The organism is Pseudomonas sp. ATCC 13867, from assembly GCF_000349845.1.
Classification (GTDB): Bacteria; Pseudomonadota; Gammaproteobacteria; order Pseudomonadales; family Pseudomonadaceae; genus Pseudomonas.
The window spans coordinates 5,423,038-5,479,150 of sequence record NC_020829.1 but is presented as its reverse complement, the minus strand read 5'-3'; the positions used below and the strand labels follow the sequence as shown (position 1 = coordinate 5,479,150).

Here is a 56,113-nt window from a genome sequence, read left to right as displayed (position 1 = left end):
GGGGCGCTCCGGGTCAGAGGATCTTGCGGTACTGGACGAAGCCGGAGCGATCGGCGATCCGGTCGTAGAGGAACATGGCGTCGGTGTTGCTCTCGTGGGTCAGCCAGTGCACCCGTGAAGCGCCATTGGCGCGGGCGTCGGCGTAGACGTGCTCGATCAGCGCCGCGCCGATGCCGTCGCCGCGCTGGCCTTCGGCGACGTACAGGTCCTGCAGGTAGACGTAGTCGCCCTGGGTCCAGCAGGAACGGTGGTAGATGAAGTGCACCATGCCGATGGCCACTCCATCGCGCCAGGCGAGGGCCGCGTGCATGGGCTCGGAGGCATCGAGGAAGCGCTGCCAGGTGACGGCGCTGGTGGCATCAAGGATGGTTGTTTTGTAGAAGCGCTGGTAGCCCTGCCAGAGCGGCAGCCAGGCGGCGTGGTCGTCGGCGGTGATCGGGCGGATCTCGATGGCGGAAGACATGGTGACGGCCTTGCGTGGGTTGGAATGGTTCTAGCCTAGGCTGGGAATTGGTTCTGCTAAAGAGCCATTCATGGTGAAATCAAAGGAACCATTGCCGCTGTCCTGGAAGTCCTCCATGAGCGTTCCGCTGCCTTTCAATCCTTCCGGTATTTGTCTCGATCCCGCGTTGCCGCTGGGTGTACAACTGTTCCAGGCGCTGCGCGAACGCATCCTCGACGGTCGCCTGGCGGCACGCTCGCGCCTGCCGGCCAGTCGCGACCTGGCGGCGGCGTTGGGTGTGTCGCGCAATACCGTGGTGCGTGCCTACGAGCAGCTGTATGCCGAGGGTTACATCGAGGGGCGTACCGGCGATGGCACGTACGTGGCCGAACGGGTTCAGCCCTCGGTGGGTGCCGTGCGCAGCGAGGCACGCAACCCGGATGCGCCGTCACTGGAGCGCCTGGCCAGGCATCACCTGCCGCTGCCCCCCACTGGCGCGCCGCGCGCCTTCCGCGTCGGCGTGCCGGCCTTCGACCTGTTCCCCTTCGATACCTGGGCGCGGTTGCAGGCGCGCTTCTGGCGCGATCCGCCGCTGGATTGCCTGGGCTATGGCGACCCTGCCGGCGAACAGCGCCTGCGCGAACTGGTCGCCGCCTACCTGCGCAGCACCCGCGGCCTGCACTGCGACGCCGGGCAGGTCATCATCACCAGCGGCGCCCAGCAGGGCATCGCGTTGTGCGCCCAGGTGCTGCTGACGGCGGGCGACGGTGCGGCCATCGAGAACCCCGGCTACCGCGCTGCCGGTCATGCCTTCGCCACGGCGGGGGCGCGCCTGCATGGCGTGCCGGTGGATGCCGAGGGCCTGTGCACGGCGCAGCTGGAGGGGTTGTCGGACTGCCGGCTGGTCTACGTCACCCCATCGCACCAATACCCCACTGGGGTGACGCTGTCCCTGGCGCGGCGCCTGGCGCTGCTGGAGTGGGCCGAGCGCAGCGGCGGCTGGATCGTCGAGGATGACTACGATGGCGAGTACCGCTACAGCGGGACGCCGCTGATGCCGCTGGCCGCGCTGGACCGCCATGATCGGGTGCTCTACGTCGGCACCTTCTGCAAGATCGCCTTCCCGGCGCTGCGCCTGGGTTATCTCGTGGTGCCGCCAGCGTTGGCGCAGGCCTTCGCGCGCCGTCGCGCGCTGGATGTACGGCACTCGGAAGTCGGCACCCAGCGGGTGATGGCCGACTTCATCGCCGAGGGGCATTTCCAGCGTCACGTCCGCCGCATGCGCCGGGCTGCTCGAAGCCGCCGCGACGCCCTGTTGCGTGGCTGGCCGGCGGTCGCCGGCTGTGCGCCGATGCCGACGGTGGAGGCGGGTCTGCACCTGTGCGTGCGGGTCGACAGCCGCGAGCGCGAAGGCGAACTGGTGCAGCGCGCGGCGGCCGTGGGGGTGGAGGTGAATGCGCTGAGCGACTACTGGTTGCCGGAATCCACCGAGCCGGAAGATCAACGCGCCGGGTTGGTACTGGGCTTCGCGGCCGTGCCCGAAACGCGGATCGCCGAAGCGCTGCGGGTACTGCGCAAGGTCTGGGCCTGAGTGCAGGCCCCCCGGCGCCTTGTAACCCCCGGCTATTTCCTTAGCCTACTTACGAAGTTGGCGATGGGCACTACGCTCCCTAAAATGCTGCCCCTTCGAAAACACCGCCTGGAGTCGTCATGAGCCTAGTCCTGTCCACCGTTCCCGAGCGCAAGTCCGGCGCACTCCGGATCGCCTTCCTGTTGCTGCTGGTGGGGGCGCTGTTCCTCGCGCAGGCGGTCAGCGGTCGCCAGGCCCTGCTGTTCCTGGTCGGCGGTGCATTGGGGCTGACGCTCTACCATGCGGCCTTCGGCTTCACGTCCGCCTGGCGCGTGTTCATCCGCGAGCGCCGCGGCGCCGGCCTGCGCGCGCAGATGGTGATGCTGGCGCTGGCGGTGCTGCTGTTCTTCCCGGTGCTGGCTGCCGGCACGCTGTTCGGCGAGCCGGTGAAGGGGCTGGTCTCGCCGGCCGGGACTTCGGTGATCGTCGGCGCCTTCATTTTCGGCATCGGCATGCAGCTCGGTGGCGGCTGCGCCTCCGGCACGTTGTTCACCGTGGGTGGCGGCAATGCGCGGATGCTGGTGACCTTGCTGTTCTTCATCGTCGGCTCGGTGGTCGCCACCCACCATATCGGCTGGTGGTTCGCCCTGCCGTCGCTGCCGCCGATTTCCATCGTGCAGTCGCTCGGCCTGTTCCCGGCGCTGGCGCTGAGCCTTGCGCTGTTCGCCGCCATCGCCACCGTCAGCGTGGTGCTGGAGCGGCGCCGCCACGGTGTGCTGGAGCTGATCGCCAGCAATGGTGCACACGGGGCGGGTCGCTTCCTGCGTGGGCCCTGGCCGCTGGTCTGGGGTGCGGTGGCGCTGGCCTTGCTGAACTTCGCCACCCTGGCGCTGGCCGGACGCCCCTGGGGTGTCACCTCGGCCTTCGCCCTGTGGGGCGCGAAGGCGGCGGAAACCCTCGGCCTCTCCGTGCACGACTGGGCTTTCTGGCAGGCCGAGGCCAACGCCAAGGCGCTCGCCGCGCCGGTGTGGCAGGACGTCACCAGCGTGATGGACTTCGGCATCATGATCGGCGCATTGCTGGCCGCCGGCCTTGCCGGGCGCTTCGCACCGAGCCTGAAGATTCCGGCGCGCTCGCTGATCGCGGCGGTGATCGGCGGTCTGCTGCTCGGCTACGGCGCGCGCTTGGCCTATGGCTGCAACATCGGCGCGTACTTCAGCGGCATCGCCTCCGGCAGCCTGCACGGTTGGCTGTGGCTGGTGGCGGCGTTCTTCGGCAATGCCGTGGGCGTGCGCCTGCGGCCGATCTTCTTCCCCGCCGAACGCGTGGAAGAGCGCCTGACCGGCTGCTGAGTCAGTCGCGGCGGGGCGTCTCGCGCTCCGCCCAGTAGGTCTGCTTGTGCCCGCGCGCCTGGTAGTCCCGCGCCAGGGCTTCGGCCTCGGCGCGGGTCAGTTGGCGGCGCATGACGAAGCGGTTGCCGTTGTCGTCCAGGCGCAGCAGACACCAGTCCGGCTCATCAGGCATTGAAGGTCGAGGTCTTGCGCAGGCGCAGGGCGAGCAGTACCAGCATCACGCCGAAGAACACCGCGTAGGCGCCGATCACCCAGGCCACCGCGACCGCCCCGGCGCCGGGGTTGGCGATCATCATCACCCCGAACAGCACCGACAGCGCGCCGGAGAGTCCCAGCCACCATTCATTGGCCAATGCCTTGCGCAGGCGGATCGCCGCGACGATCTGCAGCACGCCGGTGACCAGCGCCCAGGCGGCAATCAGCATGAGCAGGCCCAGCGCCGTCAGTGCCGGCCAGAAGAACGCCACCAGCCCCGCGCCGACGCCCAGCAGGCCGACCAGTATCAGTGGCCAGATCGGCCGGCCTGACTCACGCATGCGCGCGGCGGCGAGCAGGGTGAACACGCCGTCGACGAAGGCGTAGGCGCCCCAGACCAGGACCAGCACGGCCAGGGCGATGGTCGGCCAGGCGATGGCCAGCACGCCGAAGACCACCGCGGCCACGCCGCGCAGGGCAATCCATTTCCAGTGCTGGCCGAGGGCTTGCCAGAGGGGGTTGTCGCTCATGTCCGTCTCCCGAGAGGTGTCGCTGAAACCATAGTCGCTCGCCAGGGCTTGCGCTTGAGCGGTCCAGATCAACGATCGGAAAAGAAAAGCCCGGCACGCGGCCGGGCGAAAGGGCCTGCCGAGGCAGGCGAGCAGCGCTCGGGGGCGCCGCTGGGGAGATCAGGTGGTTGGCGCCAGTGCCGGCGGCGAGGCGCGGCCGTGCAGTGCCTCGTAATCCGCCTTCATGGCCTTGTAGAGGCCGAACATGAACAGGATCAGCACCGCCGAGAACGGCAGGCCGGCCAGCACCACCACCGTTTGCATGGCGGTGAAGTTGCCGGCGAACAGCAGGCCGATGGTCACCAGGGTGATCACTGCCGACCAGAGGATGCGCAGCCAGTGCGGGGCGTCTTCGTCGAGGTCGCCGCCCTGGCGCGACAGGTTGGCCAGCATCACCGAGCCGGAGTCGGCCGGGGTGAGGAAGAGCACGAAGCCGACGAAGATCGACAGGCCGATCACGATCTTGGCGAAGGGGTAGTGTTCCAGCAGCAGGTAGATCGACATCGACGGCTGCTCCAGCGCGGCCTTGCCCAGGTCGACGGCGCCGTGGTTCATCACCAGGTCCATCGCGCTGTTGCCGAACACCGAGAGCCAGGCGAGGGTGAAGCCCAGCGGGATCAACAGTACGCCCATGACCAGTTCGCGCACGGTGCGGCCCCGGGAAATGCGGGCGATGAACATACCGACGAAGGGCGCCCAGGAAATCCACCAGGCCCAGTAGAACAGGGTCCACAGGCCCAGCCACTCCTCGTTCTTGCCGGCGCCGCCGCCGGTGTAGACGTAGAGGTCGAAGGTCTTGAGTACCAGCCCGTTGAGGTAGTCGCCCAGGTTCTGCACGAAGCCGTTGAGCAACTCCAGGGTGGAGCCGCAGACCAGTACGAACAGCAGCAGCGAGCTGAACAGCACGATGTTCAGGTTGGACAGCCGGCGGATGCCTTTCTCGATACCCGAGACCGCGGCCAGGGTGGCCACCAGGCTCATTACCAGCAGCACGATCAGCAGGGTGGTTTTCGAGTGCTCCATGCCGGTCAGGTATTCGATGCCCGAGGACACCTGCAGCGCGCCGATACCCAGGTTGGTCACCAGGCCCAACAGGGTGACGAAGATGCCGAAGCAGTCCACCGCATGGCCGGCGCCGCCCTTGACCCAACGCTCGCCGAGAATCGGCAGCAGCGCCGAACGCAGGGCCAGCGGCTGGCGGTGACGGTAGGCGAAGTAGCCGACGGCGAGGCCGACCAGCGCGTAGATCGCCCAGCCGTGCACGCCCCAGTGCAGGAAGGTCAGCTGCAGCGCCTGGCGGGCCGCCTGCGGGCTGCCGGCGGCGCCTTCCGGTGGATGGTAGAGGTGGTCGATGGGCTCGGAGGCGGCGAAGTACAGCAGCGAGATGCCGATGCCGGAAGAAAACAGCATGCCGGCCCAGGCGCCGTAGCTGAAGTCCGGCTTCTCGTGGTCGGCGCCGAGTTTCAGCTGGCCGTAGCGCGAGAACGCGACCCAGATGACGAAGAACAGATAGGCACCGATGACCAGCATGTAATACCAGCCAAAGCTGTGCGACAGCCAGGCCTGCGTGCGGCCCAGGAGCGCGCCGGCGCTGTCGGGGAAGAGAATGAGGGCGGCGGTCAGAACCAGGATCAGCGCGGTGGAACCGTAGAACACGATCGGATTCAGACGTACCTGCTCGTTTGTTTTTATTGGCGAAGCAGTACTCATTTGGAGGATGACCCCATGACAGTGAACGCATGGCGGCCGGCGACGGTGCGTAAGGCACGGCGACGGGCCGCTGACCACAGACACAGCATTGCCGCCGCGACACTTCCGGCCCGGATTCTGCGATCCTTGGGGGTTGGAAAGCGGCGCGGTGATGAACGGCGCGGGCCCGCATGCACGCAAGGCTCGGAGCGATTCACGAGGCGCAGCTTATTCTTAGTTGATTGAACGTTCAATAAAAACAAAATAGACTGGCCCAAGAAGTCGCCGGACGGTACAGGTACGTCCAGGCGAAGAGGAGATACGAAATGCCCAAGGTCGGTATGCAGCCGATTCGCCGCTCCCAACTGATCCACGCCACGCTCGAAGCGGTGGACCAGGTGGGCATGGGTGACGCCAGCATTGCCCTGATCGCCCGCCTGGCGGGGGTTTCCAACGGCATCATCAGCCACTACTTCCAGGACAAGAACGGTCTCCTGGAAGCGACCATGCGCCACCTGATGCTGGCGTTGAGCAAGGCCGTCGGCGAACGCCGCAAGGCCTTGAAGACTGACGAACCGCGTTCGCACCTGCGCGCGATCATCGAAGGCAACTTCGATGCGAGCCAGGTCAACGGGCCGGCGATGAAAACCTGGCTGGCGTTCTGGGCAGCCAGCATGCACCAGCCGTCGTTGCGCCGCCTGCAGCGGATCAACGACCACCGGTTGTATTCGAACCTGTGCTGCGAGTTTCGCCGGGTATTGCCGATCACCCAGGCGCGCTCGGCGGCCCGTGGACTGGCTGCACTGATCGATGGACTGTGGCTGCGGGGCGCGCTCTCGGGCGATGCCTTCGACACCCGGCAGGCGCTGGCCATCGCTTACGACTACCTCGACCAACAACTGGCGAAACAGACGGGATAGCCCGCCGCGCCAGCCTTGCGCACTGACACCTTATAAGAGAGGACACCTACCTCATGGCTCGATTCGAAGTACAGAAGCTCTACATTGGCGGTCGCTACGTGGAAGCCACCAGCGGCGCCACCTTCGAGACCATCAATCCGGCCAATGGGGAAGTCCTCGCCCAGGTGCAGCGCGCGTCGAAAGACGACGTCGAGCGCGCCGTGCAGGCGGCGGTGGAAGGGCAGAAAGTCTGGGCGGCGATGACCGCCATGCAGCGCTCGCGCATCCTGCGTCGCGCCGTGGACATCCTCCGCGAGCGCAATGACGAGCTCGCCGAGCTGGAAACCCTCGACACCGGCAAGCCGCTGGCCGAGACCCGCTTCGTCGACATCGTCACCGGCGCCGACGTGCTCGAGTACTACGCCGGCCTGGTGCCCGCCATCGAGGGCGAACAGATCCCGCTGCGCGAGACCAGTTTCGTCTACACCCGCCGCGAACCGCTGGGCGTGGTCGCCGGCATCGGCGCCTGGAACTACCCGATCCAGATCGCCCTGTGGAAATCCGCCCCGGCCCTGGCTGCCGGCAACGCGATGATCTTCAAGCCCAGCGAGGTCACCCCGCTGACCGCGCTGAAACTCGCCGAGATCTACACCGAGGCCGGCCTGCCCGATGGCGTGTTCAATGTGCTTACCGGCAGCGGCCGCGAAGTCGGCCAGTGGCTGACCGAGCATCCGCTGATCGAGAAGATTTCCTTCACCGGCGGCACCTCCACCGGCAAGAAGGTCATGGCCAGCGCCTCGAGCTCCTCGCTCAAGGAGGTCACGATGGAGCTGGGCGGCAAGTCGCCGTTGATCATCTTCGAGGACGCCAACCTCGACCGCGCCGCCGACATCGCCGTGATGGCCAACTTCTTCAGCTCCGGCCAGGTGTGTACCAACGGTACCCGCGTGTTCATCCCGCGCAACCTGCAGGCGCGTTTCGAGGCCAAGGTGCTGGAGCGCGTGAAGCGCATCCGCCTGGGCAGCCCGCAGGATGAAAGCACCAACTTCGGTCCGCTGGTCAGCTTCCCGCACATGGAGAGCGTTCTCTCCTACATCGAGTCCGGCAAGGAACAGAAGGCCCGCCTGCTGTGCGGTGGCGAGCGCGTCACCCAGGGCGAGTTCGGCAAGGGCGCCTACGTCGCGCCGACCGTGTTCACCGATTGTCGCGACGACATGACCATCGTCCGCGAGGAAATCTTCGGGCCGGTCATGAGCATCCTCGTCTACGACAGCGAAGACGAGGCCATCCGCCGCGCCAACGACACCGAGTACGGCCTGGCCGCCGGCGTCGTCACCCAGGACCTGGCCCGCGCGCACCGCGCGATCCACCGTCTGGAAGCGGGCATCTGCTGGATCAACACCTGGGGCGAGTCGCCGGCCGAGATGCCGGTTGGCGGGTACAAGCAATCGGGTGTCGGTCGTGAGAACGGTCTGACCACCCTGGCTCACTACACTCGCATCAAATCCGTGCAGGTAGAGCTGGGCGACTACGCCTCGGTGTTCTGACCGCCGCGAGCGAGCCCTGAACGGCCGGTCGCAGGCCCCACTCCCTGACCACCGGCCATCCCGAATACGCAGACACCGGCGCGCACGCGTCGCGGGCGGTGTCGTGCCTGAAAAAGAGGAAGGCCTGCATGTCCCAGGAATACGACTACATCATCATTGGCGCCGGCTCTGCCGGTAACGTATTGGCGACTCGCCTGACCGAGGACGCCGACGTCAGCGTCCTGCTGCTGGAAGCCGGCGGCCCGGACTACCGCGCCGACTTCCGCACCCAGATGCCGGCCGCGCTGGCCTACCCGCTGCAGGGCCGCCGCTACAACTGGGCCTATGTGACCGACCCCGAGCCGCACATGAACAACCGCCGCATGGAGTGCGGTCGCGGCAAGGGCCTGGGTGGCTCCTCGCTGATCAACGGCATGTGCTACATCCGCGGCAACGCCATGGACTTCGACGGCTGGGCGCAGGCCAAGGGCCTGGAAGACTGGACCTATCTCGACTGCCTGCCGTACTTCCGCAAGGCCGAGACCCGCGACATCGGTCCCAACGACTTCCACGGCGGCAGCGGCCCGGTGAGCGTCACCACGCCCAAGGCCGGCAACAACCCGTTGTTCCATGCGATGGTGGACGCCGGCGTGCAGGCCGGTTATCCACGTACCGAAGATCTCAACGGCTACCAGCAGGAAGGCTTCGGTCCGATGGACCGCACCGTCACTCCGCAGGGCCGTCGCGCCAGCACCGCGCGCGGCTACCTGGACCAGGCCCGCGAGCGGCCGAACCTGACCATCGTCACCCACGCCCTGACCGACCGCATCCTGTTCAGCGGCAAGCGCGCCATCGGGGCGACCTATCTGCACGGCGATGACAACGCCCTGAAGGAAGTCCGCGCCCGTCGCGAAGTGCTGGTGTGCTCGGGGGCCATCGCTTCTCCGCAACTGCTGCAGCGCTCCGGCGTCGGCCCATCCGCGCTGCTGCGTGACCTGGGCATCGAGGTGGTGCATGACCTACCCGGCGTCGGCCGGAACCTCCAGGACCACCTGGAGATGTACCTGCAGTACGCCTGCAAGCAGCCGGTCTCGCTGTACCCGGCGCTGCAATGGTGGAACCAGCCGCAGATCGGCGCGGAGTGGATGTTCCTCGGCACCGGCCTGGGCGCGAGCAACCAGTTCGAAGCCGGTGGCTTCATCCGTACCCGTCCGGAGTTCGAGTGGCCGAACATCCAGTACCACTTCCTGCCGGTGGCGATTAACTACAACGGCAGCAACGCGGTGAAGGAGCATGGCTTCCAGGCCCACGTGGGCTCCATGCGTTCGCCCAGTCGCGGCCGCATCAACCTGACGTCCCGTGATCCGCGCAAGCACCCGAGCATCCTGTTCAACTACATGTCCACCGAACAGGACTGGCAGGAGTTTCGCGATGCGATCCGCGTCACCCGCGAGATCATGAACCAGCCGGCGCTCGACCCCTTCCGTGGCCGCGAGCTCAGCCCGGGCCTGGACAAGCACAGCGATGCCGACCTGGATGCCTTCGTGCGTGAACATGCGGAAACCGCCTTCCACCCCTCCTGCTCCTGCAAGATGGGCGAGGACGACATGGCGGTGGTCGATGGCGAAGGCCGTGTACACGGGATGCAGGGGCTGCGCGTGGTCGATGCCTCGATCATGCCGCTGATCATTACCGGCAACCTCAACGCCACCACCATCATGATGGCCGAGAAGATCGCCGATAAGGTCCGTGGCCGCGAGGCGCTGCCCCGCAGTACCGCCGACTACTACAAGGCCAATGGTGCTCCGGTACGCGGAAAATCACTGCGCTGATTCCGAAGCGCAAAGACGAAAACGCCGGCAATAGCCGGCGTTTCAGTTTTCAACCACGACGCGGTGGAACCGGGCGGGTACGGCCACTGCCGTCGATAGCGACGAAGACGAATACCGCCTCGGTGACCTTGCGCCATTCGCTGGACAGCGGATCGTCGCTCCAGACCTCGACCAGCATGCGGATCGAACTGCGGCCGACTTCCAGCGATTGCGTATAGAAGGAGAGCTGCGCGCCAACGGCGACCGGGACCAGGAAGGCCATGCGGTCAATCGCCACGGTAGCGACGCGGCCGCCGGCGATGCGGCTGGCCATTGCGGTACCGGCGAGATCCATCTGTGCTACCAGCCAACCACCGAAGATGTCGCCGAAGCCGTTGGTCTCGCGCGGCAGGGCCGTAATCTGCAGGGCAAGGTCACCCTGCGGGATGGGATCTTCTTGTTCGAGCTCGATCATAGTTCAGGGCCTCTTGCCCCCGGCGTTCTCATGGTGAGGTTGTGGAAAAACTCTCCCAAGACACCTGTCGGCGCAAGGCCTTGGGACAGCTTTTGATCGGCCTGGCTGCATTATATAGAGCAAGAACCTCTACGACGACCGTAGGGTTTCGAGTTTGCACCGGGCCGGGCATGCCTGTGTCGTCTCCGTGCAATTTGCTATGGTTCGGCTCCGGTGGCCCGCTGCCGCCGTCATCTGCCTTGCCTGCCGAGAATAATCACAATGCCTTCTGTGAACGCTCCTGCCGCGCCCGCGTCACGTCCGTTGACCCGCAGCGACTACAAGACCCTGTCCCTGTCTGCTCTGGGTGGCGCCCTGGAATTCTACGACTTCATTATCTTCGTCTTCTTCGCCACCGTGGTCGGCAAGCTGTTCTTCCCTGCCGACATGCCCGAATGGCTGCGCCAGCTGCAGACCTTCGGCCTGTTCGCCGCCGGTTACCTGGCCCGGCCGCTGGGCGGGGTAGTCATGGCCCACTTCGGCGACCTGCTGGGCCGCAAGAAGATGTTCACCCTGAGCATCTTCCTGATGGCGGTGCCCACACTGATCATGGGCCTGCTGCCCACCTATGCGCAGATCGGCATCTGGGCGCCGTTGGCCCTGTTGCTGCTGCGCGTCATCCAGGGCGCCGCCATCGGCGGTGAAGTACCGGGCGCCTGGGTCTTCGTCGCCGAGCACGTTCCGCACCGTCATGTGGGCTATGCCTGCGGCACACTCACCTCGGGTCTGACCGCCGGGATCCTCATCGGTTCGTTGGTGGCAACCCTGATCAACAGCGTTTACAGCGCCGAGGAAGTGCAGGGCTATGCCTGGCGGATTCCCTTCCTGCTGGGCGGCATCTTCGGCCTGTTCTCCGTCTACCTGCGCCGCTGGCTGCACGAGACGCCGGTATTCGCCGAGCTGCAACTGCGCAAGCAACTGGCCGAGGACGTCCCGCTGGGCGTGGTGGTGCGCGAACATCGACCGGCGGTGGTGCTGTCCATGCTGCTGACCTGGGTGCTCTCGGCCGCCATCGTCGTGGTGATCCTGATGACCCCATCGGTACTGCAGACCGTGTACGGTTTCGACGCGGCGACCGCCTTGAGGGCCAATAGCCTGGCCATCGTCTTCCTCAGCGTCGGCTGCATTCTTGCCGGACGCCTGGCAGATCGTTTCGGTGCAGGCCGCACCTTTATATATGGCAGCATCCTGCTGGGCGTCGTCTCCTGGACCTTCTATGCCAGCCTCAAGGTGCATCCGGACTGGCTATTCCCTCTATATGCGGTGACCGGCCTGTGCGTCGGTGTCATCGGCGCAGTGCCCTATGTCATGGTGAATGCCTTCCCACCGGTGGTGCGCTTCACCGGCCTGTCCTTCTCCTACAACCTGGCCTACGCCATCTTCGGTGGCCTGACGCCCATGGTGGTTGCTCTCCTCATGAAGGAAGACCCGCTGGGGCCGGCCTACTACGTTGTAGCATTGTGCGTGGTTGGCCTGCTGGTGGGTGCTTACCTGTTGCGCCAGGAGCGCAGGTTGGTAGGGCAGGGAATGGCCATAAACTGATCGATCAGACAGTTTTTTGCAGAAAGTTTGAAAAAGTCGTTGACGGGTCGCTTCAAGTCCCTATAATGCGCATCACTCCCAGCGACGAAGCGCTGAAAGAGCTTGAAAATCAAGCACTTACAGAATCTCTAGTTGAGGGTGGTGGTCAGGCGGGTGGGTCACTTGCCGCTTTCAGCTCGCCGCTCCGGCAGCGGTTGAAAGAAGATCATCGAGGTGCTTGACAGCGAGTTTGATCGCTGTAGAATGCGCCTCCCGCTGATGCGAAGGTTTCCTTCGCAGAAGCACAAGCGATTGAGTAGAAAAGAAATTTTCGAAAAATAAAGCTTGACGGAAAGAGAGGTTAGCGTAGAATGCGCGCCTCGGTTGAAGCGAAAGCCTTAACCAACTGCTCTTTAACAAGTCGAATCAAGCAATTCGTGTGGGTGCTTGTGATGTAAGACTGATGATCGACTGATTATCAGCAACGCAAGTAACACTCGTGAATTCGAGAGTTTTAGCTCATTAAATTGAGCATGCGATTGCTGAGCCAAGTTTAGGGTTTTCGCAAAACCCAAGCAGTATTGAACTGAAGAGTTTGATCATGGCTCAGATTGAACGCTGGCGGCAGGCCTAACACATGCAAGTCGAGCGGATGAGTGGAGCTTGCTCCATGATTCAGCGGCGGACGGGTGAGTAATGCCTAGGAATCTGCCTGGTAGTGGGGGACAACGTTTCGAAAGGAACGCTAATACCGCATACGTCCTACGGGAGAAAGCAGGGGACCTTCGGGCCTTGCGCTATCAGATGAGCCTAGGTCGGATTAGCTAGTTGGTGGGGTAAAGGCCTACCAAGGCGACGATCCGTAACTGGTCTGAGAGGATGATCAGTCACACTGGAACTGAGACACGGTCCAGACTCCTACGGGAGGCAGCAGTGGGGAATATTGGACAATGGGCGAAAGCCTGATCCAGCCATGCCGCGTGTGTGAAGAAGGTCTTCGGATTGTAAAGCACTTTAAGTTGGGAGGAAGGGCAGTAAGTTAATACCTTGCTGTTTTGACGTTACCAACAGAATAAGCACCGGCTAACTTCGTGCCAGCAGCCGCGGTAATACGAAGGGTGCAAGCGTTAATCGGAATTACTGGGCGTAAAGCGCGCGTAGGTGGTTTGGTAAGATGGATGTGAAATCCCCGGGCTCAACCTGGGAACTGCATCCATAACTGCCTGACTAGAGTACGGTAGAGGGTGGTGGAATTTCCTGTGTAGCGGTGAAATGCGTAGATATAGGAAGGAACACCAGTGGCGAAGGCGACCACCTGGACTGATACTGACACTGAGGTGCGAAAGCGTGGGGAGCAAACAGGATTAGATACCCTGGTAGTCCACGCCGTAAACGATGTCGACTAGCCGTTGGGATCCTTGAGATCTTAGTGGCGCAGCTAACGCGATAAGTCGACCGCCTGGGGAGTACGGCCGCAAGGTTAAAACTCAAATGAATTGACGGGGGCCCGCACAAGCGGTGGAGCATGTGGTTTAATTCGAAGCAACGCGAAGAACCTTACCTGGCCTTGACATGTCCGGAATCCTGCAGAGATGCGGGAGTGCCTTCGGGAATCGGAACACAGGTGCTGCATGGCTGTCGTCAGCTCGTGTCGTGAGATGTTGGGTTAAGTCCCGTAACGAGCGCAACCCTTGTCCTTAGTTACCAGCACGTTATGGTGGGCACTCTAAGGAGACTGCCGGTGACAAACCGGAGGAAGGTGGGGATGACGTCAAGTCATCATGGCCCTTACGGCCAGGGCTACACACGTGCTACAATGGTCGGTACAGAGGGTTGCCAAGCCGCGAGGTGGAGCTAATCCCATAAAACCGATCGTAGTCCGGATCGCAGTCTGCAACTCGACTGCGTGAAGTCGGAATCGCTAGTAATCGTGAATCAGAATGTCACGGTGAATACGTTCCCGGGCCTTGTACACACCGCCCGTCACACCATGGGAGTGGGTTGCTCCAGAAGTAGCTAGTCTAACCGCAAGGGGGACGGTTACCACGGAGTGATTCATGACTGGGGTGAAGTCGTAACAAGGTAGCCGTAGGGGAACCTGCGGCTGGATCACCTCCTTAATCGAAGATCTCAGCTTCTTCATAAGCTCCCACACGAATTGCTTGATTCACTGGTTAGACGATAGGTTTGCTGCTCGGTTGGTTTGAGCGCGCCCCCGGCTCTTGGATAGAGAGCGGGTGAGGTCGACAAGCTGCCAAAGCCCGAACGATTGGGTCTGTAGCTCAGTTGGTTAGAGCGCACCCCTGATAAGGGTGAGGTCGGCAGTTCGAATCTGCCCAGACCCACCAATTGTTGTGGTGTGCTGCTGATCCGATGGGGCCATAGCTCAGCTGGGAGAGCGCCTGCTTTGCACGCAGGAGGTCAGGAGTTCGATCCTCCTTGGCTCCACCATTAATCGTCGAAAGCTCAGACAGGAATGTTCGGTGAACGAACCTTGCTGTCTGGTCTTTGTGCCAGAACCGTTCTTTAAAAATTTGGGTATGTGATAGAAGTAGACTGAATAATCTCTTTCACTGGTGATTATTCAAGTCAAGGTAAAATTTGCGAGTTCAAGCGCGAATTTTCGGCGAATGTCGTCTTCACGTTCGAGACAATAACCAGATTGCTTGGGGTTATATGGTCAAGTGAAGAAGCGCATACGGTGGATGCCTTGGCAGTCAGAGGCGATGAAAGACGTGGTAGCCTGCGATAAGCTTCGGGGAGTCGGCAAACAGACTTTGATCCGGAGATCTCTGAATGGGGAAACCCACCTGGGATAACCTAGGTATCTTGTACTGAATCCATAGGTGCAAGAGGCGAACCAGGGGAACTGAAACATCTAAGTACCCTGAGGAAAAGAAATCAACCGAGATTCCCTTAGTAGTGGCGAGCGAACGGGGACTAGCCCTTAAGCTTCTTTGAATCTAACAGAACGCTCTGGAAAGTGCGGCCATAGTGGGTGATAGCCCCGTATGTGAAAGGTTCTTTGAAGTGAAATCGAGTAGGACGGAGCACGAGAAACTTTGTCTGAATATGGGGGGACCATCCTCCAAGGCTAAATACTACTGACTGACCGATAGTGAACCAGTACCGTGAGGGAAAGGCGAAAAGAACCCCGGAGAGGGGAGTGAAATAGAACCTGAAACCGTATGCGTACAAGCAGTGGGAGCCTACTTGTTAGGTGACTGCGTACCTTTTGTATAATGGGTCAGCGACTTATATTCAGTGGCGAGCTTAACCGAATAGGGAAGGCGTAGCGAAAGCGAGTCTTAATAGGGCGTTTTAGTCGCTGGGTATAGACCCGAAACCGGGCGATCTATCCATGAGCAGGTTGAAGGTTAGGTAACACTGACTGGAGGACCGAACCCACTTCCGTTGAAAAAGGCAGGGGATGACTTGTGGATCGGAGTGAAAGGCTAATCAAGCTCGGAGATAGCTGGTTCTCCTCGAAAGCTATTTAGGTAGCGCCTCACGTATCACTCCAGGGGGTAGAGCACTGTTTCGGCTAGGGGGTCATCCCGACTTACCAAACCGATGCAAACTCCGAATACCTGGAAGTGTCAGCGTGGGAGACACACGGCGGGTGCTAACGTCCGTCGTGAAAAGGGAAACAACCCAGACCGTCAGCTAAGGTCCCAAAGTTATGGTTAAGTGGTAAACGATGTGGGAAGGCTTAGACAGCTAGGAGGTTGGCTTAGAAGCAGCCACCCTTTAAAGAAAGCGTAATAGCTCACTAGTCGAGTCGGCCTGCGCGGAAGATGTAACGGGGCTCAAACCATACACCGAAGCTACGGGTGCATCGCAAGATGCGCGGTAGAGGAGCGTTCTGTAAGCCTGTGAAGGTGAGTTGAGAAGCTTGCTGGAGGTATCAGAAGTGCGAATGCTGACATGAGTAACGACAATGGGAGTGAAAAACTCCCACGCCGAAAGACCAAGGGTTCCTGCGCAACGTTAATCGACGCAGGGTTAGTCGGTCCCTAAGGCGAGGCTGAAGAGCGTAGTCGATGGGAAACAGGTTAATATTCCTGTACTTCTAGTTACTGCGATGGAGGGACGGAGAAGGCTAGGCCAGCTTGGCGTTGGTTGTCCAAGTTTAAGGTGGTAGGCCGAACACTTAGGCAAATCCGGGTGTTCAAGGCCGAGAGCTGATGACGAGCTTTCTTTTAGAGAGCGAAGTGGTTGATGCCATGCTTCCAGGAAAAGCTTCTAAGCTTCAGGTAACTAGGAACCGTACCCCAAACCGACACAGGTGGTTGGGTAGAGAATACCAAGGCGCTTGAGAGAACTCGGGTGAAGGAACTAGGCAAAAATGGCACCGTAACTTCGGGAGAAGGTGCGCCGATGAGGGTGAAGCATTTACTGCGTAAGCCCATGTCGGTCGAAGATACCAGGCCGCTGCGACTGTTTATTAAAAACACAGCACTCTGCAAACACGAAAGTGGACGTATAGGGTGTGACGCCTGCCCGGTGCCGGAAGGTTAATTGATGGGGTTAGCGAAAGCGAAGCTCTTGATCGAAGCCCCGGTAAACGGCGGCCGTAACTATAACGGTCCTAAGGTAGCGAAATTCCTTGTCGGGTAAGTTCCGACCTGCACGAATGGCGTAACGATGGCGGCGCTGTCTCCACCCGAGACTCAGTGAAATTGAAATCGCTGTGAAGATGCAGTGTATCCGCGGCTAGACGGAAAGACCCCGTGAACCTTTACTGTAGCTTTGCACTGGACTTTGAGCCTGCTTGTGTAGGATAGGTGGGAGGCTTTGAAGCGTGGACGCCAGTTCGCGTGGAGCCATCCTTGAAATACCACCCTGGCATGCTTGAGGTTCTAACTCTGGTCCGTCATCCGGATCGAGGACAGTGTATGGTGGGCAGTTTGACTGGGGCGGTCTCCTCCTAAAGAGTAACGGAGGAGTACGAAGGTGCGCTCAGACCGGTCGGAAATCGGTCGCAGAGTATAAAGGCAAAAGCGCGCTTGACTGCGAGACAGACACGTCGAGCAGGTACGAAAGTAGGTCTTAGTGATCCGGTGGTTCTGTATGGAAGGGCCATCGCTCAACGGATAAAAGGTACTCCGGGGATAACAGGCTGATACCGCCCAAGAGTTCATATCGACGGCGGTGTTTGGCACCTCGATGTCGGCTCATCACATCCTGGGGCTGAAGCCGGTCCCAAGGGTATGGCTGTTCGCCATTTAAAGTGGTACGCGAGCTGGGTTTAGAACGTCGTGAGACAGTTCGGTCCCTATCTGCCGTGGACGTTTGAGATTTGAGAGGGGCTGCTCCTAGTACGAGAGGACCGGAGTGGACGAACCTCTGGTGTTCCGGTTGTCACGCCAGTGGCATTGCCGGGTAGCTATGTTCGGAATAGATAACCGCTGAAAGCATCTAAGCGGGAAACTAGCCTCAAGATGAGATCTCACTGGGACCTTGAGTCCCCTGAAGGGCCGTCGAAGACTACGACGTTGATAGGTCGGGTGTGTAAGCGCTGTGAGGCGTTGAGCTAACCGATACTAATTGCCCGTGAGGCTTGACCATATAACACCCAAACAATTTGCGTGTTGTACGGTGAAGACGTAACGAACCGAAAGTTCGTGAGAACCGCAAATTACCTGTCACATACCCGAATCGGGATGAGCGTGTGCGCAAGCCACGAGCGTCCGAAAGAATTGCTTGACGACCATAGAGCGTTGGAACCACCTGATCCCATCCCGAACTCAGTAGTGAAACGACGCATCGCCGATGGTAGTGTGGGGTTTCCCCATGTGAGAGTAGGTCATCGTCAAGCTCCTATCCCAAAGCCCCTGATCAGCACTGCTGGTCGGGGCTTTGCTTTTGCGCGCGGGAAAGTGAGCCAGGTGATGTGGCGCTCGGTAGCCAGCCTGGGGCGATTGTGCGGACTGTTCGCTCCTACAAAAGCGGATTGAGGCTGTGGCCGATTTGAGGCGGGTCGGTTCCTCGTAGGAGCGTGCTTGCTCGCGAACCGATCAACCCGCTGCGAGCTTGAAGTCATCGCGGACAGCGTCCGCTCCTACGGGTGCAATGCCCTGCGAGTTCTCGATGATGGGGGCGGTGGCGAATGGATGCTCTATGGCTGCATTTCATCGGTTATGACGGCGTGCTGGGCTGGTCTGGTTCGCGAGCAAGCTCGCTCCTGCGAGCGTACAGATCGCTTCGGTGGCTCTGGGATACGTTTTTCACTGCTGTTCTGTGGCTGTTTTCCCCGGCCATGACGCTTGCGTAATTCGCTGATGGCATTTCATCCAACTGTCACATTCGCGTCATAGAGTCTTCATGCGGCCTGACGATACTGGCCCCCGTTCCATCCAACCCCATTCTCCTCAAGGAGCAAGGCATGAAACTCAAGCGTTTGATGGCGGCCCTGACTTTTGTCGCCGCGGGCGTAGGCACTGCTAGTGCGGTTGCCGCAATTGATCCGGCTCTGCCGGAATACCAAAAAGCCAGCGGTGTGTCGGGCAACCTGTCGAGCGTCGGCTCCGACACTCTGGCCAACCTGATGACCATGTGGGCCGAAGAGTACAAGCGCCTGTACCCGAACGTGAACGTGCAGATCCAGGCCGCCGGCTCTTCCACCGCACCGCCGGCTCTGACCGAGGGTACTGCCAACCTGGGCCCGATGAGCCGCAAGATGAAGGATGTCGAGCTGCAGGCCTTCGAGCAGAAGTACGGCTACAAGCCGACTGCTGTTCCGGTTGCCGTGGACGCCCTGGCCATCTTCGTGCACAAGGACAACCCCATCAAAGGCCTGACCATGCAGCAGGTCGACGCCATCTTCTCCTCCACCCGCCTGTGCGGCGGCAAGTCGGAAGTGAAGACCTGGGGCGATTTGGGCCTGACCGGCGACTGGGCCAACAAGCCGGTGCAACTGTTCGGCCGTAACTCCGTCTCCGGCACCTACGGCTACTTCAAGGAAGAAGCCCTGTGCAAAGGCGACTACAAGCCGAACGTGAACGAGCAGCCGGGTTCGGCTTCCGTGGTTCAGTCGGTCAGCCAGTCGCTGAACGGCGTGGGCTACTCCGGTATCGGTTACAAGACCGCCAGCGTGAAGACCGTTGCCCTGGCCAAGAAGGCAGGCGGCGAGTTCGTCGAGGACAATGAGGCGAACGCCCTGAACGGCACCTACCCGCTGTCGCGCTTCCTCTACGTCTACGTCAACAAGGCGCCGAACAAGCCGCTGAACCCGCTGGAAGCCCAGTTCCTGAAGATGGTGCTCTCCAAGTCCGGCCAGCAGGTTGTCGTGAAAGACGGCTACATCCCGCTGCCGGCGAAAGTCGCGGAAAAAGCGAGCAAGGAGCTGGGTCTGTAATCAGCCCGCCAACCGGGCGGCCAGCGCCGCCCGGCATGGGCTGACGCCAACCCGACCGGGCCCGCCAGCATGGCTCTGCTGGTGGGCTTTGTCGCGTCACCTCCATGTCATCTTTCTGTCACACAGAGCCGCTAGGGTGTCACTGCATGAACGACCTGGCCAACTCCCCGATGACTTCTTCTCTCCCCGAGCGGATCGATTTCAATACGCCTGCGCTACAGCGCAAGCGTCGCATGCGTGCGCTCAAGGATCGACTCACCCGCTGGTACGTGCTGGTTGGCGGCCTCGCCGTCCTGGCCGCCATTACCCTGATTTTCTTCTACCTCGCCTACGTTGTGCTGCCGCTGTTCCGCGGCGCCACGCTGGAGGCGCGCGACCCCCTGGCTCCGGCCTGGCTGAAGACGGCGCAGGCGCCGCTACTGCTGAGCATCGAAGAGCAGAACATGGTGGGCATGCGCATCGCCGCCAACGGCGAGGTGGTGTTCTTCGACGCGAAGAAAGGCGACGAAATGGACCGTGTCGCGCTCAAGCTGCCTGCCGGTAGCAGCGTGACCTCCATCGCCGAAGACCAGCCGGGTCATCCGACCGTGGCGCTGGGCCTGTCCAACGGCCAGGTGCTGGTGTTCAAGCACACCTACAAGGTCACCTATCCGGACAACAAGAAAACCATCACCCCGCAGATCAGCTACCCCTATGGCGAGGCGGCCATCAACCTGGATTCCCAGGGGCGCCCGCTGGAGCACGTAGCGATCGTCTCGGGTGATGAAGGCTTGCTGCTGGCCGCCTCGACCGGTAGCCAGATGCTCCTGCTCAGCCTGACCAGTCAGGAAAACATGCTGACTGGCGAAACCTCGCTGGAAGAGGAGCGCATCAACCTGCCGCAGATCGCCGAGCCGGTGAAGGCGATCTACATGGATCCGCGCAAGCAGTGGCTCTATGTGATCAACGGCCGCGCCCAGGCCGACGTGTTCGACCTGAGCACTCACCAGCTCAACGGCCGCTACAAGCTGCTCGACGACGCCTCCGCCGAAGTGACCGCCAGCAGCCAGTTGCTGGGCGGCATCTCGCTGATGATCGGCGACTCCAAGGGTGGAATCGGTCAGTGGTTCATGGCCCGTGGCGAGGATGGCGAGCCGCGCCTGTCCCATGTGCGTGACTTCAAGCTGGGTGACCAGCCGGTGACCGGCATCGCTCCCGAACAGCGCCGCAAAGGCTTCCTGGCGCTCGACAGGCAGGGCAACCTCGGTATCTTCCACAGCACTGCGCACCGCACCCTGCTGGTGGAGAATGTTGCTCCGTCGACCGGCCTGATGGCTCTCTCGCCGCGCGCCAACCGCCTGATCGTCGAACAGGGTGGCGAGCTGCGCCGCTTCAGCGTCAACAACCCGCACCCGGAAGTGTCCTGGAGCGCGCTGTGGGGCAAGGTCTGGTACGAGAGCTACGACAAGCCGGGTTACGTCTGGCAGTCCACTGCCGCGACCACCGACTTCGAGCCCAAGCTGAGCCTGTCGCCGCTGACCTTCGGTACCCTGAAGGCGGCCTTCTACGCGATGATCCTCGCGGCTCCGCTGGCGATTGCCGCCGCCGTCTACACCGCCTACTTCATGGCCCCGGGCATGCGCCGCAAGGTCAAGCCGGTGATCGAGTTGATGGAGGCGCTGCCGACCGTGATCCTCGGCTTCTTCGCCGGCCTGTTCCTCGCGCCGTACGTCGAAGGCCACCTGCCGGGCATCTTCAGCCTGCTGCTGCTCACGCCGCTGGGCATCCTGGCTGCCGGCCTGATCTGGAGCCGCCTGCCCGAGCGCATCCGCCTGAGCCTGCCGGCCGGCTGGGAAGCGGCGATCCTGATCCCCGTGGTCCTCGCCACCGGCGCCTTCGCCCTGTGGATGAGCCCGCACCTGGAGACCCTGTTCTTCGGCGGCGACATGCGCCTGTGGATCAGCCATGACCTGGGCATCACCTACGACCAGCGCAACGCCCTGGTGGTCGGCCTGGCGATGGGCTTCGCGGTGATCCCGAACATCTTCTCCATCGCCGAAGACGCCATCTTCAGCGTGCCGCGCAGCCTGACCTACGGCTCCCTGGCCCTGGGCGCCACGCCCTGGCAGACGCTGACCCGCGTGGTGATCCTGACCGCCAGCCCGGGCATCTTCTCCGCGCTGATGATCGGCATGGGCCGCGCCGTGGGCGAGACCATGATCGTGCTGATGGCCACCGGCAACACCCCGGTCATGGACGTGAACATCTTCCAGGGCATGCGCACCCTCGCGGCGAACGTCGCGGTGGAAATGCCCGAGTCGGAGGTGGGCGGGACTCACTACCGCGTGCTGTTCCTCTCGGCACTGGTACTGCTGTCCTTCACCTTCGTGATGAACACCCTGGCAGAGCTGATCCGTCAGCGCCTGCGCAAGAAATACGCGTCGCTCTAAGCGACGCCCGACGAGGCTAGTTCCGTGAAACAGAAACAGGAATCCGTCAAAGCGTGGTTTGCCAGCGGTTCTCCCTGGGTGTGGATGAACGCCGGTGCGGTGTCCATTGCCGTGATCATGACCATCGGCCTGCTCGCCGTGATCGCCGTGCGCGGTCTCGGCCACTTCTGGCCGGCGGACGTGATCGAGGCGAGCTATACCGTTCCCGGTGAAGCGCCCAAGACCCTGATCGGTGAAGAGGTGCAGGTCGAACAGGTGCCCCGCGAGCGCCTGCGCGGTGCTGGTTTGCCGGTGCCGGACAACGGCCCCGAGTTCATGACCCGCGAGCTGCTCAAGCTGGGCAACCGCGACCTCTACGGCAGCGATTTCTCCTGGGTGATCGGCGAGTGGCTGGCCGACAAGCGTCATCCGGCCGAGCTGGTGACCCTGGAGCGTCGCGAGTGGGGCAACTTCTATGGCTACCTGCTGAGCGTTAAGGAAAACGGCAAGGTGGTCGCCGAAGGTCCGGGCGCCCTGGCCGAACTGCAGACCCGCCTGACGCGCGTCGATGAGCTCTACGCCAAGCTCTACCGGTTGGAGAAGAAGGACATCGGTGGCATCAACCACGGCCTCGAGCGCTTGCGCCTGAAAGAGCGCGGCCTGCAGCTCAATGGCAAGCTGGATGCCGCCGCCGAGGCCGACATCGCCGCCGGTCGCGCCGAGCTGAACGCCCAGTACAAGGTGCTGGAGGACCAGCTCAACAGCCTGCACCATGAGTTCAACCGCGACAGCATCGTCATGCGCGATGCCACCGGCCAGCAGACCGAGATCAGCGTCGGCAAGCTGGTGCACGCCTACCAGCCGAACCAGATGGGCGTGGGCGCCAAGCTGGGCTTCTACTTCAAGAAGCTGTGGGAGTTCTTGAGCGACGACCCGCGCGAGGCGAACACCGAGGGCGGTATCTTCCCGGCCATCTTCGGTACCGTGATGATGACTCTGGTGATGGCCGTGATCGTCACCCCGTTCGGTGTGATCGCCGCCGTCTACCTGCGCGAGTACGCTCGCCAGGGCCTGCTGACCCGCATCATCCGCATCGCGGTGAACAACCTCGCGGGCGTTCCGGCGATCGTCTACGGCGTGTTCGGCCTGGGCTTCTTCGTCTACGTGCTGGGCGGTTCGCTCGACCGGATGTTCTTCCCCGAAGCCCTGCCGGCACCGACCTTCGGCACGCCCGGGCTGTTCTGGGCCTCGCTGACCCTGGCCATCCTCGCGGTGCCGGTGGTGATCGTCGCCACCGAGGAAGGTCTGGCGCGCATCCCGAGGGCTACCCGCGAAGGCTCCCTCGCCCTGGGCGCGACCAAGGCCGAGACCCTGTGGAAAGTGGTCCTGCCGATGGCCAGCCCGGCGATGATGACTGGCCTGATCCTCGCCGTGGCCCGCGCCGCCGGTGAAGTGGCGCCGCTGATGCTGGTGGGCGTGGTGAAGCTGGCTCCGGCGCTGCCGGTGGACGGCAACTACCCATACGTGCACCTGGACCAGAAGATCATGCACCTGGGCTTCCACATCTATGACGTCGGCTTCCAGAGCCCGAACGTCGAGGCCGCGCGCCCGCTGGTGTACGCCACCGCGCTGCTGCTGGTGATGGTGATCGCCCTGCTGAACTTCTCGGCCATCGCGATTCGTAACCGCCTGCGCGAAAAGTACAAGGCGCTGGAAAACTGATTCTGCCGGCGGCGGGCCGAGCCCGCCGCCAAGCCTCCCAAGGAGACTGAACATGCAACATGAAACCGCTACCCACGGCATCGACATCGGCGCGCTCGGCCGTGGCGACCGTCAGGGCATGAACCTGGAGAGCGAGACCGTCGCCCTCGAAGTGCCCGGCCTGAGCCTGTTCTACGGCGAGAAGCAGGCACTGTTCGACGTCAGCATGAACATCCCCAAGCAGCGCGTGACCGCCTTCATCGGCCCGTCCGGCTGCGGCAAGTCCACCCTGCTGCGCTGCTTCAACCGTATGAACGACCTGGTCGACGGTTGCAACGTGAAGGGCGAGATCCTCCTCGACGGCCACAACATCTTCGCCAAGAACGTCGACGTCGCCGAACTGCGCCGCCGCGTCGGCATGGTGTTCCAGAAGCCCAACCCGTTCCCCAAGAGCATCTACGAGAACGTGGTGTACGGCCTGCGCATCCAGGGCATCAACAAGAAGCGCGTGCTCGACGAAGCCGTCGAGTGGGCCCTCAAGGGCGCCGCGCTGTGGGACGAGGTGAAGGACCGCCTGCACGAATCCGCCCTCGGCCTCTCCGGCGGTCAGCAGCAGCGTCTGGTCATCGCCCGCACCATCGCCGTGGAACCGGAAGTCCTGCTGCTCGACGAGCCGTGCTCGGCACTGGACCCGATCTCCACCCTGAAGATCGAAGAGCTGATCTACGAGCTGAAGTCCAAGTTCACCATCGTCATCGTCACCCACAACATGCAGCAGGCCGCGCGCGTCTCCGACTACACGGCGTTCATGTACATGGGCAAGCTGATCGAGTTCGGCGATACCGATACCCTGTTCACCAACCCGGCCAAGAAGCAGACGGAAGACTACATCACCGGTCGCTACGGCTAGTTTTGCGGTATTGCGTGCGCGGTAGAACTTCCCGGAGAACATCACAGGCCGGCGGCCCGGAGCCAGCGGCTTTCGCGGAGCGAACATGATCAACAAAGAAAGCCTCACCCATCACATCTCGCAGCAGTTCAACGCCGAGCTGGAAGATGTGCGCAGCCATCTGCTGGCCATGGGCGGCCTGGTGGAGAAGCAGGTCAACGACGCGGTCAACGCGCTGATCGACGCCGACTCGGGCCTGGCCCAGCAGGTGCGCGAGATCGACGACCAGATCAACCAGATGGAGCGCAACATCGACGAGGAATGCCTGCGCATCCTCGCCCGCCGCCAGCCGGCCGCCTCCGACCTGCGCCTGATCATCAGCATCTCCAAATCGGTGATCGACCTCGAGCGCATCGGCGACGAAGCCTCGAAGATCGCCCGCCGCGCCATCCAGCTGTGCGAGGAAGGCGAGTCGCCGCGCGGCTACGTCGAGGTGCGCCACATTGGCGGTCAGGTGCGCAAGATGGTGCAGGAGGCACTGGATGCCTTCGCCCGCTTCGATGCGGACCTGGCGCTGTCTGTGGCCCAGTACGACAAGACCGTCGATCGCGAGTACAAGACCGCCCTGCGCGAGCTGGTCACCTACATGATGGAAGACCCGCGGGCCATTTCCCGCGTGCTCAATGTCATCTGGGCCCTGCGTTCGCTGGAGCGCATCGGCGACCACGCGCGCAACATCGCCGAACTGGTGATCTACCTGGTGCGCGGTACCGATGTCCGCCACATCGGCCTGACCCGTATGAAGGAAGAAGTGCAGGGCACCGGCAACGGCGACAAGCCCCAGTAAGGCTTCCGCCCGCCACATCGACGAACCCGGCCCAGCGCCGGGTTCGTCATTTTATGGCCCGGCGGTTTCCAGCCGATGGCATGTCGCCACCTGGCGAGGCTATTCTTCGCCCTATCGTTCGAAGGAGTTGCCGATGGCCAAGGTCAGTGTGCTGGTCGTGGATGATGCCCCATTCATCCGGGATCTGGTGAAGAAGGGGCTGCGGGACCATTTCCCCGGCCTGCAGATCGAGGAGGCGGTGAACGGCCGCAAAGCGCAGCAGTTCCTCGCGCGCCAGAGCGTGGACCTGATTCTCTGCGATTGGGAGATGCCCGAGCTGTCGGGTATCGAACTGCTCTCCTGGTGCCGTGAGCAGGACAATCTGAAGACCACGCCCTTCATCATGGTTACCAGCCGTGGCGACAAGGACAACGTGGTGCAGGCCATCCAGGCCGGCGTCTCCGACTTCATCGGCAAGCCGTTCTCCAACGACCAGTTGGTGAGCAAGGTGAAGAAGGCACTGTCCCGCGCCGGCAAGCTCGAAGCGCTGGCCGCCCAGGCGCCGCAGCGCAGCCTGGTTGGCGCCATGCCCAATGACTCGCTCAGCGCCCTTACCGGCGGCAAGGCCGAGGTGGTGCGCCCGGCGGCCGCTCCCGCTGCGCCGCGTTCGGCGGCCCTGGCACCGGCTGCCGCCGCTCCTGTCGCCCGCAGCGGCGCCAAGGGCCAGCAGGGCCAGTTGCGCCTGCCCTCGGCGAGCCTGCCCTGCGTGATCAAGGCACTCAGCCTCAAGGAAGCGCTGCTGGTGGTGAAGCGCGGTACGCCGCTGCCGCAGGTGCTGGAAAGCGCCGTGCTGGACCTGGAGGAGGACCGCGACGTGGCCCGCCTCAATGGCTATCTGCACGCCGTGGCGGCGCTGGAGCCCAGGCCCGACAGCGAGTGGCTGCAACTCACCTTCCGCTTCGTCGACCGCGACCCGCAGAAGCTCGATTACCTGTCACGCCTGATCGCCCGTGGCAGCACCCAGAAGCACTACGTGCCCGGAGCCTGAGTGGGTAGCCGACCGATGGAAGGTACTGCTTCACACACCGGCCGCCAGCGGGTCGCTCCGCAGGGGCCGCGCTGCTAGTCTTGCCGTTGTCGCCATACCTATAACCAGAGTCGACATGCTAGGGCGCAGTATCTTCTTGTGCGGTCTGCTGGCCGCATCGGGGACGGCTTCGGCCGTGACCATCTACAAGTACACCGACGCCAATGGCGTCGTCACCTACACGGACAAGGCCGTGGCGGGGGCGGCGGTGTTCGTCTTCCGCGATCGCATGGTCGAGCACCTGGAACAGCAGGTGAAGCTGGAGACCAGGAAGCACGCCGGCGGCGAGACGCTGCAGGTGCGTAATGACCTGTATGCGCCAGTCGAGGTGGAGCTGAGCGTGACCGGTGTGCAGAACGCCATCGGCGCGCCGGAGCGCCCGATCCGCTGGGTACTGCCGCCGCGCAGTGCCATCCGCCTGGCGACACTGACCCCACGTAATCCCGGCAAACCCTTGGTGTACCAGCCCAAACTGCGTTACGCGCTGGGCGATCCGCGTCAGCAGCCGCTGTCTTACCGGTACGCGCTGCCCTGGATGGGCGGTCCGTTCCGCCTGACCCAGGGCGCCAATGGCCGCTACAGCCATTTCACGCCCAAGGGCCGTTATGCGATGGACATCGCCATGCCCGAGGGCACGCCGATCATCGCCGCCCGTGGCGGCACCGTGGTGAAGATCGAGAACGACCAGAGCGGGCGCGGCAAGAATCCGTCCGGCAACTTCGTGCGCATCCTGCATGACGACGGCACTATGGGGGTGTACCTGCACCTGATGCGCGGCTCGGTGCTGGTCCATGAAGGACAGCGTGTCGCCACCGGCACCTCCCTGGCGCGCTCGGGCAACACCGGTAACAGCAGCGGCCCGCACCTGCACTTCGTGGTGCAGCGCAACGTCGGCCTGGCGCTGGAGTCGATTCCCTACGACTTCTCCCAACCGGTGGATACCTTGCCGAACTTCGCGGTGGTGAAGGAGAACTGAGGCGCCGCCTTCCCCGCCTGGGGCTTGCAACCGATGTCTGTAGGAGCGAGCTTGCTCGCGAACCTTCCCAGCTCCGTCGTCGCCGGCAAACGCTGTTCGCGAGCAAGCTCGCTACAGTCAAGGCCAGGCCTGGGGCTTCCGTTGTCCGCGAAAAGATGCGGGGGCCGGGACACGCCCGAGAAAAAAGGCTGCCCCTGGGCAGCCTTTTTTCGTCAGCGGACGATCAGTCCAGCTTCACCACCTTGGCGAGGACGATCTTCGGACCCTTCATCTTCTTCACGATGATGCGCAGGCCTTCGGTGTCGAGCACTTCCTCTTCCTCCGGCACGCGCTTGAGGGTGTCGTAGACCAGGCCGGCGAGGGTGTCCGCCTCGACATGGTCGAGGTCGATGCTCAGCAGGCGCTCCAGCTTGAACAGCGGCGTGTCGCCGCGCACCAGCAGCTTGCCCGGCTGGTAGGAGACGATGCCGCGCTCGGCCTTGCGGTGTTCGTCCTGGATATCGCCGACCAGCACTTCCAGCACGTCCTCCATCGTCAGGTAGCCGATCACCTTGTGGTCGGCTTCCTCCACCAGCGCGAAGTGCGAACCGCCCTGGCGGAACTGCTCCAGCAGACGAGCCAGCGGCATGTGCTTGGTGACCATTTCCAGCGGATGGGTCAGCTCGTCGAGGTCGAAGGACTCCGGCAGGCTCTCCAGCGTGGTCAGGGCCAGCAGCAGGTCCTTGATGTGCAGCAGGCCGATGAACTCGCCCTTGCCGTTGTCGTACACCGGGTAGCGGCTGTACTTGTGGCGGCGGATGGTGGCGAGGATGTCGTCCAGCGGCGCGTTGCGCTCCAGGTAGACCAGATCTTCGCGGGAATTGGCCCAGTCCACCACTTCCAGCTCGCCCAGTTCCACCGCCGAGGCCAGTACGCGCATGCCCTGGTCGCTGGGGTCGTGGGCGCGGCTGGAGTGCAGGATCAGCTTGAGCTCGTCGCGGCTGTAGTGGTGCTCGTGGTGCGGCCCCGGCTCGCCTTGCCCGGCGATCTTCAGGATGGTGTTGGCGCTGGCGTTGAGCAGCCAGATCGCCGGGTACATCAGCCAGTAGAACAGGTACAGCGGCACCGCCGTCCACAGTGACAGCAGCTCCGGCTTGCGGATCGCCCAGGACTTGGGCGCCAGCTCGCCGACCACGATGTGCAGGTAGGAAATGATGAAGAACGCGGTGAAGAACGACACGCCGCGGATGACTTCCTCGGAGTGCACGCCGACCGCGGCCAGCAGCGGTTCGAGCACTTCGGCGAAGGCCGGCTCGCCGACCCAGCCCAGGCCCAGGGAGGCCAGGGTGATGCCCAGCTGACAGGCGGAGAGATAGGCGTCGAGCTGGTTGTGCACCTTGCGCAGGATGGTGCCCCGCCAGCCGTGCTGCTTGACGATGGTTTCCACGCGGGTGGAGCGCAGCTTGACCATGGCGAACTCGGCGGCCACGAAGAAGCCGTTGAGTACGACGAGGAAGAGAGCGAAAAGAATCAGGCCGAAATCGGCGAAGTAAGTCAGGAGGTTGCTACTGGGGGAAGGGTCCATGGTTCTGTTGGATAAGGAATGGACGGACAAGAATGCGGTTCGCGGGCGCCACTGGCAAGTCCGCTGATGGCAATCTCAGTGCTCGGGCGCCCTCAGGTGCGGCGCTCGACCTGTTGTGGCTGGAAGTGACAGGTGAAACTGCTGCCCTTGCCCGGCACGCTGCTGATGTCCAGGCTGCCGCGATGGCGCAGCAGGACATGCTTGACGATGGCCAGCCCCAGGCCGGTGCCGCCGGTACTGGCGTTGCGGCTGGAGTCGACGCGGTAGAAGCGCTCGGTCAGGCGCGGCAGGTGCTTGGGATCGATGCCGATGCCGCTGTCCCGCACGGCCAGGTGCGCGCCCTGTTCGTCGGCCCACCAGCGAATGTGGATATCGCCTTCGTCGGGGGTGTATTTCACGGCATTGAACACCAGGTTGGAGAAGGCGCTGCGCAGTTCGGCCTCGCTGCCCTTGAGCTTGACCTTGGCGTCTGCCTCCAGGCTGATGCGGTGGTTGCGCGCGCCGGAGAGCGCCTGGGCGTCGTTGCGGATCGACAGCAGCATCAGGTCCACCGCCACCGGTTTGTTGTCCGCCGGGTAATCCGTGGCTTCCAGCTTGGCCAGCAGCAGCAGGTCGTTGAGCAGGCTCTGCATGCGCCCGGCCTGCTGCTGCATCTGCTGCAGCGCGCGGGTCCAGCGCGGATTGACCTCCTCGACATTGTCCAGCAGCGTCTCCAGGTAGCCGGCGATCACCGTCAGCGGGGTGCGCAGTTCGTGGGAGACGTTGGCGATGAAGTCCTTGCGCATCTGTTCCAGCTGATGGACGCGTGTCACGTCGCGCACCAGCATCAGGTGCTCGCCGGCGCCATAGAGGGTGATGTGGAACTGCAGGCGCAGGTTGTCGTTGATCGGCGACGTCAGCTCCAGCGGTTCGCGGTAGTCCTCGTGCGCGAAGTATTCCTTGAAACGCGGGTGGCGGACCAGGTTGGTCACCGGCTGGCCACCGTCCTGCGGGCTTTTCAGGCCCAGCAGGCGTTCGGCGGACTGGTTCCACCACTCCAGGTTGCCGTCGCGGTCGAGCAGGATCATGCCGTCGCGCAGCGCGGCGGTGGATTCCTGCATGCGGTCGATCACCGCTTGCAGCCGACCGCGAGCCTTCTGGTTGCGCCGCTGCAGGTGATAGATGCTGTCGAACACCTCGCCCCACAGGCCGTAGCCATCGGGCGGCGCTTCATCGCTCTGGTGGGTTTTCAGCCAGTTGTACAGGCGCAGCAGTTGCCAGAGGGTCCAGCCGAGGTAGGCGGCCAGGGCGGCCGCCAGGGCCCAGCCCCATTGGCCGGAGATCAGGCCGACCAGCAGGCCGCCGGCGACGACTAGCAGCAGATGGCGAATCAGCACGCCACTCCAATTCTGGGTCACGAAAGTCCGTTCCTTGTACCCATCGGGCGATGCGTCCGATCAGTTTTTGGTCGAGAAACGATAACCGGTACCGCGCACGGTCTGAACCAGATTTTCGTAGACCTCGCCCAGGGCCTTGCGCAGGCGGCGGATGTGCACGTCGACGGTGCGCTCTTCCACGTACACGTTGCCGCCCCAGACCTGGTCCAGCAGCTGGCCACGGGTGTAGGCGCGCTCCTGGTGGGTCATGAAGAACTGCAGCAGGCGGTATTCGGTCGGCCCCATCTCGGCGGGCTTGCCGTCGATGGTCACACGGTGGCTGATGGGGTCGAGCATCAGGCCGCCGACTTCGATCGGTGTCTCGCTGTCGCCGGCGCCGGTGCGCCGCAGCACGGCCTTCAGGCGAGCCACCAGTTCGCGCGGGGAGAAGGGCTTGGTGATGTAATCGTCGGCGCCGACTTCCAGGCCCTGGATCTTGTTGTCCTCCTCGCCCTTGGCGGTGAGCATGATGATCGGGATGCTCGAGGTCAGCTCGTCGCGCTTGAGGCGGCGGGCCAGCTCGATGCCGGAAGTGCCCGGCAGCATCCAGTCGAGCAGGATCAGGTCCGGCTTGCGGTCGACGATCACCGCGTGAGCCGTCTGGGCGCTGTCGGCCTCAAGGCATTCGTAGCCGGCCATCTCCAGGGCCACGGCGATCATTTCCCGGATCGGAGCTTCGTCATCGACGATGAGGATTGTCTTGCCAACCATGCTGGTGCCTCAGGATTTCTGTACTGCGCCGCATTAGATAACGGAAATATTTCAGGGATGTGACATGCGGATGTTAGCCGAGCGCGGTGCGAAGCGTCTGGCACGGGCTCGTCTATGCTGAATGGGCCGCTGTGCGAACCCCGTCACACGGGGTGTGCCGTGCACCGGCCCAGTCGACGGCGCGTCTGGCGCACGGACGTCGGACGCCGCGATCACGGTTGCGAGTGGGCAGTCGACGCCGCCCGGGCCGAGCGCCTTCGCGGTAGCCCCCGCGCCGTTCCACCTCACCAGAGGAGACACGCGATGAAGAGGTTCCTCCCGGCCCTTGCCTTGGGCCTGGCATTCCCGCCGATGACCGCGCTGGCCGCCGAGCCGGCGATGGAAAAGAACGGCATGCTGGTCGATGCCAAGGGCATGACGCTGTACACCTTCGACAAGGACAGCGGCGGCAAGTCGATGTGCAACGGTGGCTGTGCGCAGAACTGGCCGCCACTGATGGCCGAGGCCGACGCCAAGGCGATGGGCGACTGGACCCTGATCAAGCGCGATGACGGCACCGTGCAGTGGGCCTACAAGGGCAAGCCGCTGTACACCTTCGTGCAGGACCAGAAGGCCGGCGACATGACCGGCGAAGGCAAGATGGGGGTCTGGCACATGGCCAAGCCGTAGCGGCTTTGCGTAGGAGCGAGCTTGCTCGCGAACCCGCTTGATACCTGGGATGCCAGGCAAGGTTCGCGAGCAATAACGATGGCGTCCCCCTCGCTCCTGCAGGGGGGCACGGTCCATCAGCCCATCAGCGCAGGGCGAAGTCCGCCACGGTGCCGAGGAAGATCGCCAGCCCCGCCCAGTGGTTGTGCAGGAAGGCCTTGAAGCACTTCATCGGCTCGCGGTCCCGGGTCGAGTGGAATTGCCAGGCGAAACAGCCCGCCGCCACGACGAGGCCGAGGTAGTAGTACAGGTGCATGTCTAGCTTGTTGCCGGCCAGGATCAGCAGCAGGAGCATCAGGCCCTGCAACGTCAGGTTGATCACCCGGTCGGCATCGCCGAAGAGGATCGCCGTGGACTTCATGCCCATCTTCAGGTCGTCCTCGCGGTCGGTCATCGCGTAGTAGGTGTCGTAGGCCACGGTCCACAGCACGTTGGCGAAGAACAGCAGCCAGGCCACCGCCGGCAGGGTTCCGTCCGCCGCGGTGAAGGCCATCGGGATGCCCCAGGAGAAGGCCGCGCCCAGCACCACCTGCGGGTAGTAGGTGTAGCGTTTCATGAAGGGGTAGAGCGCCGCGATCGCCGCGCCGCCGAAGGACAGCCAGATGGTCTGCGCGTTGGTGCACAGCACCAGCAGGAAGCTGGCGCCCAGCAGTACGAAGAAGGCTATCCAGGCCTCGCGCACGGTGATCCTGCCGGTGGCCAGCGGGCGGGCCTTGGTGCGCTCGACGTGGCCGTCGAGCTTGCGGTCGGCGAAGTCGTTGATCACGCAGCCGGCGGCGCGCATCAGCACGGTGCCGACCACGAAGATCATCAGGTTCTTCAGGCTCGGCATGCCGCCGCTGGCCATCCACAGCGCCCACAGGGTGGGCCATAGCAGCAGGTAGATGCCGATCGGCTTGTCCATGCGCGTCAGCTGGATGAAGTCCCAGGCGCGGGGATGCAGGCGGGCGAGGGGTTTGATCAGGGCGACGAACATGGCGGCCTCCGGAAACGATCCGGGGATTATACGGACTGTTCTTCCAGCCGGTGCCAGAGCGTGGGCAGGAATACTTCGGCAACCAGCACGCCAAGGCCGTCGCGGCTGAACAGCGAGCGACGCCCCCACGGGCGTTCGCTGCGGACCTCGGCGGGCATGCAGGCGGCCGGGTAGCGGCACACTTCGATGGGGCCGCGGTGGAAGGCGCGGTCGCTGAACAGCAGCTCGCCCAGGGAGCGGCTGCCGAGCAGCCGCAGGTCGAACCCCGAACCTTCCAGCGCATGGCGCGCGGCAACGCTGCGGGCGAACACCCAGGGCTGGCCGTGGCCCTTCAGGTACACCTCGCGAACCCAGCCCAGGCTGCCTTCGGCCACGCCCAGGGCGGCACATTCGTCGACACGCATCCGGTGCCAGCCCTCGGCCAGCGGCTGCACCGCGAAGCCGCCGTCGGACAGGGCAGTCAGCCGGCGCGTCAGCGAGCCTTCGTCGAACAGCCAGTCCAGGACCTGGGCGGAGGGCGCGGGGTGCAACTGGACGGCGGTGAGCCAGCGGGGCGGATGAGACAGGGCTGCTTCGGGCACGGTAGTGACTGCGGGTGGCCGGGGACGCGGCAGCTTAACATGGCGCCTTTGCGTGGCCGATTGCGTTCTGTGCAAGAGTGCCTTGCGCGATACCCCACCAAAGGTTTGGCCGGTCGGTCGGTACTTGCGTACCGGCCTCATCGCCAGTACAAAGCCCGACATTGGATGCACTGACGTCCAAGCGACAAGAACACGAGGGTGATAGCCGATGAAGAAGTGGCAGTGTGTGGTATGTGGCCTGATCTATGACGAAACCAAGGGCTGGCCGGAAGAAGGCATCGCCGCCGGAACCCGCTGGGAAGACGTGCCGGAAGACTGGCTGTGCCCGGATTGCGGCGTCGGCAAGCTGGATTTCGAGATGATCGAGATCGGCTGATCCGGCAGGTTCTACCCGCGACGGCGGCCTTCGGGCCGCCGTCGGCGTTTGTGGCCCCGGCAAGGCCGGGCCGTCTTCGAGAGCGGTAGAGGCGTAGACTGGGAGGCGCCGGGTTGACCCAACTGACGACACCCGGCGGCGCGCCCGCCGTTGGACGCGGCGTGCAAATCCGTTAGTTTCACCAGGCAATCCGCAGGAGGGCTGGCCGATGCGCAAATGGCAATGCGTGGTCTGTGGCTTCATCTATGACGAGGCGCTGGGGCTGCCGGACGAAGGCATCCCGCCGGGCACCCGTTGGGAAGACATTCCCGCCAACTGGGTGTGCCCGGACTGCGGCGTGGGCAAGATCGATTTCGAGATGATCGCGATCTCCTAATCCCTGCCCGGCCCAACCCATATCACGCGGCGGCTCGATGGCTGCCGTGCCGTCTTCAGGAAGTGGCGTCTTTACGAGGTGGAGAGAGCAATGAGCGACAACGCACCGTTGGTGATCATCGGTACTGGCCTGGCCGGCTACAACCTGGCGCGCGAGTGGCGCAAGCTCGACGGCGAGACGCCGCTGCTGCTGATCACCGCCGACGACGGCCGCTCCTATTCCAAGCCGATGCTCTCCACCGGATTCTCCAAGGACAAGGACGCCGACGGTCTGGCGATGGCCGAGCCCGGCGCGATGGCCGAGCAGCTCAAGGCACGCATTCTCACCCACACCCGTGTCACCGGCATCGATCCGGGGCACCGGCGCATCTGGATCGGCGAAGAGGAAATTCGCTACCGCGACCTGGTGCTGGCCTGGGGCGCGGACACCATCCGCGTACCGGTGGACGGCGACGCCCAGGACCTGATCTTCCCGATCAACGACCTGGAAGATTACGCCCGCTTCCGCAGCGCGGCGGCCGGCAAGCGCCGCGTCCTGCTGCTGGGCGCCGGGCTGATCGGCTGCGAGTTCGCCAACGACCTGTCCAGCGGCGGTTTCCAGATCGACGTCGTGGCGCCCTGCGAGCAGGTGATGCCCGGCCTGCTCCACCCGGCCGCCGCCCAGGCGGTGCAGCAGGGGCTGGAAGGCCTCGGCGTGCGCTTCCACCTCGGCCCGGTGCTGAGTCGCCTGGCGCGCGCCGGCGATGCCCTGGAAGCGCACCTCTCCGATGGCAGCGTGATCGCCTGCGACCTGGTGGTGTCCGCCGTCGGCCTGCGCCCGCGCATCGACCTGGCCGCCGCCGCCGGCCTGGACATCAATCGCGGCGTGATGGTCGACCGCGAGCTGCGCAGCTCCCACGCCAACATCTACGCCCTGGGCGATTGTGCCGAGGTCGATGGCCTGAACCTGCTCTACGTGATGCCGCTGATGTCCTGTGCCCGTGCGCTGGCGCAGACCCTGGCGGGCAAGCCGACCAGCGTGGCCTACGGCCCGATGCCGGTGACCGTGAAGACCCCGGCGTGCCCGCTGGTGGTGTCGCCGCCGCCGCGCGGCAGCGAAGGCGAATGGCAGGTGGAAGGCTCTGGCGCGGACCTCAAGGTGCTCTATCGCGATACCGCCGGTCGATTGCTCGGTTACGCGCTCACCGGCGCGGCCGTCAGCGAAAAACTCTCCCTTAACAAGGAGTTGCCGGCTCTCCTGGCGTAAACGCCTTTTTTGGCGACGGTTTTGCCGTGGGAATGCACCCTTAAATTGTCGGACGATACTGGCGCGCCCGCCTGCGGCGTGCCATTCTCCCCCCGTCTGCCGCAGCCTAGAGCCTGTACGGCAAGCCTGCGGTGCCTTGGGCGCTGTTGGGAAGACAGCACGGACACAACAACAACAAACCGTCAAAGAGGCATCTATATCTATGCGTAAACCAGAACTGGCCGCCGCCATCGCCGAAAAGGCCGACCTCACCAAAGAACAAGCCAACAAGGTGCTGAACGCGCTGCTGGATGAAATCACTGGCGCGCTCAATCGCAAGGACAGCGTTACCCTTGTCGGTTTTGGCACCTTCATCCAACGCCACCGGGGTGCCCGTACCGGCAAGAACCCGCAGACCGGCCAGCCGGTCAAGATCAAAGCCAGCAACACCGTTGCCTTCAAACCAGGCAAGGCGCTGAAAGACGCGGTCAACTGATCGCCCAGAACCCGGAGCCAGAGCGGCTCCGGGTCGCCCTTCCGGTTACATAAACCCATCAAAAGAACGGATGTAGTCTCTTTTTGAAGTGACTACAATGTGCGGACTTTTGTCTCGAATATCGAGGTTTGCGCATGAAATTTCGTCTTTTGCTGTGGATGCTCGGGCGCATGATGGCCAAGGCCAGCCGGGAGAATCCGGCGTTCCAGAAGCAACTGGAAGGCAAGGACCTGGTATTCCAGCTGCACACCCTCGATGGCAAGGTCGCCCGCCACTACATCGTCAAGGACCTCAAGGTCAGCGCACGGCGCGGCACCCATCCGCAGCCAGCCTTCGCCCTCGGCTTCAAGGACGGCGCCTATGGCTTCGCCACCATGACCTCGAAGAACCCGCAGCTGGCGTTCATGCAGGGTATCCAGAACAAGGACATCCAGATCCAGGGCAACCCGGGCCTGGTGATCTGGTTCCAGGGCCTGGTGAAATACCTCAAGCCGAAGAAGAAAGCCGCGCCGGCCAGCGAGAAGAAGGCTGCCTGAGCCGCTGTCGACATGAAAAAGGCCCCTGACGGGGCCTTTTTCATGCGCTGCGAAAGCTCTTGTAGGAGCGAGCTTGCTCGCGAACCGGAGGCGCTCGGTGCTAGCCCCTGTTCGCGAGCAAGCTCGCTCCTACGAAAGGCGCATCAATGTCCGGGATTGAACTGGCTGGCCAGCTCGCGCAGTGCCGCTTCGGCGTCGAGCACCTTGCGCACGGCGTCCTCGGCTCGCTCGCGGGGGATATCCAGGCGATCCAGCAAGTCCTGGGGGATGCTCGTCTCCGGGCCGCTGCCGATGCCGTGGTTGCGCAGCAGACGGGTCGCCAGGCACACCAGGTTGGCATAGGTCGAGCAGTCACCGGCGTAGGACGGGTCGTGCTGGAAGCGCAGGGCGGTGTAGATCTCTTCCGGCATGTCCCAGGCGCGCATCAGCCAGGCGCCGATCTGCTCGCGGGTGATGCCCAGCAGGTGCTGTTCGACCAGGTTGTGCTCGACATGCGGGTTCACTTCCAGATGCCGGCAGATCAGCGAGAAGTGCGGCGGGAAGATGTGCGCCAGGACCAGGTAGCCGATGCTGTGCAGCAGCCCGCCGAGGTAGGTCAGGCCGGCCTCCGGGCGCTCGGTGCGCGGGATGGCGCGGGTCAGGCCCTCGATCACTGCGGCGGTGTAGATCGCCTGGTGCCAGTAGGGCGTGGCGTGCTGTGGCTGATCCTTGGGCAGGCTCAGGGTCTTGCCCAGCGCCAGGCCCAGGGCCAGGTTGATCACCAGGTCGAAGCCCAGCACGCGGACGATGGCGTCTTCCACCGAGCGGATCTTGCCGGGCGCGGCGTAGTAGGGCGAGGCGGCCCAGCTCACCACCTGGGCGGCCAGCGCCGGGTCGGTTTCCACCACGCCGGTGATGTCGTCCACCGTGGCGTTGGGATCGACGCGCAGCTTGATGATCTTCTGCGCGGTTTCCGGCAGCGGCGGAATCTCGATGGTTTCCTCGAGGCGCTGCTGGATGCGCCGGGCGGTGAACGCCTGCACGGCCTGGGTGATTTCGGCGCGGTCGTCGTCCGGGCGGTCGAGGTTCGGCCGGATGGCTTCCAGCAGGACGCCGAAGCGCGCGGCGCTGGCTTTCTCCAGCAGGCCACGGAACGCCGGGGTGGCGATCTCCAGCAGGACACCGGTAGTGCCGGATTCGATCAGCAGCTGCGGCTCCTGCAGCAGGCGCTCGTCGTACAGGCAGGGCGAGCTGGTCAGCGGCGGCAGCGCCGGCAGGCGGCCGAGCTGGTGCTTGCCGAGCATGCGCTCCAGGCGCTCGGGCTTGACCGCCACCAGCTTGCGGCCGGTCAGCTCGGCCAGGCGATTCAAATCGAGCAGTTGGCTCTGCGGGAACAGCACCAGCAGCGTGCCGACGCTGTCTTCCAGCAGGCTGGCCTGGATGCGGCGGGCGCCGGGCAGGGCGATGGCGTCACTGACCTCGCGATAAGCGATTCCCAGCTTGTCCAGCAGCTGCAGGATGACCTCGGGGGCCTGCAATGAGTCGGAGGGGGCGCGTGCGGCGTCGCTCATGAATGTGATCCGGTTATCAACGGCTGGGGCGGAGTATAACCAGCCAGTCAGCGTGACCGAGCGGTCAGCCGACCGGCGAGAGTGAACTGCGTCACACTTGCCCGTATTGCTGGCCGTGGCGCAGCCAGCGCGCCAGCAACGGGCTGACCGCTTGCGGCCAGTGCGCCAGCAGCGCCTGCGCCGCGTCCCGTACGGCCGGCAGCAGGTCGGCGTCGCGCATCAGGTCCGCCACCTTGAATTGCAGCAGGCCGGTCTGGCGGGTGCCGAGCATCTCGCCGGGGCCGCGCAGCTCCAGGTCCTTCTCGGCGATGACGAAGCCGTCGCAGGTCTCGCGCATGATCCCCAGGCGCTCGCGGCCGATCTGCGACAGCGGCGGGTGATAGAGCAGCACGCAGTGGCTCGCCGCGCTGCCCCGGCCGACGCGGCCGCGCAGTTGGTGCAGCTGGGCCAGGCCCAGGCGCTCGGGGTTCTCGATGATCATCAGGCTGGCGTTGGGCACGTCCACGCCGACCTCGATCACCGTGGTGGCCACCAGCAGTTGCAGCAGGCCTTCCTTGAAGGCTTCCATCACCACGGCCTTGTCCGCCGGCTTCATGCGCCCGTGGATCAGGCCGACGCGCAGATCGCCCAGCGCCGAGGAGAGTTCCTCGTAGGTGGTTTCCGCGGCCTGGCAGGTGAGTTCTTCGGATTCTTCGATCAGTGTGCACACCCAGTACGCCTGGCGGCCTTCCGCGCAGGCGGCACGCACCCGCTCGATCACTTCGATGCGGCGGCTGTCGGCCACCAGCACGGTATTCACCGGGGTACGACCGGGCGGCAGCTCGTCGAGGATCGAGGTGTCGAGGTCGGCGTAAGCGCTCATCGCCAGGGTCCGCGGAATGGGCGTGGCGGTCATGATCAGCTGGTGCGGGCAGAGCCGGCCATCGACGCCTTTCTGGCGCAGGGCGAGGCGCTGCTGCACGCCGAAGCGGTGCTGCTCGTCGATGATCACCAGGGCCAGGCGCTTGAACTTCACTTCGTCCTGGAACAGCGCGTGGGTGCCGACGATCATCGGCGCGCCGCCGGCGATCTGTTCCAGCGCGCTGGCGCGGGCCTTGCCCTTGAGCTTGCCGGCCAGCCAGGCGACTTCGATGCCCAGCGGTTGCAGCCACTTGGTGAAGTTGAGGAAGTGCTGCTCGGCGAGGATCTCGGTCGGCGCCATCAGCGCCACCTGATAGCCGGCTTCCAGCGCCTGCAGGGCGGCGAGGGCGGCGACCACGGTCTTGCCGGCGCCGACGTCGCCCTGCACCAGGCGCAGCATGGGTTCGGGCTGGGCGAGGTCGTAGGCGATCTCCGCGCCGACCCGCTGCTGCGCGCCGGTGGGCTTGAAGCCGAGGTTCTTCAGGTACAGCGCCGGCAATTTCCTGGCTGGCGGCAGCTGCGGCGCGGCCTGGGAGCGCACGCTCTCGCGCAGGCGCTGCAGCGACAGCTGGTGGGTCAGCAGTTCCTCGAAGGCGAGGCGGTGCTGCGCCCAGTGGCGACCTTCGGCGAGTTCTTCCAGGTCGGCGTCCGGCGGCGGCCGGTGCAGGTAGCGGATGGCTTCGTCCAGCGGGCCGAGGCGGTAGTCGCGGGCCAGTTCCGCCGGCAGCCAGTCCGGCAGGCTCGACGGTCCCAGGCGCGCCAGGGTCTGCTCGCTGAGCTGGCGCAGGCGCTGCTGGGTGAGGCCTTCGGTGGTCGGGTAGATCGGCGTAAGCGTTTGCTCCACCGGCGCCGCGACGGCATCGGTGAGCGAGCGGTACTCGGGGTGGTAGATCTCCAGGCCCGATGCGCCGGGGCGCGCCTCGCCGTAGCAGCGCAGGTGCGTGCCGCGCTTGAGGTTTTCCTTCTGCGCCTGGCTGAAGTGATAGAAGCGCAGGCTCAGGGTGCCGGTGCCGTCCTGCAGGCGTACCAATAAACTGCGGCGCTTGCCCATCACCACGTCGGCGCCGGAGACCACGCCTTCGACCACCGCGTCCTGCCCCGGACGCAGCGCGCCGATGGGGGTGATGCGGGTACGGTCCTGGTAGCGCAGCGGCAGGTGGAAGAGGATGTCCTGGAGGTTCTCCAGGCCGACCTTCGCCAGCTTCTCTTCCAGCGCGGCGCCCACGCCCTTGAGCGCGGTGACCGGGACGTTCGACAGGTCGGTCATGCCGGCTCGGCTTCACCCTTGACGGTCGGCTTGGCGACCGAGCACAGGCGGATCGAGTCGGCCAGCACCTCGATGGCGCGTGGCCGCGGGAAGCTGGCGCGCCAGGCGATGGCGACGGTGCGGAAGGGCACCGGCGCGGTGAACGGGCGAACCTCGATCACGCCGGGCGCGTAGTGGTGGCTGTCCACGGCGGAGAACGGCAGCACCGACACGCCCAGGCCCGAGGCGACCATGTGGCGAATGGTTTCCAGCGAACTGGATTCCACCGTGGTGTGCTTGTTCTCGTCGCCCTTGCGGGTGGTCGGGCAGGCTTCCAGCACCTGGTCGCGGAAACAGTGGCCCTCGCCGAGCAGCAGCAGGCTCTTGTCGTTGAGCAGTTCGGCATCGATGCTCGGTTTCGCCGTCCAGGCGTGGTCGGCGGGCATCAGCACATAGAACGGTTCGTCGAACAGCGGCAGGGTCAGCACGTCGGCTTCCTGGAACGGCAGGGCGATGATGATCGCGTCCAGCTCGCCGGTGCGCAGCTTGTCGCGCAGGATGTGGGTGAAGTTCTCCTCGATGTACAGCGGCATCTGCGGAGCGACCCGGTGCAGCTGCGGAATCAGGTGCGGGAACAGGTACGGGCCGATGGTGTAGATGGCGCCGACCTTGAGCGGCGAGGTCAGCTGGTTCTTGCCGGCCTGGGCCAGTTCGCGGATGCCCTGGGCCTGCTCCAGTACCTTCTGCGCCTGCGCGACGATGCCTTCGCCCACCGGGGTCAGGCGCACCGCGCTCTTGCTGCGCTCGAAGATCAGCACACCGAGTTCGTCTTCCAGCTTCTTCACGCCCACCGACAGGGTCGGCTGGCTGACGTGGCAGCGCTCGGCGGCGCGGCCGAAATGTTGCTCCTGGGCAAGCGTGACGATGTAGCGCAGTTCGGTAAGGGTCATGGCACTGAATCCGTTGAGGTGGCCCAAGCATAGCGGCTGCACCGCCGCGAACCAACCGCTACACTCCCAGCCCTCGATTCACGGAGCCAAGCATGAGTACGAGCACCTTCCCGAGCCTGATGATCGTCGGTTGCGGCGACGTCGGCAGCCGCCTGGGACGCCAACTGGCCGCGCGCGACTGGCGCGTCCACGGCCTGCGCCGCAACATCGCCGCGCTGCCCTTCGAGGTGCTGCCGGTGGCCGGCGACCTGGCGCAACTGGAATGCCCGGACACCTGGCCGATCGGCCGGCTGGATTACCTGGTCTTCTGCGCGGCGGCCACCCAGCATGACGAAGCCGGCTATCGCGCCGCCTACGTCGACGGCCTGCGCAACACCCTCGGCTGGTTGCGGCAGCGCGGGCAATTGCCCAAGCGCCTGCTGTTCGTCTCCAGCAGCGGCGTGTATGCCCAGCGCGAGGGCGAGTGGATCGACGAAACCTCGCCCGCCGAGGCCGAAAGCTACTCCGGCAGCGTGATGCTCGAAGCCGAGCGGCTGGCGCTGCACAGCGACATTCCCGCCAGCGTCGTGCGCCTGACCGGTATCTATGGCCCCGGCCGCGAATGGTTGCTCAAGCAGGTGCGCGACGGCTACCGCGTGGCCAGCGAGCCGCCGTTGTATGCCAATCGCATTCACGCCGAGGACGCCGCCGGCCTGCTGGCCACGCTCCTGGAAGCCGACCGCAGCGGTGTTGCGCTGGACGAGTGCTATATCGGCGTCGATGACGATCCCGCCGCGATGCACGAAGTAGTCGGCTGGCTGCGCGAGCAGCTGGGCGTCACCCACTGGTCCGCCGAGCAGAGCGTGCGCCGCGCCGGCAGCAAGCGTTGCCGCAACGCCCGCGCCCGTGCGCTGGGCTGGGCGCCACGCTACCCGAGCTTCCGCGAAGGCTACGCGGCCATCCTCGCCGGAAAACAGGACTGAGATGGACGCCAACCGGCTGCTGGCGCGCCCCTGGTTGCCGGGGGTGGAGTTGTTCCATGCGGACTTCTCCGGCCAGCCGTTCGGCCGTCACAGCCACGATGCCTTCGCCATCGGCGCCATCCTCCACGGCGCCGGCGGCTACCAGTGCCGCGGCGCGCACCATGTGCTGCCCGCCGGCACCCTGTCGCTGATGAACCCGGAGGAGCCGCACACCGGCAATGCCGAGTCCGAGCGGCTGGTCTACCGCATGCTCTACATCGAGGAGTCGCGTCTGCTCCCGTTGCTCGGGCGCAAGCAACTGCCGCGCGGCTTCCAGGCACTCAATCCGCACGATGACGGGCAGGTGGCGGAGGCGCTGCGGCGTGTCGCCACGGAGTTCGAGTGCAACGATGCGTTGGCGTTGGAGAGCGAACTGCTGGCGCTGCTGGAGCTGGTGTTCGTCCGCCACGGCGGCATGCGCCCGAACGTCTCGGCTGGCCGCGACAACGGCGTGACCGCACGGCTGCGGGACTACCTGGAAGCGCATTACCGTGAAGCGGTCAGCCTCGAAGACCTCGCCGCGCTCCTGCAACGCCATCCACGCCACCTGATCGAGGCCTTCCGCAACGCCTACGGCGTGCCGCCGCACACCTACCTGCTGCAACGGCGTATCCGCGAAGCCAAGCGCTTGCTGGTGGCGGGCGATAAGCCGCTGGACGTCGCGCTGGCCCTGGGCTTCTACGACCAGGCGCATTTCTCCGGCACCTTCCGTCGCTTCACCGGTGTCACGCCCGGGCACTTCCTGCGCGCCACACGCACCTGAGTTTCTTCCAAGACTGCGCTGCATCGGTCCTTCCAGACTGCCGCTCGCCACTCTCGGGAGATCGCCATGTTCGCCGCCTTCGCGCTGGTCGCCAGCACCCACTTCGCCGCCCTGCTGTCGCCGGGGCCGGATTTCTTCCTGCTGATCCGCGCTGCGCTGTTGCGAGGTCGAAGGCATGCCGATGGCTGCGCGGCGGGTATCGCCCTGGCCAATCTCGCCAGCATGCTGCTGGTGCTGTTCGTTCTCGGCCTGTTGCCGGAGGTGGCGAGCCACGGGCTGCGCATCGTGCAGTTGCTGGGCGGCGCCTACTTCGTCTGGCTCGGTGGCCAGGCGCTGCTGGCGCGGCGGGAGCTGGAGATTCCCACGGAGCTGGGTGAGCAGCGGAGTGGGGGATTTCTGCGGGGCATGCGCGAAGGCCTGCTCGCCAGCAGCCTGAACCCCAAGCTGCCGATCTTCTATACCGGGCTGTTCGGCGTGCTCGGCCAGTTCCACCTGCCGGGCTGGGCGCTGGGCGTCTGTGTGCTGTGGATGGGCGTGGTGGTGCTGGTGTGGGATATGGCGCTGGTGCGCCTGCTGGATCGTCCGCGCTGGCGCGGCTGGCTCAAGCGCCGGGTCACCGCGCTGGACCGCCTCTGCGGCGGCCTGTTGCTGGCGCTGGGTGGCTGGCTGCTGTGGAGCGGGCTGCGCTGACTGTTGCCATTCGAGCACGCCAGCCCGCTCGCGCGGATCAGTCGCGCTCCAGGGTCCAGACCTTGTTGCCCGGCGCGTACTCCGGCATCTCGTCGGCCTGGGCGCGGTTCACCGCCTCGAACAGTTCCAGCTTGTCGCCGTCGCGTTCGAACAGGTACTCGCGGCCCTGCTGGCCCTGTTGCAGCCAGATGCTGTCGTTGTCGCCGCTCATGGCCGCGCAGTCGCCGGCCAGGCACAGCGCGTAGCGGTCGGCACCGGGCATGCCTTCGAGGCTGCCGTTGGGCAGGAACTTGACCTTGCTGCCCTTGCCCTGGCCTTCCTCGATCACCCAGGTACCGTTGAGGTAGGCCGCGTACAGGGCATTCTGGAAGGTGCTGCCGGCGGGGCTCTGGGCGGTGGGTTGCTGCTTCGGGCGGATGAAGCGCTGCTCGGGCCAGTTGTCGCTGCCCACCTGCACCAGTTCCTTGCCGTCCAGCTCCAGGGTTTCCTGGTTGCTGCCGTAGAAGTCGACGCGGTAATGCGTGGGGTCTTCGCTGGTCAACTGGCCTTCGCCCAGCTCGAAGCCGTTGCTGAAGGTGGCTTGCTGGATCTTGGTGTCCAGCTTCCATTCCAGGTTCGGGCCGTAGGCCAGCAGCGCCTCGCGCAGCTTGCCGCCCTTGCCGGCGGCATCGATGGCGGCCTGGTTGACCCAGATGCCGGAAGGGTCGGACGGGGTGCCGGCGCAGCCGGTGAGCAGGCCGATCAGGGCGCTCAGGATCAGGGCGCGACGCATGTTTGCTCCTTGCAGACAAAAGAACGGGGCCCTGAAGGCCCCGTTCGGGAGGTGCGGCTTATTCCAGGACGACGATGGCGTCCATCTCGACCTGGGCACCCTTGGGCAGGGCGGCGACGCCGATGGCGGCGCGGGCCGGGTAGGGCTGGGTGAAGTACTTGCCCATGATCTCGTTGACCTTGGCGAAGTGCGACAGGTCGGTGAGGAAGATGTTCAGCTTGGCCACGTCGTGCAGGTAGCCGCCGGACGCTTCGATCACGGCTTTCAGGTTCTCGAAGACCTGGACGGTCTGCTCTTCGAAGCCCTCGACCAGTTCCATGGTCTGCGGGTCCAGCGGGATCTGACCGGAGACATACACGGTGTTGCCAGCCTTGATCGCCTGGGAGTAGGTGCCGATGGCGGCCGGGGCCTTGTCGGTGTGGATAACGGTCTTGGTCATGTCGACTCCTTGGGGTGGGATCAGCTGCGCATGCGGGTGATGCGGATCACGCCCTTGAGCGCACGCAGCTTCTTGATGACGCGGGCCAGGTGCACACGGTCATGCACGCTGACGACGAGCTGGACCACGCTGATGCGGCCGTCGCGCTCGTCCATGCTGATCTTCTCGATGTTGCCGTCGGCGGCGTTGACGCTGGTGGCCAGCAGGGCGATCAGGCCGCGCTGGTGCTCCAGCTCGACGCGCAGTTCGACGTTGAACTCCCCGGTGACATCCTTGGCCCAGCTGAGCTGGATGCATTTCTCGGGGTTGTGGCGGATTTCGCTGATGTTCCGGCAGTTCTCCAGGTGCACGACCATGCCCTTGCCGGCGGACAGGTGGCCGACGATCGGATCGCCCGGGATTGGCGTACAGCACTTGGCGTAGCTCAGGACCAGGCCTTCGGTGCCGCGGATCGCCAGCGGCCCTTCGGCGCTCGGCGCTTCCTCGCCTTCGCTGGAGAGCAGGCGGCGGGCGACCACGTAGGCCATGCGATTGCCCAGGCCGATCTCTTCCAGCAGGTCCTCGAAGACTTCCATGCGGTACTCGTTGAGCACGCCCTGGATGCGTTCCTGCGGGATCTTCTCCAGGTGGCTGTCGAAGCCGGCCAGGGTCTTGTTCAGCAGGCGCTCGCCGAGGTTGATCGATTCGGAGCGGCGCTGCAGCTTGAGCGCATGGCGAATGTGCGTGCGTGCCTTGCCGGTGACCACGAAGTTGAGCCAGGCCGGGTTCGGCCGGGTGCCCGGCGCTGTGACGATTTCCACCGTCGCGCCGCTCTGCAGCGGTTCGGACAGCGGCGCCAGGCGGCGGTTGATGCGGCAGGCGATGCAGCTGTTGCCGACGTCGGTGTGCACCGCGTAGGCGAAGTCCACCGCCGTGGAGCCCTTGGGCAGCTCCATGATGCGACCCTTGGGCGTGAACACGTAGACCTCGTCCGGGAACAGGTCGATCTTCACGTTCTCGATGAATTCCAGCGAGTTGCCGGCGCGCTGCTGCAGCTCGAGGATGCCCTTCACCCACTGGCGGGCGCGGGCGTGGGTGCCCTTGGGCGACTCGTCCTCGCTGGACTTGTACAGCCAGTGCGCGGCGATCCCGTGGTTGGCCATCTCTTCCATCTCGCGGGTGCGGATCTGGATCTCGATGGGCACGCCGTGCATGCCGAACAGCGTGGTGTGCAACGACTGGTAGCCGTTGGCCTTGGGAATCGCGATGTAATCCTTGAAGCGACCGGGGAACGGCTTGTACAGGTTGTGCACGGCGCCGAGCACACGGTAGCAGGTGTCGACCTTGTCGACGATGATGCGGAAGGCGTAGACGTCCATGATCTCGTTGAACGCCTTGCGCTTGCCGCGCATCTTCTTGTAGATGCTGAACAGGTGCTTCTCGCGGCCCAGGACCTGGCCTTCCATGCCCTCGCGGGCGAGGCAGTTGACCAGCGATTCCTGGATCTTGCCGACGATCTCGCGGCGGTTGCCGCGGGCCTTCTTCACCGCCTGGCGGATGCGCTCGGAGCGCATCGGGTGCATGGCCTTGAAGCCGAGGTCCTCGAACTCCACGCGCACGCTGTGCATACCCAGGCGGTTGGCGATGGGGGCGTAGATTTCCAGGGTTTCCTTGGCGATGCGCCGGCGTTTCTCGCCGGACAGCACTTCCAGGGTGCGCATGTTGTGCAGGCGGTCGGCCAGCTTGACCAGGATCACGCGGATATCGCGTGCCATCGCCATGGCCATCTTCTGGAAGTTCTCGGCTTGCGCCTCGGCCTTGGATTCGAAGTTCATCTGGGTCAGCTTGCTGACCCCGTCCACGAGTTCCGAGACGGTCTCGCCGAACTGCGCGGTGAGCGCTTCCTTGGCGATGCCGGTATCCTCGATCACGTCGTGCAGCATGGCCGCCATCAGGCTCTGATGGTCCATGTGCATGTCGGCGAGGATATTGGCGACGGCGAGCGGGTGCGTGACGTAGGCCTCGCCGCTGCGGCGGCGCTGCCCGTCATGGGCCTGCTCGGCGTAGTAGTAGGCGCGGCGGACCAGGTTGACCTGATCCGGACCCAGGTAACTCGACAGTCGGTCGGCGAATGCATCTATGCCCGGCATGGGTTCACCCCCTGCCGAACAGGCCGTCGCGGCGCGCCTTTTCGTCGGCCCGACATCGACTTACAGGGCCTCGTTGTTGGCCTCGTCTTCGAATGCAGCGAACAGCGGCTCTTCTTCAACCACGTCCTCCTGCTGAACGATGTCAGCGTCCACCAGGCCCGAGGCGATCTCGCGCAGAGCGACGACGGTGGGCTTGTCGTTTTCCCAGGCTACCTTCGGCTCCTTGCCGCCGGTGGCCAGCTGGCGAGCGCGCTTGGTGGCGAGCATGACCAGCTCGAAACGGTTATCGACGTTGTCCAGGCAGTCTTCAACGGTGACGCGGGCCATGGTGTTCCTCGTTACGAAAATGGATGCCCGGAGAATGCCGGGCGGACTGAATAGTTTAAAAAATCGCCAATCTTTATGGAAGGGCCTTCGCGTTTCCTGTTCAGGCCAGCAATTGTTGCAACAGTTCGGTGTGCCGCTGCTGCTGGGCGTCCTGGCGCAGCTGGCGGGCGCGGAAGATCGCCTTGAGGTCTTCCAGCGCATGGGCGAAATCGTCGTTGATCACCAGGTGATCGTACTCGACATAGTGGCTCATTTCGCTGACGGCTTCCTGCATGCGCTGCTCGATCACCTCGTCGGCGTCCTGGCCACGGTTGGTCAGGCGCTGGCGCAGGGCCTCCTGGCTCGGCGGCAGGATGAAGATCGACTGCGCCTGGGGCATCAGCCGGCGCACCTGCTGGGCGCCCTGCCAGTCGATCTCGAGGATCAGGTCGAAACCTTCCTTGAGCGTCTTCTCCACCCAGCGCTGCGAGGTGCCGTAGAGGTTGCCGAAGACTTCCGCATGTTCGAGGAACTCATTGCGCTCGAGCATGGCGGTGAAGGTGTCGCGAGCGACGAAGTGATAGTTCACGCCATCCACCTCGCCCGGACGCATGCCACGGGTGGTGTGGGAGACGGAGACGCGCACGGCGGGCATGGCGTCGAGCAGCGCCTTGACCAGGCTGGTCTTGCCGGCACCGGACGGGGCAGAAACGATGTACAGAGTGCCGGACATGGCGCTTTCCTGGAGTTGCGGTTGACGGTTCCGAGCCGGGCGTTGCCCGGTTTACTCGATATTCTGGACCTGCTCGCGCATCTGTTCGATCAGGACCTTGAGGTTGACCGCGGCCTGGGTGGAACGCGGGTCGAACGCCTTCGAACCTAGCGTGTTGGCCTCGCGGTTGAGTTCCTGCATGAGGAAGTCCAGGCGGCGACCGGCGGCACCGCCAGCCTTGAGCACGCGGCGCACTTCGGTGACGTGGGTGGTCAGGCGGTCGAGTTCTTCGGCGACGTCGCTCTTCTGCGCCAGTAGGACCATTTCCTGCTCCAGGCGCTGCGGGTCGAGTTCGGCTTTCATCTCGGTGAAGCGGTCGACGATCTTCTGGCGCTGGTTGGCGAGCATTTCCGGCACCAGCTGGCGCAGGTTGGCGACCTCTTCCAGCATCGAAGCCAGGCGTTCGTCGATGATCCTCGCCAGTTCGGCGCCTTCGCGGGCGCGGCCGGCCTTGAGCTCGTCCAGCGCCTGGGTGAAGGCGGCGAGGGCGCTGGCATTGAGCGCCTGCGGATCGGCGGCGTCGGCCACCAGCACGCCCGGCCAGGCCAGTACGGCCAGCGGGTCGAGCGAAGCGGGCTGCCGGATCAGGCCGGCCACGGTCTCGGCGGCGGCGACCAGCTGCGCGGCGCGCTCGCGGTCGACCTGCAGCGCCTTGCCGGCGTTTTCCTCGTTGAAGCGCAGGGTACACTCCACCTTGCCGCGCGACAGGCCCTGGCGCAGGGCTTCGCGCACCGCGCCTTCGAGATCGCGGAAGGCTTCGGGCAGGCGCAGGTTGGGTTCGAGGTAGCGGTGGTTGACCGAGCGCAGCTCCCAGCTGAGCGTTCCATGCGGCCCGGCCTGCTCGACGCGGGCGAAGGCGGTCATGCTGTGCACCATGTGGAGCTACCTCGCTGACTGTTCGTGACTGAAGGTTTTCAGTCTGAAGAAAAAGGCCGACAGGTCGTCGGAAACCGGTAATTGTACCCCAGCGTGGCGCGCAGCCGCACGCCGGCGGTGGTTGCGTCCGTCCGCTGGCCTCTATAATGGCGGTCATTCCCCCGCCAGCAACTCTGTACAGGATGCCTCCATGAACCGTCCCAGTGGCCGCGCCGCCGACCAACTGCGCCCGATCCGTATCACCCGCCATTACACCAAGCACGCCGAGGGCTCCGTGCTGGTCGAGTTCGGCGACACCAAGGTGATCTGCACCGTCAGCGCCGAATCCGGTGTGCCGCGCTTCCTCAAGGGCCAGGGCCAGGGCTGGCTGACCGCCGAATACGGCATGCTGCCGCGCTCCACCGGCGAGCGTAACCAGCGCGAAGCCGCGCGCGGCAAGCAGGGTGGCCGCACCCTGGAAATCCAGCGACTGATCGGCCGCTCCCTGCGCGCCGCACTGGACCTCTCCAAGCTGGGCGAGAACACCCTGTACATCGACTGCGACGTGATCCAGGCCGACGGCGGCACCCGCACCGCCTCGATCACCGGCGCCACCGTGGCGCTGATCGATGCGCTGGCCGTGCTGAAGAAGCGCGGCGCGCTCAAGGGCAACCCGCTCAAGCAGATGGTCGCCGCGGTTTCCGTGGGCATGTACCAGGGCGAGCCGGTGCTGGACCTGGACTACCTGGAAGACTCCGCCGCCGAGACCGACCTGAACGTGGTCATGACCGATGCCGGCGGCTTCATCGAAGTCCAGGGCACCGCCGAGGGCGCCCCCTTCCAGCCGGCGGAGCTCAATGCCATGCTGGAACTGGCGCAGCAGGGCCTGCGCGAGCTGTTCGAACTGCAGCGCGCCGCGCTGGCCGACTGAACCGACGAGCGGCGCGCCCGGCCGATCTTCAAGTGCAAGGAGTGAAAGGATGAGCGAGGAATTGCCCGTGGAACACAGCGAACCGAGCCGGGAGGCCCGGCAATGGGCGATGTTCTGCCACTTCGCCGCATTCCTGTGTTTCGTCTTTCCCTTTGGCAACCTGATCGGGCCGCTGATCGTCTGGCAGATCAAGCGTGAGTCGGACCCGTTCGTGGACCGGCAGGGCAAGGAGGCGATGAACTTCCAGATCACCGTGACCCTGGCGATCTTGATCAGTTGTCTGCTGATGCTGGTGGTGGTCGGCTTCTTCCTGCTGGGACTGGTGAGTATCGGTGCGCTGGTCCTGACCATCATCGCCGGGATCAAGGCCAATGAAGGGGTGGAGTATCGCTACCCCTTCACCTGGCGCCCGCTCAAGTGACGGTCTGCGGATATGAAAAAGCCGGCTCGAAGCCGGCTTTTTCATGTCCGCCTGACGGCGGGACGACAGGACTCAGATACTCAGGGTCCAGTCGTAGTCCACGATCAGCGGCGCATGCTGGGAGAAGCGCGGCTGGCGCGGCAGCTTGGCGCTGCGCACGAAGCGGCGCAGACCCGGCGTGAGGATCTGGTAGTCGAAACGCCAGCCCAGGTTGAGCAGCTCGGCCTGTTCGCTTTCCGGCCACCAGCTGTACTGGTCGCCTTCGCGGTTGACCTCGCGCAGGGCGTCGACGTAGCCCATGGTGCCGAAGATCTCATCCATCCAGCCGCGCTCCGGCGCCATGAAGCCCGGAGATTGCTGGCATTCGCGCCAGTTCTTCACGTCCAGCTTCTGGTGCGCGACGTACAGCGAGCCGCAATAGATGTATTCGCGGCGCTTGCGGCGCTGCTTGTTCATGTACTGGGCGAAATCGTCCATGAACTTGAACTTGTGGTTCAGGTTCTCGTCCCCTTCCTGCCCGGTAGGCAGCAGGAGAGTGGCGATACTCACCTTGTCGAAATCGGCTTGCAGGTAGCGCCCGTAACGATCGGCCATCTCGAAACCCAGGCCGCTTATGACAGCCTTGGGTTGCAGACGACTATAGATTGCGACGCCGCCCTGACTGGGCACTTCGGCATCGCAGGCGTACAGGAAGTAGCCGTCCAGTTGATAGGACGGGTCATCCAGATCGAAAGCGGAGGCGCGGGTATCCTGCAAGCAGATCACGTCGGCATTCTGGGCTTGCAGCCAACTGAGCAATCCACGCTCGGCTGCAGCCTGAATACCATTCACGTTCACACTGATGATCCGCATAAATGGCCCCCAAAATCACGTGTGTGTATGATACCCGAGCTCAAACGGTTTAGCTAAATTCATACCGGCCGGTTCTCTCCCATGCACGCATATCAACGCGATTTCATCCGCTTCGCCATCGAGCGCGGCGTTCTTCGTTTCGGCGAGTTCACCCTCAAGTCCGGGCGTACCAGCCCGTACTTCTTCAATGCCGGCCTGTTCAATACCGGCGTGGCGCTGGCCCAGCTGGGGCGTTTCTACGCCAGCGCGGTGGTCGACAGCGGCATCTCCTTCGATGTGCTGTTCGGCCCGGCCTATAAAGGCATCCCGCTGGCCGCCGCCACCGCCATTGCGCTGGCCGAGCAGCACGGCCGCGACCTGCCCTGGTGCTTCAACCGCAAGGAAGCCAAGGACCACGGTGAAGGCGGCACGCTGGTTGGCGCCCCGCTGACCGGCCGCGCGCTGATCATCGACGACGTGATCACCGCCGGCACCGCCATCCGCGAGGTCATGCAGATCATCGACGCCCAGGGCGCTCAGGCAGCCGGCGTACTGATCGCCCTGAACCGCCAGGAGCGCGGCAAGGGCGAACTGTCGGCGATCCAGGAGGTCGAGCGCGACTTTTCGATCCCGGTGGTCAGCATTGTGTCGCTGGAGCAAGTGCTGGAATATCTCGCCGGTGATGCGCAGCTGAAACAGCATCTGGCCGCTGTCGAGGCGTATCGCGCACAGTACGGTATCTAACTGCAACAAGGTGTCGGGCATGGCCGAGCAGGGTGCTTTCCGCTACAGGATATTGATGGGGCTTCTGGGGGCCATGCTCGCGGGCCAGGCACTGGCCGCCGGAGAGTCCAAGGGCTCTTCGGTGGAGATGTACCGCTACATCGACGACGCGGGTGGGATCGTCATCGATCGCCAGGGCGTGCCGTCCGAATACATCGGCAAGGGCTACGAGGTGCTCAACGAGCAGGGACGGGTGATCCGCGTGGTGCCGCCGGCACCGACGGCCGCCGAGATCGAGCAGCGCAAGGCGGATGCCGCGCGCGCCAGTTCCGATGCGCAACTGCTGCGCCTGTACACCGGCGTGAAGGACGTGGATCGCGCGCGCGATCGCAAGCTGACGGAGCTGGATGCCTTGAGCAGCGTGGCCAAGGGCAACCTGCAGGCGCTCAAGACTCAGCAGGCCAACCTGCAGTCCCGTGCCGCTGACCAGGAGCGCGCCGGCCGCCAGGTGCCCGCAGAGCTGGAGGCCCAGCTGTCCAACCTGCGCGACGAAGAGAAGCGCCTGATACAGGACCTCGACCGCTACGGGCAACTGCGCGAGCAGGCGGTCAAGGGCTTCGCCGTCGACCGCGCGCGCCTGGCGCAACTGCTCGGTGATAGCCATTGAGCCTGCGGCTCACTGCTGTGGCGAACACCTTTCAAATTCGTTGATCTTCCCGCGCAGCCAGTCCGGCAAGGGCTGGCTCGTGCGGTCTTCGCCGGCATAGGCGTAGATCAGCTCCCCCAGCGTCAGCAACTGTTCGTCGCACCAGATCGCCACCTGGAACGTCAGGCTGCTGCGGCCCAGGCGGCTCACCCGCACTCCCAGCTCCAGCCACTCATCGAAGTGGGCCGGTGCCAGGTATTCCAGGGTGGTTTTCACGGCAAACAGATCGCCGCCGCCACGCAGCAGGTCGGCCGGGTACGTCACGCCGAGGTGGCGGTAGTATTCGGTGGTGGCGACGTCGGCGTAGGTCAGGTAGTTGCCGTTGAAGACGATCCCTTGCGGGTCGACCTCCGACCAGCGCACGCGCAGGCCGTGGAAGAAGCTGAAGTCGTTGCGGGAGACGGGGGATGCGGCCATGCGATACCTCCTCATGACCTGTTCGGGGCTGGACATCCAAGACTGCTGATCACGCCTCGAGCAGGCAGAAAAACACCCGCGTGGATCGCTCCAGGCGGGTGTCGTTTTCGATCAGCGCGACTTGCGGTTGGTGATCAGGGTGCCGACGCCGCTGTCGGTGAAGATTTCCAGCAGCACGGCGTTGGGCACGCGGCCATCGATGATGTGCGCGCTGGTCACGCCGCCCTGGACCGCTTCGAGGGCGCAGCGGATCTTCGGCAGCATGCCGCCGTAGATGGTGCCGTCGGCGATCAGCTCGTTGACCTGCTCGGTGGTCAGGCCGGTGAGTACCTCGCCCTGCTTGTCCATCAGGCCGGCGATGTTGGTGAGCAGCATCAGCTTCTCGGCCTTCAGCGCCTCGGCCACCTTGCCGGCCACAAGGTCGGCGTTGATGTTGTAGGACTCGCCGTTGGCGCCCACGCCGATCGGCGCGATCACCGGGATGAAGTCGCCCTGCACCAGCATGTTCAGCAGCTCGACGTTGACCCCGGTGACTTCGCCCACGTGGCCGATGTCGATGATTTCCGGCTTGGTCATCTCCGGCGTCTGGCGGGTGACGGTGAGCTTCTTCGCGCGGATCAGCTCGGCGTCCTTGCCGGTCAGGCCGATGGCGCTGCCGCCATGACGGTTGATCAGGTTGACGATGTCCTTGTTCACCTGGCCGCCGAGGACCATCTCCACCACGTCCATGGTCTGCGCGTCGGTGACGCGCATGCCGTCGATGAAGTGGCTCTCGATCGACAGGCGGCTGAGCAGGTCGCCGATCTGCGGCCCGCCACCATGAACCACCACCGGGTTGATGCCGACGGCTTTCATCAGCACCACGTCGCGGGCGAAGCTGTTCTTCAGCTCGTCCGTTTCCATGGCGTTGCCGCCGTACTTGATCACCAGCGTCTTGCCGACGAAGCGGCGGATGTAGGGCAGGGCTTCAGCAAGGACGCGGGCAACCTGGGCGGCGTCATCGCGGCTCTGGGTCATGGTGGGCTCCGGCAAATAGGTCAAAAGGGCAGGCTGATGGCGGGGTCGACCGCTTTCAGCTGGGTGCGGAACACGTCCTTGATGCGTTCCAGTTCGTCCTGGGTGTCCGCCTCGAAACGCAGCACCAGCACCGGGGTGGTGTTGGAGGCGCGTACCAGGCCCCAGCCTTTGGGGTAATCCACGCGCACGCCGTCGAGGGTGGTGAGGTTGGCTTCACCCCACTGGCCACGGGCCTGCAGCGCCTCGATCAGGGCGAACTTGCCCTCGTCGGTGACGGTGATGTTGATTTCCGGGGTGGAGATGTCCAGCGGGAAGGCAGCGAACACGCGCTCGGCGTCGCGCTTGTCCAGGCTGATGATTTCCAGCAGGCGCGCGGCGCTGTAGATGCCGTCGTCGAAGCCGTACCAGCGCTCCTTGAAGAAGATGTGGCCGCTCATCTCGCCGGCGAGCAGGGCGCCGGTTTCCTTCATCTTCTTCTTGATCAGCGAGTGACCGGTCTTCCACATCACCGGACGGCCGCCGTAGCCGCTGATCAGCGAGATCAGGCGGCGGGTGCATTTCACGTCGAAGATGATGTCGGCGCCCGGATTGCGGGAGACCACATCCTTGGCGAACAGCATCAGCAGGCGGTCGGGGTAGATGATGGTGCCTTCGTTGGTCACCACGCCCACGCGGTCGCCGTCGCCGTCGAAGGCCAGGCCCAGGTCGGCGCCGGTCTCTTTCACCTTGGCGATCAGGTCTTCCAGGTTCTCCGGCTTGCCCGGATCCGGGTGGTGGTTGGGGAAGGTGCCGTCGACGTCGCAGTACAGCGGGATCACGGTGCAGCCCAGGGCTTCGATCAGTTGCGGGGCGATGACGCCGGCCACGCCGTTGCCGCAGTCCACCACCACTTTCAGCGGCTTGGCCAGGGCGATGTCGTCGCGGATCTGCTGGAAGTAGCGCGGCAGGATGTCGACCTGCTGCACGCTGCCCACGCCGCTGGCCAGGTCGTTGCTCTCGATGCGCTGGCGCAGGGCCTGGATCTGTTCGTTGGCCAGGGTCTCGCCGGCGACGACGATCTTGAAGCCGTTGTAGTCCGGCGGGTTGTGGCTGCCGGTGAGCATCACGCCCGACTTGCCTTCCAGGACGTTGGCCGCGTAGTACAGCACCGGGGTCGGCACCATGCCGATGTCGCTGACCTGGCAGCCGCAGTCGAGCAGGCCCTGGATCAGTTGCTGGACCAGCTCGGGGCCGGACAGGCGGCCATCGCGGCCCACGGAAACGCACGGCTCGCCGCGCGCCAGGCTTTCGGAACCGATCGCACGGCCGACCCAGTAGGCGGTTTCGGCGGTCAGGGTGTCGCCGACCACGCCACGGATGTCGTAGGCGCGGAAGATGCTGGCGGGCAGTTGCGGGGCTTTAGGCGTGCTCATAGCGGTGGTTTGCTCCAATCCCAGGAGGTCCTGGTCTTCATCAAGTATGTCGATATCCAGAATGTCGGTACTCTGGAACAACGGATCGACCAATGGCGTCTCGGTGGCAGCCGGGGCGCGCGCCGCGGCGGCCACGGGGGACGGCCGGACAGGGGCGTCGGGGCTGCTGGCACCGGAGGTTTCGGCCTTGCGGCGTGGCTGGCGGGCCAGCGCCTGAGCCACTGCCTGCAGGCTTGGCAGGCTCAGCTCAGGAACTTTGGCAGTACGTTGGCCGGCGAGTTCCTGAGCGAACTGGCCGAGGCTCTGGGCGTCCTTGTTCACGCGGCGCTGCAGAGCGCTCTGCGCCAGGTAGACGCCGAGTAGCGAGCCGACCAGCGCGAGCAGGCCGGCGAGGCCCAGCAGAACGGGGGAGTACAGCGGTGCGAGCAGCGCCGGGCCGGCGGTGAAACTGAGTTTCCAGTTCGGGTTGCCGCTGCTGAGCGGTTGGGCGGGTGCGTCGGCAGCCTCGCCGGATTGCAGCAGCACCTGTGCCGGCGAACTGCCGAACTGTTGCGCCAGGCGCAACTGGCCGACATCTGCGGGCATCGGCGGCAGGCTATTGAGCAGGCGCTTCAGATCGACCACCAGCAACAGGCTGCCCTGGATCGAGTTGTCCGCGGCGCGCAGCGCGGTGGCGCTGTAGACCAGCCAGCGCTGACCGACCTTGTAGGCCTCCGGGGCGACGACCTGGCCACTTTCGACGCGGTGCAGCATGTCCAGCGCCGCATAGTTCAGCGGGCCGGGGCGCTGCGTATCCTGCACGGCCTGGCCGTTGGCGTTCAGGTAGACATCCACCAGGCCATCCAGATGCCATTGCGCGAGAGTCTTCTCCAGCGCGGCGATGCGAGCGGGGTCATGGCTCTGCAGGGTCGGCAGCAGCTCCGGGTTGCCGGCGAGGGTGCGGTTGTCCGCGGACAGCTGGTTCAGCGACTGGCGCAGGGCGCC

At 64.5% G+C, this 56,113-nt stretch carries 50 protein-coding genes, 2 tRNA genes and 3 rRNA genes; 32 read left to right on the top strand and 23 right to left on the bottom strand.

All coding sequences use genetic code 11. The annotated features are described in order from the left end of the window. Nucleotides 1-13: 13 nt before the first annotated feature. Nucleotides 14-463, bottom strand: coding sequence for a GNAT family N-acetyltransferase (locus H681_RS24530; RefSeq protein WP_015479597.1), 450 nt, complete (start codon nt 461-463; stop codon nt 14-16). Nucleotides 464-578: 115 nt separating this feature from the next. Here H681_RS24530 and pdxR point away from each other — a divergent pair, with 115 nt between their 5' ends. Beyond that, nucleotides 579-2,033, top strand: coding sequence for a MocR-like pyridoxine biosynthesis transcription factor PdxR (pdxR, locus tag H681_RS24525; protein ID WP_015479596.1), 1,455 nt, complete (start codon nt 579-581; stop codon nt 2,031-2,033). Nucleotides 2,034-2,152: 119 nt separating this feature from the next. Further along, complete coding sequence (locus H681_RS24520) at nt 2,153-3,364, top strand: YeeE/YedE family protein (RefSeq protein ID WP_015479595.1); 1,212 nt, start codon at nt 2,153-2,155, stop codon at nt 3,362-3,364. Between the two features lies 1 nt (nt 3,365). Here the strand turns inward: H681_RS24520 and H681_RS26720 are convergent, their stop codons facing one another. The 3 genes from H681_RS26720 to H681_RS24510 all read right to left on the bottom strand — a co-directional run bounded on the left by H681_RS26720 (nt 3,366) and on the right by H681_RS24510 (nt 5,784). Continuing rightward, nucleotides 3,366-3,536 carry a hypothetical protein gene (locus H681_RS26720; protein ID WP_015479594.1) on the bottom strand — a complete coding sequence of 57 codons (171 nt, stop codon included), beginning with the start codon at nt 3,534-3,536 and terminating at the stop codon, nt 3,366-3,368. Continuing rightward, a complete protein-coding gene (locus tag H681_RS24515; protein ID WP_015479593.1) occupies nt 3,529-4,089 on the bottom strand; it encodes an HdeD family acid-resistance protein in 561 nt (186 codons plus the stop codon). The genes H681_RS26720 and H681_RS24515 overlap by 8 nt, the downstream gene beginning before the upstream one ends. A 159-nt stretch (nt 4,090-4,248) precedes the next feature. Next, nucleotides 4,249-5,784: a BCCT family transporter gene (locus H681_RS24510; RefSeq protein ID WP_015479592.1), complete on the bottom strand. Its 1,536-nt coding sequence runs from the start codon at nt 5,782-5,784 to the stop codon at nt 4,249-4,251. Nucleotides 5,785-6,143: 359 nt separating this feature from the next. On the opposite strand from H681_RS24510, the gene betI reads away from it, so the two are divergent. From betI to betA, 3 genes are all read left to right on the top strand, one after another. Continuing rightward, entirely contained in the window at nt 6,144-6,737 is a 594-nt protein-coding gene (betI, locus tag H681_RS24505; RefSeq protein ID WP_015479591.1) for a transcriptional regulator BetI, read from the top strand. 53 nt (nt 6,738-6,790) lie between these two features. After that, nucleotides 6,791-8,263 carry a betaine-aldehyde dehydrogenase gene (gene betB, locus H681_RS24500; protein WP_015479590.1) on the top strand — a complete coding sequence of 491 codons (1,473 nt, stop codon included), beginning with the start codon at nt 6,791-6,793 and terminating at the stop codon, nt 8,261-8,263. A 128-nt stretch (nt 8,264-8,391) separates the two neighbouring features. Continuing rightward, the gene (betA, locus tag H681_RS24495; protein WP_015479589.1) at nt 8,392-10,074 is read left to right on the top strand and encodes a choline dehydrogenase; all 1,683 of its coding nucleotides are present in this window, start codon (nt 8,392-8,394) and stop codon (nt 10,072-10,074) included. 49 nt (nt 10,075-10,123) lie between these two features. Here the strand turns inward: betA and H681_RS24490 are convergent, their stop codons facing one another. Continuing rightward, nucleotides 10,124-10,528, bottom strand: a complete 405-nt coding sequence (locus H681_RS24490) for an acyl-CoA thioesterase (protein ID WP_015479588.1) — start codon at nt 10,526-10,528, stop codon at nt 10,124-10,126. Between the two features lie 261 nt (nt 10,529-10,789). Here H681_RS24490 and H681_RS24485 point away from each other — a divergent pair, with 261 nt between their 5' ends. From H681_RS24485 to H681_RS24425, 14 genes are all read left to right on the top strand, one after another. Continuing rightward, nucleotides 10,790-12,109, top strand: coding sequence for an MFS transporter (locus tag H681_RS24485; protein WP_041712270.1), 1,320 nt, complete (start codon nt 10,790-10,792; stop codon nt 12,107-12,109). A gap of 65 nt (nt 12,110-12,174) precedes the next feature. Continuing rightward, on the top strand, nt 12,175-12,330 hold the full coding sequence (locus tag H681_RS26525) for a hypothetical protein (protein WP_157883358.1): 156 nt from the start codon (nt 12,175-12,177) through the stop codon (nt 12,328-12,330). Nucleotides 12,331-12,671: 341 nt separating this feature from the next. After that, a 16S ribosomal RNA gene (locus tag H681_RS24480) occupies nt 12,672-14,208 on the top strand. A gap of 151 nt (nt 14,209-14,359) precedes the next feature. Continuing rightward, nucleotides 14,360-14,436, top strand: a tRNA-Ile gene (locus H681_RS24475). 27 nt (nt 14,437-14,463) lie between these two features. Then, a tRNA-Ala gene (locus tag H681_RS24470) sits at nt 14,464-14,539 on the top strand. Nucleotides 14,540-14,766: 227 nt separating this feature from the next. Beyond that, nucleotides 14,767-17,659, top strand: a 23S ribosomal RNA gene (locus tag H681_RS24465). A 134-nt stretch (nt 17,660-17,793) separates the two neighbouring features. After that, nucleotides 17,794-17,909, top strand: a 5S ribosomal RNA gene (rrf, locus tag H681_RS24460). Together the 16S, 23S and 5S rRNA genes with 2 tRNA genes alongside form the textbook arrangement of a ribosomal RNA operon. A gap of 567 nt (nt 17,910-18,476) precedes the next feature. After that, entirely contained in the window at nt 18,477-19,448 is a 972-nt protein-coding gene (gene pstS / locus H681_RS24455) for a phosphate ABC transporter substrate-binding protein PstS (RefSeq protein WP_015479586.1), read from the top strand. 395 nt (nt 19,449-19,843) lie between these two features. Continuing rightward, nucleotides 19,844-21,877, top strand: coding sequence for an ABC transporter permease subunit (locus H681_RS24450; protein WP_086009634.1), 2,034 nt, complete (start codon nt 19,844-19,846; stop codon nt 21,875-21,877). A gap of 24 nt (nt 21,878-21,901) precedes the next feature. After that, nucleotides 21,902-23,578 carry a phosphate ABC transporter permease PstA gene (gene pstA, locus H681_RS24445; RefSeq protein WP_015479584.1) on the top strand — a complete coding sequence of 559 codons (1,677 nt, stop codon included), beginning with the start codon at nt 21,902-21,904 and terminating at the stop codon, nt 23,576-23,578. Nucleotides 23,579-23,630: 52 nt separating this feature from the next. Further along, nucleotides 23,631-24,467: a phosphate ABC transporter ATP-binding protein PstB gene (gene pstB, locus H681_RS24440; RefSeq protein ID WP_015479583.1), complete on the top strand. Its 837-nt coding sequence runs from the start codon at nt 23,631-23,633 to the stop codon at nt 24,465-24,467. 85 nt (nt 24,468-24,552) lie between these two features. Beyond that, nucleotides 24,553-25,293, top strand: a complete 741-nt coding sequence (gene phoU / locus H681_RS24435) for a phosphate signaling complex protein PhoU (protein WP_015479582.1) — start codon at nt 24,553-24,555, stop codon at nt 25,291-25,293. Nucleotides 25,294-25,426: 133 nt separating this feature from the next. Continuing rightward, complete coding sequence (locus tag H681_RS24430; protein WP_015479581.1) at nt 25,427-26,320, top strand: response regulator; 894 nt, start codon at nt 25,427-25,429, stop codon at nt 26,318-26,320. A 115-nt stretch (nt 26,321-26,435) separates the two neighbouring features. Next, nucleotides 26,436-27,335: a peptidoglycan DD-metalloendopeptidase family protein gene (locus H681_RS24425; RefSeq protein ID WP_015479580.1), complete on the top strand. Its 900-nt coding sequence runs from the start codon at nt 26,436-26,438 to the stop codon at nt 27,333-27,335. A 223-nt stretch (nt 27,336-27,558) separates the two neighbouring features. On the opposite strand, the gene H681_RS24420 is transcribed toward H681_RS24425, so the two are convergent. The 3 genes from H681_RS24420 to phoB form a co-directional block, all read right to left on the bottom strand. Next, nucleotides 27,559-28,899 (bottom strand): hemolysin family protein, encoded by a 1,341-nt coding sequence (locus tag H681_RS24420; RefSeq protein WP_015479579.1) that lies wholly within the window; start codon nt 28,897-28,899, stop codon nt 27,559-27,561. A 92-nt stretch (nt 28,900-28,991) separates the two neighbouring features. Next, nucleotides 28,992-30,296 (bottom strand): phosphate regulon sensor histidine kinase PhoR, encoded by a 1,305-nt coding sequence (phoR, locus tag H681_RS24415; protein WP_041712268.1) that lies wholly within the window; start codon nt 30,294-30,296, stop codon nt 28,992-28,994. 39 nt (nt 30,297-30,335) lie between these two features. Beyond that, nucleotides 30,336-31,025, bottom strand: a complete 690-nt coding sequence (phoB, locus tag H681_RS24410) for a phosphate regulon transcriptional regulator PhoB (protein WP_015479577.1) — start codon at nt 31,023-31,025, stop codon at nt 30,336-30,338. A gap of 303 nt (nt 31,026-31,328) precedes the next feature. On the opposite strand from phoB, the gene H681_RS24405 reads away from it, so the two are divergent. After that, nucleotides 31,329-31,694 (top strand): COG4315 family predicted lipoprotein, encoded by a 366-nt coding sequence (locus H681_RS24405; protein WP_015479576.1) that lies wholly within the window; start codon nt 31,329-31,331, stop codon nt 31,692-31,694. Between the two features lie 124 nt (nt 31,695-31,818). Here the strand turns inward: H681_RS24405 and ubiA are convergent, their stop codons facing one another. Continuing rightward, nucleotides 31,819-32,709 (bottom strand): 4-hydroxybenzoate octaprenyltransferase, encoded by an 891-nt coding sequence (gene ubiA / locus H681_RS24400; RefSeq protein ID WP_015479575.1) that lies wholly within the window; start codon nt 32,707-32,709, stop codon nt 31,819-31,821. Nucleotides 32,710-32,735: 26 nt separating this feature from the next. Next, nucleotides 32,736-33,275 carry a chorismate--pyruvate lyase family protein gene (locus H681_RS24395; protein ID WP_442961268.1) on the bottom strand — a complete coding sequence of 180 codons (540 nt, stop codon included), beginning with the start codon at nt 33,273-33,275 and terminating at the stop codon, nt 32,736-32,738. 223 nt (nt 33,276-33,498) lie between these two features. Between H681_RS24395 and H681_RS24390 the strand changes: the two genes are divergently transcribed. The 5 genes from H681_RS24390 (at nt 33,499) to H681_RS24370 (ending at nt 36,298) form a co-directional block, all read left to right on the top strand. Next, a complete protein-coding gene (locus tag H681_RS24390; RefSeq protein ID WP_015479573.1) occupies nt 33,499-33,666 on the top strand; it encodes a rubredoxin in 168 nt (55 codons plus the stop codon). A gap of 208 nt (nt 33,667-33,874) precedes the next feature. Continuing rightward, nucleotides 33,875-34,042, top strand: a complete 168-nt coding sequence (locus tag H681_RS24385; RefSeq protein WP_015479572.1) for a rubredoxin — start codon at nt 33,875-33,877, stop codon at nt 34,040-34,042. A 90-nt stretch (nt 34,043-34,132) separates the two neighbouring features. After that, nucleotides 34,133-35,287 carry an NAD(P)/FAD-dependent oxidoreductase gene (locus tag H681_RS24380; RefSeq protein WP_015479571.1) on the top strand — a complete coding sequence of 385 codons (1,155 nt, stop codon included), beginning with the start codon at nt 34,133-34,135 and terminating at the stop codon, nt 35,285-35,287. A gap of 202 nt (nt 35,288-35,489) precedes the next feature. Next, a complete protein-coding gene (locus tag H681_RS24375; RefSeq protein ID WP_009614168.1) occupies nt 35,490-35,762 on the top strand; it encodes an HU family DNA-binding protein in 273 nt (90 codons plus the stop codon). A 134-nt stretch (nt 35,763-35,896) separates the two neighbouring features. Further along, a complete protein-coding gene (locus H681_RS24370) occupies nt 35,897-36,298 on the top strand; it encodes a hypothetical protein (protein ID WP_041712266.1) in 402 nt (133 codons plus the stop codon). Between the two features lie 143 nt (nt 36,299-36,441). Here the strand turns inward: H681_RS24370 and H681_RS24365 are convergent, their stop codons facing one another. The 3 genes from H681_RS24365 to oxyR form a co-directional block, all read right to left on the bottom strand. After that, nucleotides 36,442-37,848: an aminoacyl-tRNA deacylase and HDOD domain-containing protein gene (locus tag H681_RS24365; RefSeq protein ID WP_015479569.1), complete on the bottom strand. Its 1,407-nt coding sequence runs from the start codon at nt 37,846-37,848 to the stop codon at nt 36,442-36,444. Between the two features lie 91 nt (nt 37,849-37,939). After that, entirely contained in the window at nt 37,940-40,015 is a 2,076-nt protein-coding gene (recG, locus tag H681_RS24360; protein ID WP_015479568.1) for an ATP-dependent DNA helicase RecG, read from the bottom strand. After that, on the bottom strand, nt 40,012-40,944 hold the full coding sequence (gene oxyR / locus H681_RS24355) for an oxidative stress transcriptional regulator OxyR (RefSeq protein ID WP_015479567.1): 933 nt from the start codon (nt 40,942-40,944) through the stop codon (nt 40,012-40,014). Before oxyR ends, recG begins: the two co-directional genes overlap by 4 nt. 92 nt (nt 40,945-41,036) lie before the next feature. On the opposite strand from oxyR, the gene H681_RS24350 reads away from it, so the two are divergent. The 3 genes from H681_RS24350 to H681_RS24340 all read left to right on the top strand — a co-directional run bounded on the left by H681_RS24350 (nt 41,037) and on the right by H681_RS24340 (nt 43,398). Next, nucleotides 41,037-41,906 (top strand): NAD-dependent epimerase/dehydratase family protein, encoded by an 870-nt coding sequence (locus H681_RS24350; RefSeq protein WP_015479566.1) that lies wholly within the window; start codon nt 41,037-41,039, stop codon nt 41,904-41,906. A 1-nt stretch (nt 41,907) separates the two neighbouring features. Further along, nucleotides 41,908-42,708 carry a helix-turn-helix transcriptional regulator gene (locus H681_RS24345; protein WP_015479565.1) on the top strand — a complete coding sequence of 267 codons (801 nt, stop codon included), beginning with the start codon at nt 41,908-41,910 and terminating at the stop codon, nt 42,706-42,708. A gap of 66 nt (nt 42,709-42,774) precedes the next feature. Next, complete coding sequence (locus H681_RS24340) at nt 42,775-43,398, top strand: LysE family translocator (RefSeq protein WP_015479564.1); 624 nt, start codon at nt 42,775-42,777, stop codon at nt 43,396-43,398. 37 nt (nt 43,399-43,435) lie between these two features. Here the strand turns inward: H681_RS24340 and H681_RS24335 are convergent, their stop codons facing one another. The 6 genes from H681_RS24335 to H681_RS24310 form a co-directional block, all read right to left on the bottom strand. Continuing rightward, nucleotides 43,436-44,170, bottom strand: coding sequence for a hypothetical protein (locus H681_RS24335; protein ID WP_015479563.1), 735 nt, complete (start codon nt 44,168-44,170; stop codon nt 43,436-43,438). A 58-nt stretch (nt 44,171-44,228) separates the two neighbouring features. Further along, on the bottom strand, nt 44,229-44,609 hold the full coding sequence (locus H681_RS24330) for a RidA family protein (protein ID WP_015479562.1): 381 nt from the start codon (nt 44,607-44,609) through the stop codon (nt 44,229-44,231). A 20-nt stretch (nt 44,610-44,629) separates the two neighbouring features. Continuing rightward, nucleotides 44,630-46,738 (bottom strand): bifunctional GTP diphosphokinase/guanosine-3',5'-bis pyrophosphate 3'-pyrophosphohydrolase, encoded by a 2,109-nt coding sequence (spoT, locus tag H681_RS24325; protein ID WP_015479561.1) that lies wholly within the window; start codon nt 46,736-46,738, stop codon nt 44,630-44,632. 60 nt (nt 46,739-46,798) lie between these two features. After that, nucleotides 46,799-47,065 carry a DNA-directed RNA polymerase subunit omega gene (rpoZ, locus tag H681_RS24320; RefSeq protein WP_015479560.1) on the bottom strand — a complete coding sequence of 89 codons (267 nt, stop codon included), beginning with the start codon at nt 47,063-47,065 and terminating at the stop codon, nt 46,799-46,801. Nucleotides 47,066-47,165: 100 nt separating this feature from the next. Further along, nucleotides 47,166-47,777 (bottom strand): guanylate kinase, encoded by a 612-nt coding sequence (gene gmk, locus H681_RS24315; RefSeq protein ID WP_015479559.1) that lies wholly within the window; start codon nt 47,775-47,777, stop codon nt 47,166-47,168. Between the two features lie 51 nt (nt 47,778-47,828). Beyond that, complete coding sequence (locus H681_RS24310) at nt 47,829-48,692, bottom strand: YicC/YloC family endoribonuclease (protein ID WP_015479558.1); 864 nt, start codon at nt 48,690-48,692, stop codon at nt 47,829-47,831. Between the two features lie 190 nt (nt 48,693-48,882). On the opposite strand from H681_RS24310, the gene rph reads away from it, so the two are divergent. Both rph and H681_RS24300 read left to right on the top strand, forming a co-directional pair. After that, a complete protein-coding gene (gene rph / locus H681_RS24305; RefSeq protein WP_015479557.1) occupies nt 48,883-49,602 on the top strand; it encodes a ribonuclease PH in 720 nt (239 codons plus the stop codon). A 49-nt stretch (nt 49,603-49,651) separates the two neighbouring features. Beyond that, on the top strand, nt 49,652-50,023 hold the full coding sequence (locus tag H681_RS24300; RefSeq protein WP_015479556.1) for a DUF4870 domain-containing protein: 372 nt from the start codon (nt 49,652-49,654) through the stop codon (nt 50,021-50,023). A 72-nt stretch (nt 50,024-50,095) separates the two neighbouring features. On the opposite strand, the gene H681_RS24295 is transcribed toward H681_RS24300, so the two are convergent. Beyond that, nucleotides 50,096-50,875, bottom strand: coding sequence for an exodeoxyribonuclease III (locus tag H681_RS24295; RefSeq protein ID WP_015479555.1), 780 nt, complete (start codon nt 50,873-50,875; stop codon nt 50,096-50,098). A gap of 81 nt (nt 50,876-50,956) precedes the next feature. Here H681_RS24295 and pyrE point away from each other — a divergent pair, with 81 nt between their 5' ends. Together pyrE and H681_RS24285 are read left to right on the top strand one after the other, a co-directional pair. Then, nucleotides 50,957-51,598 (top strand): orotate phosphoribosyltransferase, encoded by a 642-nt coding sequence (gene pyrE, locus H681_RS24290; protein ID WP_015479554.1) that lies wholly within the window; start codon nt 50,957-50,959, stop codon nt 51,596-51,598. 19 nt (nt 51,599-51,617) lie between these two features. Beyond that, entirely contained in the window at nt 51,618-52,244 is a 627-nt protein-coding gene (locus tag H681_RS24285; RefSeq protein WP_041712264.1) for a hypothetical protein, read from the top strand. 9 nt (nt 52,245-52,253) lie between these two features. On the opposite strand, the gene H681_RS24280 is transcribed toward H681_RS24285, so the two are convergent. From H681_RS24280 to algC, 3 genes are all read right to left on the bottom strand, one after another. Next, nucleotides 52,254-52,700 (bottom strand): acyl-CoA thioesterase, encoded by a 447-nt coding sequence (locus H681_RS24280; RefSeq protein ID WP_015479552.1) that lies wholly within the window; start codon nt 52,698-52,700, stop codon nt 52,254-52,256. Between the two features lie 111 nt (nt 52,701-52,811). Further along, complete coding sequence (gene argB, locus H681_RS24275) at nt 52,812-53,717, bottom strand: acetylglutamate kinase (protein WP_015479551.1); 906 nt, start codon at nt 53,715-53,717, stop codon at nt 52,812-52,814. 20 nt (nt 53,718-53,737) lie between these two features. Further along, on the bottom strand, nt 53,738-55,129 hold the full coding sequence (gene algC, locus H681_RS27310; RefSeq protein WP_015479550.1) for a phosphomannomutase/phosphoglucomutase: 1,392 nt from the start codon (nt 55,127-55,129) through the stop codon (nt 53,738-53,740). Nucleotides 55,130-56,113: the final 984 nt, after the last annotated feature.

Bases quoted from the DNA above. Each gene is read 5' to 3' on its own strand.
- H681_RS24300 (WP_015479556.1), top strand. From the start codon at position 49,652: ATGAGCGAGGAATTGCCCGTGGAACACAGCGAACCGAGCCGGGAGGCC.
- H681_RS24520 (WP_015479595.1), top strand. From the start codon at position 2,153: ATGAGCCTAGTCCTGTCCACCGTTCCCGAGCGCAAGTCCGGCGCACTC.
- H681_RS26525 (WP_157883358.1), top strand. From the start codon at position 12,175: ATGCGCATCACTCCCAGCGACGAAGCGCTGAAAGAGCTTGAAAATCAA.
- gmk (WP_015479559.1), bottom strand. From the start codon at position 47,777: ATGTCCGGCACTCTGTACATCGTTTCTGCCCCGTCCGGTGCCGGCAAG.
- betB (WP_015479590.1), top strand. From the start codon at position 6,791: ATGGCTCGATTCGAAGTACAGAAGCTCTACATTGGCGGTCGCTACGTG.
- pyrE (WP_015479554.1), top strand. From the start codon at position 50,957: ATGCACGCATATCAACGCGATTTCATCCGCTTCGCCATCGAGCGCGGC.
- H681_RS24380 (WP_015479571.1), top strand. From the start codon at position 34,133: ATGAGCGACAACGCACCGTTGGTGATCATCGGTACTGGCCTGGCCGGC.
- ubiA (WP_015479575.1), bottom strand. From the start codon at position 32,709: ATGTTCGTCGCCCTGATCAAACCCCTCGCCCGCCTGCATCCCCGCGCC.
- H681_RS24345 (WP_015479565.1), top strand. From the start codon at position 41,908: ATGGACGCCAACCGGCTGCTGGCGCGCCCCTGGTTGCCGGGGGTGGAG.
- H681_RS24375 (WP_009614168.1), top strand. From the start codon at position 35,490: ATGCGTAAACCAGAACTGGCCGCCGCCATCGCCGAAAAGGCCGACCTC.
- rpoZ (WP_015479560.1), bottom strand. From the start codon at position 47,065: ATGGCCCGCGTCACCGTTGAAGACTGCCTGGACAACGTCGATAACCGT.
- phoB (WP_015479577.1), bottom strand. From the start codon at position 31,025: ATGGTTGGCAAGACAATCCTCATCGTCGATGACGAAGCTCCGATCCGG.
- argB (WP_015479551.1), bottom strand. From the start codon at position 53,717: ATGACCCAGAGCCGCGATGACGCCGCCCAGGTTGCCCGCGTCCTTGCT.
- rph (WP_015479557.1), top strand. From the start codon at position 48,883: ATGAACCGTCCCAGTGGCCGCGCCGCCGACCAACTGCGCCCGATCCGT.
- H681_RS24340 (WP_015479564.1), top strand. From the start codon at position 42,775: ATGTTCGCCGCCTTCGCGCTGGTCGCCAGCACCCACTTCGCCGCCCTG.
- algC (WP_015479550.1), bottom strand. From the start codon at position 55,129: ATGAGCACGCCTAAAGCCCCGCAACTGCCCGCCAGCATCTTCCGCGCC.
- H681_RS26720 (WP_015479594.1), bottom strand. From the start codon at position 3,536: ATGCCTGATGAGCCGGACTGGTGTCTGCTGCGCCTGGACGACAACGGC.
- H681_RS24310 (WP_015479558.1), bottom strand. From the start codon at position 48,692: ATGGTGCACAGCATGACCGCCTTCGCCCGCGTCGAGCAGGCCGGGCCG.
- pdxR (WP_015479596.1), top strand. From the start codon at position 579: ATGAGCGTTCCGCTGCCTTTCAATCCTTCCGGTATTTGTCTCGATCCC.
- H681_RS24530 (WP_015479597.1), bottom strand. From the start codon at position 463: ATGTCTTCCGCCATCGAGATCCGCCCGATCACCGCCGACGACCACGCC.
- H681_RS24385 (WP_015479572.1), top strand. From the start codon at position 33,875: ATGCGCAAATGGCAATGCGTGGTCTGTGGCTTCATCTATGACGAGGCG.
- betA (WP_015479589.1), top strand. From the start codon at position 8,392: ATGTCCCAGGAATACGACTACATCATCATTGGCGCCGGCTCTGCCGGT.
- oxyR (WP_015479567.1), bottom strand. From the start codon at position 40,944: ATGACCCTTACCGAACTGCGCTACATCGTCACGCTTGCCCAGGAGCAA.
- H681_RS24485 (WP_041712270.1), top strand. From the start codon at position 10,790: ATGCCTTCTGTGAACGCTCCTGCCGCGCCCGCGTCACGTCCGTTGACC.
- H681_RS24515 (WP_015479593.1), bottom strand. From the start codon at position 4,089: ATGAGCGACAACCCCCTCTGGCAAGCCCTCGGCCAGCACTGGAAATGG.
- H681_RS24430 (WP_015479581.1), top strand. From the start codon at position 25,427: ATGGCCAAGGTCAGTGTGCTGGTCGTGGATGATGCCCCATTCATCCGG.
- H681_RS24490 (WP_015479588.1), bottom strand. From the start codon at position 10,528: ATGATCGAGCTCGAACAAGAAGATCCCATCCCGCAGGGTGACCTTGCC.
- phoU (WP_015479582.1), top strand. From the start codon at position 24,553: ATGATCAACAAAGAAAGCCTCACCCATCACATCTCGCAGCAGTTCAAC.
- H681_RS24280 (WP_015479552.1), bottom strand. From the start codon at position 52,700: ATGGCCGCATCCCCCGTCTCCCGCAACGACTTCAGCTTCTTCCACGGC.
- pstS (WP_015479586.1), top strand. From the start codon at position 18,477: ATGAAACTCAAGCGTTTGATGGCGGCCCTGACTTTTGTCGCCGCGGGC.
- H681_RS24350 (WP_015479566.1), top strand. From the start codon at position 41,037: ATGAGTACGAGCACCTTCCCGAGCCTGATGATCGTCGGTTGCGGCGAC.
- H681_RS24390 (WP_015479573.1), top strand. From the start codon at position 33,499: ATGAAGAAGTGGCAGTGTGTGGTATGTGGCCTGATCTATGACGAAACC.
- H681_RS24335 (WP_015479563.1), bottom strand. From the start codon at position 44,170: ATGCGTCGCGCCCTGATCCTGAGCGCCCTGATCGGCCTGCTCACCGGC.
- H681_RS24365 (WP_015479569.1), bottom strand. From the start codon at position 37,848: ATGAGCGACGCCGCACGCGCCCCCTCCGACTCATTGCAGGCCCCCGAG.
- H681_RS24405 (WP_015479576.1), top strand. From the start codon at position 31,329: ATGAAGAGGTTCCTCCCGGCCCTTGCCTTGGGCCTGGCATTCCCGCCG.
- recG (WP_015479568.1), bottom strand. From the start codon at position 40,015: ATGACCGACCTGTCGAACGTCCCGGTCACCGCGCTCAAGGGCGTGGGC.
- spoT (WP_015479561.1), bottom strand. From the start codon at position 46,738: ATGCCGGGCATAGATGCATTCGCCGACCGACTGTCGAGTTACCTGGGT.
- H681_RS24420 (WP_015479579.1), bottom strand. From the start codon at position 28,899: ATGGACCCTTCCCCCAGTAGCAACCTCCTGACTTACTTCGCCGATTTC.
- H681_RS24295 (WP_015479555.1), bottom strand. From the start codon at position 50,875: ATGCGGATCATCAGTGTGAACGTGAATGGTATTCAGGCTGCAGCCGAG.
- betI (WP_015479591.1), top strand. From the start codon at position 6,144: ATGCCCAAGGTCGGTATGCAGCCGATTCGCCGCTCCCAACTGATCCAC.
- pstB (WP_015479583.1), top strand. From the start codon at position 23,631: ATGCAACATGAAACCGCTACCCACGGCATCGACATCGGCGCGCTCGGC.
- H681_RS24285 (WP_041712264.1), top strand. From the start codon at position 51,618: ATGGCCGAGCAGGGTGCTTTCCGCTACAGGATATTGATGGGGCTTCTG.
- H681_RS24370 (WP_041712266.1), top strand. From the start codon at position 35,897: ATGAAATTTCGTCTTTTGCTGTGGATGCTCGGGCGCATGATGGCCAAG.
- H681_RS24425 (WP_015479580.1), top strand. From the start codon at position 26,436: ATGCTAGGGCGCAGTATCTTCTTGTGCGGTCTGCTGGCCGCATCGGGG.
- H681_RS24330 (WP_015479562.1), bottom strand. From the start codon at position 44,609: ATGACCAAGACCGTTATCCACACCGACAAGGCCCCGGCCGCCATCGGC.